This is a genomic window from Gracilibacillus ureilyticus (assembly GCF_900111195.1).
Taxonomy (GTDB): Bacteria; Bacillota; Bacilli; order Bacillales; family Amphibacillaceae; genus Gracilibacillus; species Gracilibacillus ureilyticus.
Map to the genome: position 1 here is coordinate 1 of NZ_FOGL01000002.1, position 57,671 is coordinate 57,671.

A 57,671-nucleotide genomic window follows, 5' to 3' on the forward strand; every position below is an offset into this window, starting at 1 on the left:
CTTCACACGCTTGAAGAGGGAGACTTCTGTCGGAAGTTCGTTAAAGCAAGTGAAAAGAAGCTCCGATCCTCAGAAAAATATTTTAAAAAGAGAGTTAACGAGGTGGGAAAAAACACTAACAAATATGCGGGCATTATACCGGCCATATTCGCTCGAAGAACCATGGAACCCGTTGTTGTACAAGCAGCAGGTTAACTGCTACAGAAAGTATGTGAGCCTTGTGTTAAAGGAACCGGAATATCAGAATAAGGATAATCAGCAATTTATCCTGCAAGAAATGAGATATTTCATAGATAGTCATAACACGAACTTTTGGCTGAAGCTAAGTCACCAGGAAATAACGAGTGTGCAAAAGAAATTCATGCTGATTTTATCTGAATTCAAGAGACTGCATGCCTCTCAGGCTTAAGCAATAATAGAATAGATCATACTTCAACCTTCATTTCCTGGAGGTTTTTTTAATGGAGATATCACACGGAATGAGGGGCTGCTAGTCAACGCTTAATCTGACAGATTACAGAAAAAAGACATCCACATATGATGTCTTTTCCTCTCTATATTTATCATGCCTTATTCATTATAAATTTCTTTATAGGCGATTACTTTCAAAGCAGCTATTTCCTCTTCGGTAAAATGCCTTTCAGCTTCCATGATGAGCTCTTCCTTCGTCATGTGCCCTTGCTGAACTTTGGATTGTATGTCCTGCAGTTCATTTATCCCAATTTTACTCACTATTGCTCTAGTAGCTTCTTCTTTAGTAGTAAACGGTAATGTACTTTCATCCGCAGATTCGGCATCTGCGATAAACTCCTTTAACTCTGGGTCACTTTCAATGGTTTGTTTGATCATTTCCATTTCGCCACTATTAACCAACTCAGTAGATACTATTTCCATTAGCTTTTCAGATGCTATTTTTGTTCCAAAGTGATAAATACCATAACCAAGACCTGCTAGAATAATAATAATTATAATAAGATATTTAAAAAATCTCATTTTTCTTATATCACCTCTCCATCTAAATATACTATATTGCAAGAGAAATTTCCTTATCTTTTAATCTTGTTAATTCTACAAAACTTTTATACGAGTCAAACAAAATAAGGGAGAATGTCCTTCCTTATATTTTGCCCTGCGCTGATTCAGACGGTTGTTTTTCTGAATTGTATGTAGCCTCCTATAATTAAACCCATGATTTCCCGATTTTTTAAAAAAAGAATATTCGCAAATTCCCAATGCGTGGTTCACCACGTGTTCACACCCTTTAGATTCACTGATAATTGGTTTAAAAAGCTTAGAGGGGTAGTATCTTTGGCGACAAAGCGTGATATCGAAGGGATCATTTTAGGTTCATGTCTCAGAGAATACAGAGAAAAATTAAAAGAAAAAGATTCGAAGTGGACACAGCAATACGTCGCTGAACAAATTGATCTGGATGATAAACATTACGGTAAACTGGAAAGAGGATATCATTCGGACCTTCGTTTCAACACGATCAGACTTTTATCAAAAGTATTAGGCTTCTCCATTGATGAGCTCTCAGAAAAGATCGATAAAGAATTAGAAAAACAGAATAAACAATCTGAATAGTGGATGTGTTTATCATGACAGGTTTATATCAAATAACAAAGAAAACAATGGCTATCATGCCCGCTTTTGAGTTTAATTACAGTTCAAAAGTGCTGGAAACAGATACGGTCAAATATCTAGACGAATCTCCCATACATATTATCAAATCAAATTGTCTAGCAGGTGGCGCAAGTTACGAAGGGCGCAAAAAAGCAGTAATCCATCACCTGTCTTTTCACCAGAAAACTCCCATCCCGATTTACCTCCAACATGATATATATGCTTTCCCGACAAGATCACCACAATCTATCCATTGCAGCTGGCTCTTTCACCACACTATCAGAAAAATCACCACTCAAAATAAACATACTCTTATCATATTTCATAATGGACAGCAACTACAGGTAGAAGACTCCTTTTATTCGATCAAAAAACAATATGACAGGACTGGAATGTGTAGAGCAGTGTTTGAGTATGGCATTAATCTGACAATATAGGTTGGAAATTTGATGAAACAATCTTGAGGATAAGGTTTTTGTCCTAAAGATTAAAGAAACGGAAGTAAATAAAGGTAGAGGGAGACTAATGCTGCCTATATATGTGAATTTAACATATTTAACAATATGATCAATAAATGGTATAATTATCCTAATATCCAAATGAAGATAAAGAACGAAGACAGAGTCATTATAAACTGATGGGAGACAAGGTTTCTATCCTTCTTGGGTAGAAAAAAATTAATAATTTCAACGAGAAAATTGGAGAACATCTTATAAAAAAGATGATTAACAGAAATGAAAGTAATAATGCGGGAACAATGCGTGATATTACATATTTGAAGAGCGATTATTGTGAGGGGTAGTACACATAGCTATACGGAGGAAGTTCTGCAAAATGTATGATATTAAAAACTACAAGACCTTGGAGCCTTGGTAGAAAAAGTCTATTTAATAGAGATAAAAGATCACTAATTAACTGTTAAATAAATTCTCCTTCATTATTGGAAAGGCACCCTGAGAATAGGAATATTGAGGATATTCGGATGTATTCACCACATTTATTTTGTAATTAAAAAAGAAAGGTTGTTATATCAGTGTTAAAGACTATTCTTGAGAAGCTTGCTGAAGTTACAAATATGGATCCTTTAGAGGTCGCAATATGGTTTATAATACTAGGTATATTTGTATGGCTGTGTAAGGAGTTTAAAGCGCATCATCAGAAAAATAAGGAAATATGGAATGCCAAAAACGATCAATTTATGGTGAATATAAGTAAATCTTTATCTTTGGCATATCAATCTAAATCTGACCCAGCAAAAGACCAGGAATTTTTTAATTCAGTATTTGATTGTTTCCCATTATGGAGTTCATATGAAATTGAGGAAGTCAAAGTTATTATAGAGGATGATTCTATATCGGACCATGAGAAAATAGAAAAAATAAAAGACAAACTATATCAGCAACTGATTAACTTTAGTGATGAAAACAAAAAATTAAAGGAAATTAAGTCAGGACTAGAAGCTGTAGACTATGCACTTAATAAGCTGAAAGATTTAGTACTTCCAATTGTACAAGCACTTTTCACTCTTGCTGGAGTCGTTATCAGTTATGTGATTATATCAATTGGAGACAATATAACTCTTTCATCCATTAGGTTGTTTTCGCTTTTACTTTTAATCCTCTTACCTATTGCTTACATAGATTTTTTTCAAAAGAAAAAGCTGAAAAGTAACAGTATTCTCTTTATCATCTTAAGCTTTACTTCATTAATATTTATAGTTCTTCAAAATAATTCCTATTTTATTATAATGGGAGGAGCCATATTTCTAAGTTCCTTATTATGCTTATTTAAAATGGGTTTGAAGGTATCATTATAGCGAAGTAAATTCAAAGTTAATGGGTATAAGACACAGGGAATGTCATAGTGCATATTTAAAAGTGAGATGACGAGCCCCTGTATCTTTATTTCTTTTGGTTGTGGCACGAATTGAAAAGTAATTCTACTCTCAATACGTATTATCAATATGGCTCTCACATGTCATGTGATGTTTTACGTTTCTGTCGGGTATGGTTTTTGTTTTTCACTTTATGTGATCCTGCTAATGGTTCGCCGTATGGCTGTTGGGGACTTTCTGGTAAATCAGGTTGTTCCTGCTGTTTTGGTCCTTTGCGGTTTTTGGACATCTTTATTCACCCTCCATGATTTATTTACGGTTTCTGAGCATGCTTAATGAAGGTGTTTTCATCTTCGATTAAACCACATGCCCCGCATTGTATTCTTTTGTCAGGGCCATTATAGGCGACATGAAAGGCTTCTAACGGTTCCTGCTCATAATTATTAATCACTTCTCCAGTAGATGCGTTTAGTTTTACCGGTTTGGCAACTTGCTCAATTACATTAAAACGTGAACGGTTAGTTTTACATCTAGGGCACTGGTAAGGCTGATTCAAGAAAAACACCTCCATGATTATGATGTTATTTAGATAAGTATTGCTGCAGAACTCGGACGATACTTACCCATTATTTTCTCTGATTCCTGTAAAAATATACGAACTTTTCTAATAATGAAGGAGTCTTCTAATGTACGTTCTATGTGAGCAGCAAAAGACTTAAGATTACATACAGTATCAAGAATTATTAGTGGTATAATTATACATATATAAATAATATTTGGAAGTAATTAACGAAAGTCGGTGAATCTGAATGACTAAAATCTTCTGTATAAGTGGCCCATCTGGTGCAGGGAAATCTTCGTTAATAGAGAATACTGTAAAAATACTCGATAATGCTGTCAGCTTTTATTTTGATGCTTATGATTCAACTTTAATGTTCCCTGAGAATGTTATGGAGAAATTAAGCAATGGAGATATAATTAGTCCAGCTGATGTGAAAAATGATTTATTCATGGAAGATTTAAAGCTTCTAGTCTCAGGGCATGCGGTGACAGACCCATGGGGACGCACTCTACAACCGTCTGATATTATCATTTTGGAAGAGCCTTATGGAAGATTGAGGCAGGAAATGGACATGCTGATACATAAATTAATAGTGATTGATTTGCCTATGGAGATTTCTCTCGCCCGCAGAATATTAAGAAATATCAACAAGGACTTTGCTGCTAAAACTCCAGAGGAACGACTCGAGCAAGTAAATGAATATTTAACTGGATTCGTAAATGGTACAGGGTGGGCAAACGCTTATCTCTATAATCTTCTCAAGGAAACCTCTGATTATACGATTGATGGACTGCAATCAGCTGAAATAATGGCAGATCAATTGAAGGATTATATCGTTGGAAACATTTAACTATGCGCCGGTTTGGCTTATAATGGAAATACAAACCCTTAAAAGGAGGAATTTTGTATGATTACCGGATTACATCACGCACAGATTACTATCCCAAAAGGTGCGGAACAACAAGGCAAGGATTTTTATTGCAACGTATTAGGGCTATCTGAAATTGACAAGCCTGATTCCCTTAAAGGAAGAGGAGGATTCTGGTTACAGGTTGGAGACAAAGAGGTCCATGTAGGTACAGAAGAGGGCTTTGACCGATTATCTACAAAAGCACATTTAGCTTATCGGGTGGAAGATGTTTCATACTGGAGAGATGTATTGACTGAGAACAATATCAAAATTTTAGATTCTGTACCGATTCCAGGGTATGAACGCTTTGAATTTAGAGACCCGTTTGGCAACAGAGTGGAAATGATTAAAAATATTTAATCAGGCATTCATTTTTTCATTTGGTTTCTCTAAAAGGAGGGGAATCCTTTGCATTTATTAAGTATAAGCGATTTGTCTGAACATGAAATAACCCGCATTTTTACTTTGGCAGATAGTCTTACCTATAATCAAGGTATAGGACCTTTGAAAGGAAAGACATTTGTTTTGTATTTCCCGGAATCAAGCATAAGGACAAGAATTACTTTTGAGAAAGGCATCAAGGATTTAGGGGGAGAATGTATTCTGTTTCCTCCGGATAGCCTTGATAAACGGGAAGAGTTAGAAGATGTGATGCAATATCTAGAAAACTGGGCAGACGGTATTATTGTAAGACACTCCGATTTTGCGAAAGTTAAGGAATTATCTCATCACAGTTCTATACCTGTCATTAACGCAATGACATCAGAAAATCACCCATGTGAAATTCTTTCAGATCTTTTTTCCATCAGTAAAATTAGAGAGAACTACCGGGATCTTGTATACACTTTTGTTGGTCCAGCAGGTAATATCTCGAGATCGTGGATGAATGTAGCGAAAGTAATGAACCTTGATTACCATCATGTCTGTATGGAGGGTAATGAATTGGGTGAAAACAGTCTTCATTATAAATTTCATACAGAGCTTGAAAAGGTATTGGTATCAAGTGATGTGATATTGACAGATTCATTACCAGACCATTTAAGAAACCATGACTATATAAATAAATATCAAATAACTTTAGAGAGAATGAACTTGGCCAAAAAACATGCCATATTAAATCCATGTCCACCTTTTTTCAGGAATGAAGAAGTTAGTGAAGATGCTATTTCATCCAAATATTTCGTTGGTTATCCATTCAAAAAGAATCTGCTATATGTCCAGCAGGCAGTAATTTTATCGTGTCTTGGAATGGTAAATGTAAATTAAGGTGGAAAGGAGAATGTAATATGGAAACCGAACGTTGTAATATCAATCTGACAAAGCAATCTGATTATAATGACTTAGTCGAGTTATATCACGATAACAGGGTGTGGGATTATTTGGGCGGGAAGCGAAGCTCACAGCAAATCGAAAAGAGAATTAGCGAATGGATAAATCCCGAAGAAAATTGCATGTATTGGACAGTGAGAGAACGAATTTCAAGTGCATTTTTAGGATGTATTATATTAACACCTCACTATGACGGTGAGTATACTCAAGTCTCATATATGTTTTTATCAAGATACTGGGGTAACGGTTTTGCATTTGAGACGGTAAGTCGAGTTTTGCATCATTTTTTTAAGGTTAATATCAACAAAAAGCTCATAGCTGAAGCACAATCGAAGAATACTGCTTCATGCAGCTTATTGAAGCGACTTGGATTTCAAGAAATTAAGAAAGTCGTTCGATTTAATTCTGAACAAATCATTTTTGCTATAGACTACCCAACGATTTCGAAATTAGCATGAAAAACTCCCTTATCGCTCATAAAAATAATTGAAAAAAACAGCTGATACAATCCTTTAAGAAATAGGGATTGTAGTTTTTTATTTAGAAGCTATTCTTGAGCGGATGACATGAAACTGAGGCATATACATGCTTAAGTTTTCTTAAAGCAGTATTGAGGTGTAGCTATAACAAAAAGTTGACAGGAAGATTATGGTGTTATAAACTCTTTATAGACCGACGGTCGGTCGATGAAAGGATTGAAATGAAATGATGCGCATTAGTAAGGATTATGATGAAAGGAAAAATGAAATTCTTGATACAGCTGAAAGGCTGTTTCATACGAAAGGTTATGAGAAGTGTACGATCAATGACATATTAAACGAAGTAGGAATTGCAAAAGGTACCTTTTATTATTATTTCAAATCAAAACAGGAAGTCTTAGATGCAGTTGTATCAAGGTATTCAGAATTTATCATCAATAGATGTGAAAAAGTACTAAGAAAAGATATTACTCCTGTGGAAAAGCTGATACGCCTGTTTCTGTCAATGCGGATCAACAATGAAGTGGGCGGTGATGTATTGGAGGAGATGCATAAACCTGAGAATGCTTTATTACATCAGCAGACACTGAAAGAAATTGTTGTAGTGATGGCACCATTTTTGGTTCAAGTTATTGAAGAAGGAATGGATAAAAAGGTTTGGAAATGCAAATATCCTTTAGAATATATGCAGATTTTTCTGGCATCTTCGATAACGTTAACTGATGAGGGTATATTTGATGTTGATGCCGATTCCCAGCAAAGAATCCTGGTTGCATTGATTTCGTTGCTCGAGAAAATGCTCGATGTGCCGGAGGATTCCTTTCTGCAGTTGTTCAATGAAAACTGGGGGTAACGTTATTAGAAAGAAAGCTCGCTAAAACTGAATAGGGATAGGGGAATATGATGAAAGATTTTATGATGATATGGGCAGGAAACCTCGTTTCAAGTGTTGGGAGTGGAATGACAGCATTTGCTGTAGCGGTATATGTTTACCAGGGCACCGGGAGTGCGACATGGGTCTCGATTGCAACACTTCTGGCATATCTTCCGACGATACTATTAAGTCCTGTTGGAGGAATTCTAGCTGATCGGTATGACAGAAGACTGATGATGATATGTGGTGATTCGTTATCGGTGATAGGCCTTCTTGTCATATTTTTCAGTGTTCAAACAGGTGATTTTGGAATCCCTGCAGTACTGTTGGGTGTAACGATTAGTTCCATTTTTGGCTCATTACTTGGTCCTGCTTACAAGGCTACTGTAACAGATCTCCTCACAGAAGAACAATATGCAAAAGCAAGCGGTATGATTCAGATTTCGGGGGCATCCAAGTATTTACTTTCTCCTTTTCTAGCGGGAATCATTCTCTCTTTTTCAGATATTAAGGTCATTTTACTAATCGATATGGCCACGGTTTTTGTAACAGTTGTCGCAGTTGCATTAGTAAGGAAACATATCCCGGCTGTTAAGAAAGCTGCAGATGATTTTAATTTTTTCAGAGAATTTAATCAAGGAATGAAAAGTATCACAGCTAATAAAGGGGTTAGCAGTCTGGTGTGGCTAATGGCATTTATGTGTTTTTTTGTAGCTTTTATTCAGACACTAATGGCACCGATGCTTCTGGCATTTACAGATGCGAAAACACTTGGATTTATAGAGTCTGTCAGTGCTGTCGGGATGTTAGTCGGCAGTATCATTATCGGCATATTTAATATTAAGTATAATTTTCCGAAAATTCTTACTATCTCTCTAATGGCCGCCGGTGTATTTATGGCGATGACAGGTACAACTACGAATGTGAGACTGATTACAGTTTTCTGCTTTTTGTTTTTCATGGCATTGCCATTTATTAATACCTGTGCTGATGTGTTGATCCGCAGAAGGATACCTAATGAACTACAGGGAAGGGCATGGGGAATGATCAGTGTGCTAACACAGGTTGGCTACATAGTGGCATATGCAGGTTGTGGTCTGCTGGCTGACTATTTCTTTGCCCCGATGCTGATGGAAGACGGTATTCTCGCAAGAAGTATAGGGCAGTGGATTGGTACCGGAGAAGGGCGGGGAATTGGTTTCATGCTTATGATAACTGGAATTTCAATGTTTGGGCTGGCGTTTGTTTTCGGCTCAACAAAAAGTATTACAGAGATGAGAGGGACTGCAAATGAAGTGGATGTTAGTTAAAAATGATTTAAAAAGGAATAAAGTCATTAATTTCGCCTTATTTTTATTTATGTTTTTTTCTGCAGTTCTTGCGGTCTCGTCCATTATTATGGCAACACAAACATTTACATCCATATCCAATCTATATCAGACAGCACAGCCACCTCATTTCCTCCAGATGCACAAAGGGGAAATCAATCAGGAGGAAATTGATGAATTTATGTCAGACTACGATGATTTAACATACTGGCAGACGAATACAACGATTGCTGTCTATGGTGAGTCTCTTACTGTGGTGAGTGATAATCGTACATATAACCTCTCAAACTCACAGCTAGATATTGCTTTAGTAAAACAGAACGAAACAAGAGATCTGCTCTTAAATTCTTCTCATGAAAAGATAGCACTTGAAGAAGGTGAAATCGGTATTCCCGTCCTGTTGAAAGAAACGTATGGCATGGAGATTGGTGATCATGTTAGATTAACCAGCAACGGTGTTAGTAAGGAATTTGTAATAAAGGAGTTTATTCTGGATTCCATGATGAATTCAACGATGGCTTCTTCTACGAGGATTTTACTAAGTGATGAAGAATTTAATATGCTTGAAGGTCAAGTAGGAGAAAATGAGTATCTGATTGAAGCCTATTTTACCGAAACAAGTGAAGCTTCGAATTTCCAAACTGCTTATGAAAATGCAGAACTTCCCCAAGATGGACAGACAATAACCTACACGATTATTTTCCTTCTAAGTGCTTTAACGGACATCATGACTGTATTTGTATTACTGCTGGTAAGTGTACTGTTAATCATCGTTTCTTTTATCTGTGTTAAGTATACAATGATCACAACTTTGGAAGAAGAAATTAGTGAAATCGGTACAATGAAAGCGATTGGACTTCCTTTTTCTGAAATAAGAGACTTGTATCTTTATAAATACAGGGCATTAGCGGCAGCAAGTGTAATGGGAGGATATCTTCTTGCCTTGTTGATAAGCAGTCTGCTTACAAAGCACATTACTGCAACATTTGGTAATAACAGGACCGATCCTTTAGCGATCGTATTATCACTGATCGGCGCTTTTCTCGTATATCTTCTGATTATCTATTATTGTAAAAAACTGTTGAACAAGATGAAAAAAGTGACTGTGGTGGATGCTTTGGTTCAGAGGAAAGGGTTTGAGAAGGATCAAAGGATAAAGAATGGCCTCTATCAATCAAAGAAGCTTCCTGTTAACTGGTTAATCGGATTACGTGAGGTCTTCTTTCAGTTTAAAAACTGGATCATTGTATTTACTGTTGTATTAATCGCTGTTGTGATGATACTCATTCCAGTTAATCTAATGAATACATTGGAGGCACCGGAGTTTATTACCTATATGGGGAGTTCAGAAGAGGATATTCTGATTGAGATAGAAAACGGCGAAAAGCTTGCAATTAGCTATGAAAATGTGAAAAAAGTTTTAGAAAATGACGGGACGGTCCAACACTATAATGAATTCCGAAGAGTGCGTGTTCAAACAACTGATACGGAAAAGGAACGAATCAATCTTACGGTAGACAATGGGGTTAATTCGGGGGCAGAGCTGCAGTATCTTAGTGGAAAAGCTCCTGGAGCAGGAAATGAAATTGCGCTTTCTTACCTTAATGCTGAGAAAGTCGGAAAAGGTGCTGGTGAACAAATCCTACTTTACGTTAATGATAATCCGCAACAGTTTATTATTTCAGGAATTTATCAGGATGTAACAAGTGGGGGGTACACGGCAAAGGCACAATACAATTTTTCAGAGCTCACTGCTGAAAAATACACGTTTTCAGTAAATCTTCACGATCAAGTTGATGAGAGAGATAAAGCGAATGAATGGTCTCGAATCCTGGGGGGTGCCGTAACTGTCCATCCTATGGAGGAGTTCATAAATCAAACATTGGGCGGAGTTGTAAAGCAGTTAAGAATGATCGTTTTAGCCAGCAGCATCATTGGAATATGCTTAACAATCCTTATTACTGTGATGTTTCTAAAATTACGACTGGCAAAGGATTTTTCAGAAATAGCCGCATTAAATGCGATCGGCTTTTCTGAAGTGGATATTAGACAACAATACTTGATAAAAACAGGCGCTGTTGCCATGACAGGTATATTGGCTGGGATCGTAATAACAGATGTGCTGGGGGAGAGAATTGTTAGCAGTCTGCTAAGCCTTTCAGGACTTGGGATTAACAAGGTTGCATTCATTAGCAATCCTTTCATCGAATATATCATTTGTCCTGGGCTTTTACTGGTTCTGATCCTTCTTGTAACATGGATGGTGATGAAGACCATTCAGAATTACAATCTTATTTCTAATATAAATAAATAGAAGACTTAGGGGATGGATAATTTGAAGACATTATTAGATGTACAGAATTTAGGTAAAAGGTTTGAAGGTACACAGGTGCTGAATGATATAAACATTAAGGTTACCGAGGGTGAGTTCATCGCAATCATGGGACAGTCCGGATCAGGGAAATCCACTTTACTTTATAACATAAGTGGAATGGACAGACCGACTTCAGGGATGGTGTTGTTTGGTGGTAAGATAATTTCTAAGCTCGATGATAAAAAAATGAGTGAAATTAGATTAAAGCAGATGGGGTTTATTTTTCAGCATTCCCATCTGCTAAAAAACTTATCAATTAGGGATAATATCGTATTTCCGGGATTTAAAGCTGGCAGGTACCCAAGAGACAAAATAAATCAAATGGCGGATGCTCTAATGGAGAAGACTGGAATTAGCAATGTGGCTGATCATGATATTAAGAAAGTATCTGGTGGTCAATTGCAACGCGCAGGAATCTGTCGGTCACTCATTAATCAGCCGAAGATTTTATTTGCTGATGAACCAACAGGGGCATTAAACAGCAGTACTACAAAGGATGTAATGAACATAATCAACAAAGTAAATACAGAAGGTACAACGGTCATTATTGTTACCCATGATGCGAAAGTGGCTGCAAGGGCAGACAGAGTCGTTTTTCTGATGGACGGGACCATTCATGATCAACTGAAGCTGGGGAAATATGGTGGGGAAAATGAATTATCTCGTGAGAAAAGGTTATCTGGCTGGTTAGAAAAACAAGGGTTTTAAATGACGCTCACAGAACAAAAAGCAGATTGTTCTGTGAGCTGTTTACTTGAAGCAAGGGTTGGCTTAGAAATTGTAATCCCAATCCTCTAAATCTTCTTCTACATCTTCTTCCTCAAAATAAATAGATGCTTCCTCTAATGTATAACTTTTTCCTGTATCAGAAGTGTATTTTAACAATAATGGTTCTTTAAAGTCAGCATCACTCGATGATAAGATGATTTCATAGCTATACTTCTTATTATCTTGCATAAAACTGCCTGAAACAAAATGGGCATTTTTATAAATTCGTCCTGTGTAGTCACTTAATATTACCTGTTTTTCATCATCATTCTTCACAATTTGGTAATCTTGATCTGATTCAGGATGCTCTACCGTGTTACTTTCCTGTTCTGCAACAAAGTCTTTTACAGTTGAAATAATGATTTGTTTATTTTCTGCTGTCTCTTCAGCCACTTCTGTTTCTTTATTATTTGCCGGATTACTTGTGGTATCCTCATTATTCCCGCATGCCGCTAATAAAGCAAGAGATAATGCGCAGAAAGAAATCAATAATAATTTGAATGGTTTCTTCATTTTTTATCCTCCATTTTTTTAGTCTGTTTACTATTTTAACATGTATATCATTTCATTCCATATTTTCCTTATTAGAGGATAGAACCACCCTTTGCTACTGAAGAAAAATGTTCTTGAGTCAGAACTCCTGCTATAACTATTTTTGTTCTATCATTTTCTAAATGGAAGTGGGGAACTAATGGCCTCACGATCTATTCTTTTCAGATGAATAGACTTAGCTAAGTGAGATGAGTTTCATGAAAATCGTATGCATGTGGTGAACATACTGGTATAATTTTGGTAACTATGTAATGAAACAGGGAGGTAAAAAGTGAATAATAAATATCCAGAAATAGATGAGGTGATTGCCTATATTCATGAACATCTAGATGACGCCCTTACGCTTTCTCATCTAGCTCATCAAGCTGCATACAGTCCTTATCATTTTTCGCGTATCTTTAAACAGAAAACGGGCCTTTCTCCACACCAATATGTATCCTCACTAAAACTTCAAAGAGCAAAAAGTCTATTACTTAATACAAATTTAACTATCCGTGATATAAGTATGGAAATTGACCAGCAAAGTTTGGGAACCTTCACCACACGATTCACTGAGAGAGTGGGGATGACTCCGACCCAATTTAGAAAATCACCTGATCAAGTCAACATGTATTTGCAATCACTAAAATATCATAGTAATCTCAAACAACATTTCATAATGGGAGACCAGTATAATAATGTGGAGGGAATAATTGAAGCAGAGGTCCCACTTCATGGTGTTATTTTAATTGGTTTATTTTCTAAACCAATACCAGAGGGGCTGCCTCAATACGGAACATTACTATCTTCGTTAGGCTATTTCAAGTTTACTGATGTTCGGCCTGGAATATATTATTTAATGGCAACAGCAGTATTCTGGGAAATGAAGGCATGTGAAGTACTAATACCGCATCAAACATTGCGGGCAAAAGCTGATCAGCCGATCCAAGTGCGGAAAGGCTTAAAGATCCCTAAGCAGCACCTCACTCTTCGTGGCCCCCGTCTGGATGATCCGCCAATTCTCATATCATTACCTGTATTGATGAAAAACTATCTAAATCGTATGTGATAGCAATTTATGAGAAATTTACGAGTTCCCAACATGTTAGGATAAAAATGGTTAGTAGATAAAATCATTTTCTAGGTGGAGGGATAAAGAATGGAAAGTAATTATTCAAACCTGGTACAGACTTACTTCAAAGCATACGAAACAAAGGAAAGAGCAACATTGGAGAAATTACTAAGCGAGGAATTTACGTTTAGCAGCCCTGTTGATGATCAGATTAATCGAGAGACGTATCTTGAGAGATGTTGGCCTAGTAGTAAAGATATTGATAAATATCACATTCATAATCTCTTTACAGATGGGAATGAAGCTTTCGTTCGTTACGACTGTTTCTTAAACTCTGGAGTTAACTTCCAAAATATGGAGCGCTTTCGATTTTCAGATAACCAAATCACAGCTATTATTGTTTATTTTGGTTTTGATTTTAGAAAAGATACTTTTGCAGAACTGAGAGCTAAGCGCTTCAATGATGCCTTTGCTTCGGGAAATGTTGACTATATCATCGGTAACACTGCAAATGATGTTAGCTGGCATCTTGTTGGTGCAGATGAACTTCGAGGAAGAGAGTCGGTGAACAAGATGTTAGAACCGATGCGCGGAGTAGTCCCGAAAGAATACAAAACAAATAATATCCTAATACATGGAAATAAGGCAGTTGTTGAAGGGACGATGATTATGCCAAAAGCAAATGGTGAGTACCAGTCGTATGCTTATTGCGATGTTTATACGTTTGATCAATCAAACAAGGAGACAATAAAAGATTTAACAGCATATCTAATTGAGCTTCCGAATGAGAAGGAAAAGAAGACTAATTAAAATGAAAGGCTCTTTAGAAGAAACAATAGCAATATAATGAGATATTCAAAAAGTTCATGGATTAATAATTGGCTGCCTTTCTCACTTTTGAGAAAAACTTAAACCCAAACACCTTTTTTCATAAAGGGGACTACTATGCCCGGCTTATGGAAACCGGGCATAGTAGTTAGAAATAAGAGTTTTGCTCTATTCCTGTGTCAGCTCGTCCTGCTTTTTCTTTTTCTTCTTTTCTCGTTTAGGTCCTTTTATAATTTCCAGCTTTGCTGTTTTATAAAAGGAACCGCCCATTAACAGGATCACGACCGAAAACGGAAGTGCGGCGATAATCAGCATATTTTGCAACCCTTGCGTACCGCCAAAATAGACGATAATTGCGGCCATTGCTGACATCGTAAGCCCCCATGTGATTTTCACCGAATTAGGTGGGTTGATCGAGCCATATGTACTGAGCATACCTAGCACAAATGTTGCTGAATCAGCCGAGGTGATGAAAAAGATGGCGATAACCACAATCGTAATCATTGACATCAATTGACCTAACGGATAATGCTGAAGGACACCAAACGTTGTTGTTTCAAGAGAATAGCTCGAAATAGCATCAATGCCGTTTTGTTCAATATTTAAGGCAGAGACTCCGAATACGGCGAAAAAGATAAAACATACGAGCGCTGGGACGATAAGAACCCCAAGCATAAATTCCTTGATCGTTCTTCCTCTTGATATTCGTGCAATAAAAATCCCGACAAATGGCGCCCAGGAGATCCACCATGCCCAATAGAAGATTGTCCAGTTATCAATCCATGTCCTTCCTTTTTCATTTAATGGGGACAGACGGAAACTCATTTCGAAGAAGTTTGTAATATAACTGCCAAGCGTCGTTGTGAACATATTTAAAATATATAATGTAGGACCAACGATAAATAATAATAATAACAGTACAAATCCAAGTCCCATGTTGGCATTACTTAAGTATTTAATTCCTTTCCCGATGCCTGACCATGCCGAAAATATAAATAAAGCAGTGGAAACCGCCAAAATGATTAACTGCATCCCGAAATTATTCGGTGTATTAAAAAGGTAGGATAAACCCCCGTTGATTTGCGCTGATCCAAATCCTAACGTGGAAGCAACTCCGACAACTGTTGCAAAAATAGCGAGTGTATCGATTAACTTACCGAGCACACCCTGCATTCTTTTTTCCCCGAAGATCGGTATAAGTGTTGCACTTATTAATCCTGGAAGCCCTTTTCGGAATTTGAAATAAGCTAACACAAGTGCCACCACGCCATATACTGCCCATGCGTGTACTCCCCAGTGGAAAAAGGAATATTGCAATGCCTGCCTGATTGCTTCATTCGAGCCTGCCTCTGCACCTGGCGTACTTTTAAAAGCATGGGAAATTGGCTCAGCAGTTGTCCAGAATACTAATCCCATCCCCATTCCAGCACTGAATAACATGGCGAACCATGTAGCTAGTTTGAAATCAGGCTTGTCCTCTTCCTTACCTAATTTTATTTTTCCAAATCTCGAGAAAATTAAATATACACAAAAAACGAGAAAAATCATAATAATTAAAAGGTAATACCATCCAAATGCTTGAGAAATAAACGTCGTAATACTTGATGTTACTGTCTGTAAATGTTCTGGAGCAAACGCTCCCCATATAACAAGTACGCCGCAGATTGCAAGCACGTACCAGAAAACGGAACTTACATTTTTCACAATTTCACCTCAAATAAAATTTTATAACTTCCCAATTATCCCTTAACAGCCTGGAAATATCAAATCACTAAGAAATTATGGAAAAATGTGGGCCCAAGTACTCGGATTCAGTCATTATTAAAATCTCCAAAAAATAGAAATTTATTAGATGGGAAAAGCAGTGGTTTAGCATCGGAAGAAAAGGCCGAAATTCTATTCGGATGGGCTGTGGATATTAAGAATGGACCAATGGTCTGGTATGTTATAATACACCTAATAAAAATTGGCGGGAAGAAGGGGGAGTGATACGATGTTAATTCAATGTACAAAGGCTTTGCAGAAATATTTAAAAATCGAACCTAATCAAAAAAGTGTACAAGAGCATTCTTTAACCGCCTGGCACGGACAGGTGAAAAAATTCAATCGAAGAAATACTGTTATCCTGGTGCATGACAGCAGCCTATATGTTGTCATATTGAATGGTGTGAAAGCCAAAGATTTGAAAAACTTCGATCGGTTAGTAAAGAAAGCGATAGCTGATACATTCTGTGCGGATGGATTTAATGAACAGGTGATATGGGAAGAGCTGTTAAAAGGAGATATATCCTATACATCAACAAAAGATCGTAAAACTGTTGCTAGTTTAAATCAATTAGTACAAGAAATTGAATTTTTTATCGATGAGGCCGATCCTGAATCACTAATACAAGCGGAAATATGTAAAAAGGTCAATATAAGATTATATAAGTCAAGTACTGGAAAATATGTAAAGCCAATTGAAGAAATGCAATCAATTCTAGAGAAGAAAGCAGGTCAGAGAGCTTTTCTGCAACCAGCTGTTCAAATAAAAGTAACTTTGAGACTGGATACACAACAAGTGTGGCGAAGGCTAGTTGTACCGCTAAATCAATCTTTCTATCATTTACACTGCATATTACAAAAAGCCTTTAATTGGTCTGATTCCCATCTCCATGAGTTTCAGCTTTATAGGGAAAAAATATCATTCTCAGATTTTTATTTGCCGCAATCAGATTATGTGCTTGTTTCTAATAAGGAAGCTTTTGCATATCAGCAGGGTGGCCAAATAATGGAATTTACTCATCAGGTTGTCATAGGCGATGCATTGGATCAATTTAAGAGCATTGTATATACATATGACTTAGGGGATGATTGGCAGCATATCATTAAAATTGAAAAATGGATTGAGGAATTTGATACACGATATCCTGTCTGCCTGGATGGTGAAGGAGCTACACCCCCGGAAAATGTGGGAGGAATCCCGGGTTATAATGATTTCTTAGATATTATTCAATCAGAGGACCACCCGGATAAGGAAAGTATATTAAGTTGGGCAGAATCTGCGGGGTATCGTTCATTTAATAAAGAAAAAGTCAACGAACTGCTTAGTCAATGGAGTAGAATCTGAACAGGGATGATCAGAATACTAGAGCCCGATTAATGATGAAAGTAATTATCCAGTTCAATTGAGATCATCCCATATTAACTTCTCTACATCTTGGCAGAGATCTCTTATTTTTTTGTAATAGAACTAATAAATTGGGAGGTCTGTATTATGTCCAGCCGGTTAGATGTTGTGATAGGTATTGATGGAGGAGGGACTCACACTCGAGTATTAATCGCTGATTTGGAAGGAAACAAATTATCTTATACCGAAAAGGGAGCTTCATCTATAAAAAAAGATTTGAAAGCTGTAGAAAATGTCCATGAAGCAATCCGAGAGGCATTATCACTAGCGTCCTGTGAAATCTCAAATGTAAAGGGAATTACCGCCGGAATTGCTGGGCTTGATTCAGTGGAGGATTACAAATGGGCAGATGAACTTGTGAGTATAGAAGGATTGAATTGCCCCAAATGGATTGTAAATGATGCAGTGATTGCTCAGTCAGGTGCTTTCTTGATGGAACCAGGAATTGTAGTGGTATCAGGTACAGGCTCAATTATTTTTGCGATTAATGAGTCAGGCAAAGAGATACGCAATTTTGACTTTCACCAGTATGCTTACAGTGCAGCGCGTTTTTTATCATATGATGTAATTTTTGAAATATTATCTGGCAACATTAATCACACTGATCAACATCTAGTTGAAGCGGTACTAACTTATTGGAATGTGAAAAATATTAATGAACTTAGATTGTTAGGATTAGAAGGCTTTATTGAAGATGAAAGAGAACGTAACAGATTTTTCGGGCGGATGGGGATTTTAGTTACAGAAGCTGCAAATGATGGAAGCGACCTTGCGAAAAGGGTTTGTAATCGATCTATTCACCAACTAGTTGTTGGTATTGAGATATTAGGATCATGTTTTTCATCTGACTTTGTCCCCGTAGCATATATAGGAAGTGTTTTAGCAAGTCCTTATATGAAAACAGTTTTAACGGAATCCTTACAACAGAGAAGCCGGAAAATATATGAGGTTAGGGATCCTGTACTTTCCGCCGTTAGCGGAGCAGTGTTAATGGCGTTAACGAAGCTCGAATTGCCAATAACGGAAGAAATAATTAATCGTTTAAAAAAAATTTAGTACACGGGAAGGGTTCTGTGCTGTGGAGCCTCCCCGTGCGGTTAACAAACTGAATCTTCGCACTCTTATTTGACAATAGATTATAGACTTCTTTATCGTTTATCTCTTTTTCACAGGAAGCCAGACTTCACTATAAGCGTAACCTTCTTTATCCGGATCCACTTTCGTAAAAGAAAAAGATGGAGCATTAATCACTTCATAATCAGAAGCTGGAAGCCATTCTGAATAGGTTTTTGCCATCGTTTCCTGCAGAGTAGACGGAAATGGCCCCTCGTTTGGAAATACTGCCCATGTGCATGCTTCTACATGTACGGATTGTAATCGGTCACTTACTTCTTTTTTCGTTGTTAGAACACCTATCAGGTGAGTTAAGTCACCATCCTCCTGTAAAAAGTTAGCATCAGCCTCATAGGAAGCATTTACAATTTCATATGGCGCTATATCTTGAAGGGCGTGCATTTCTTCTTTTTGTTCATCCGTTATGCTCTCTGCCAGCTTTACAATTTCATTATTTACGCCTTCGAACTGCATAGGAACCCGTTTACTTACACCAGCTAGGTAAAACGCAGGTTTTTCTTCTATTCTCCATTCCATAGTAGTTCCTCCTTTAACGGTTATGATGAATGAAAGTTTGGGATATGTTTTGCTTAATCCTTTTTTAGAAACATCAGAGGGTAAAACGCCGCTCCACTTCTTAAATGCTCTGGTAAAGCCGTCGACTGACTGATAACCATATTTAAAAGCAATATCCGTAACGGCCTTACCGTTCAATAGCTCCTTATTGGCTTCCGACATTTTTCTATTTCTTATATATTCATTCAGCGTCAATCCTGCGAGATAAAAGAAAATCTTCCGAAAATGATAGTCGGAAACCTCAGCATATTCAGCGACCTTTTCCATGGATAAATCATTAGTTAAATGATCTTCAATATAGTCAATCACTTGATTTAATTCCTTTAACACGATATCCCTCCTTTTCATGTCTTCATAATAGCAAAGCTTATTTTGAAATACTCGATATTATTAATATGAAAAATATCGAATGGTTAAACAGATATATTACTGGATAGAAATAAGACAAGAATAGGTGAAGAACCCTCTGGGAAATTGGGGGCAAGTACTTTTCCAATAACATGGGAAATAAAACAAAAAAACTCCCATCGCTGAGAGTTTCTTAGTATTTCATTTACTGTTTATAAAAACATCTTCCAATGACTGCTGTTCTATTCGTATTTCAAATAATTGAATTCCTGAATGTATCAGTTCCTTTGATAATTTTGCAAGATCATTATCGTCCTTCACCTTCACAACAGAATAAGGCTTTTTCGATGAGACAAATTGCACCTCAAAATCCCAGGTTGCCGATAATTCAGCTAATTTTTCAGATGTTAGTCCAGGACTTGTTCTGATTGCTGCATTGATTTCGTTTGTCGTATTATTATGCTTCAATTCAGACGGAGTACCGAGCTTTTTAATGATTCCGTCACTGATAATGCCGACACGGTCACTGACTTTATCAATTTCATCTAAATTGTGTGATGTTAAGAGAATCGTTTTCCCCTGCTGCTGCAGGTTGGTGATCAGTTTTCGGATATTAATTGCAGACTCGGGGTCCAGTCCTGAAGTTGGTTCATCAAGGATAATTAATTCAGGGTTTCCTAATAGAGCCTGTGCGATACAAATCTTCTTTCTCATCCCGAATGAATAGGATTTTATTTTTTTCCGTTCGGCACCTTCTAAGCCAACGTCTTTCATCAATGCTATGTAGTCTTGCTTACTCCGTTTGTCGCCAGCAAGCTTCCCCATATAATGGAGGAACTGTACGCCTCTCATCTGGTCATATAAGTTGGAGATATCGGGCATTACCCCAATTTTCGATTTTACTTTATCAAGATTCTGGTCAGGAGCACCCATTATCGTAAATGATCCACCGCTTTTATTGATGATGCCTGTAAGAATATTGATAAAAGTCGATTTACCAGCACCGTTATGTCCGATAAAACCGAAAACTTCTCCTTCGTAAATAGTTAAATCTATTCCGTTCAGTACATCAGAAGAGCCAAACCGCTTTTTCAGACCTGCTGCATGAATTACTTCATTCATTATAAATCCCTCCTTTTCATAATCACGACACTTATTATTAAAAAGATGATACTGAAAATCAGCGGTATTAATAGTTTGATAGATTCATCTTCCATATAATAGTAAGGTAACAGATATTTAAAAGGGAGAAAGTACCACTTTTCAGACGATACGCTAATTAATCCTAAGACAGGCAAGGAAATTCCTAATAGAATTCCTAAAAACATAGTAAGCTTTGACTTTGGAATAATACTGGAAATAAAAAGCACAAAACTGATAACATACAATAGAAAAAGGATTGTTTTAAAGTAATGTGCCAAATATAATTCCCCGGAAATCATTGTCAGGATAATATATGAAATAAGTATCGTTATCATCCAGAAAAACAATATTCCAAGAGCTTTTCCAATTACAATTTGCCAGCGGGGAATTTTATTAACGAGTAAACGGATCGTGCGCGTTTCTATTTCTTTATTGATTACATCATGCGAAATAGCAAAAACGAACAAAAAGCCGAGTATTAATATAATGATTGATACTGCACCAGTGTAGATTGAAGCCCCATCCTCTTGAGCGGACATAAACGCATCGAGTAACCCTGGATTATCTTCTAGAAAACTAGCAGACAGATAGGCAATAAACGTCAAAAATAAGATAATGAGAATAGACCGGACGCTTTTAAATGAGTCAGTAAATTCCCGCATTAACACGTGAACCATAATAATTTTCCTCCTTTAATTCCTCTTATGTACAGGGGTTTAAACCATATATTTACTATAATTCCTTAACCTGTATTACACTAACATATTTATCCAAATATTAAAAGTTAAATTTACTGATATGAATAGAAATTTTCCGAAAAAAGACGATAGCTTCCCTTCCGGTTTTTGCTTTTCTATTAAAAATTAGTTGTTTTATGCGATATTTTGTCGAAAGCGACGTTACTTTGTAGTATAATGTACCTAATGTTTGAGGGAGAGGAATATCCTGGTAAGGAGGAAAGGATGACTTTAGGGACACCTCAGAAACAGAAAAATACATAGATTAGCAAAAAAAGCAGGTGAACAGTAGTGGAACTTATCATAACAGCAGTTCTGTTTGTAGTTAAATCAATAGGCACACTCTTAATAATACCTTTTATTTCCTTTGAACTTGGAATCGTTAACTTCATGGAATTGCCGGAAACTCATTTTATCGTTATTATTCAAATCATTTTAGCAGCTATTATTTCTCTGGCATATATTCTGATGGTAGGCACATTCATTAAGGCTTTTCCAAAAATAATGTTTCGAATGTCAAAGGATTACCTACATGCAGAGAGAACAGAGGATTTAAATTTCGATGAAGATAAGCATCTGAATTTATTGAAAGAAAAATACTATTACAGCAAACTGCCATCTTTTCTTGTGAGCAAGAAAAGGTTATTTGATGTGCTTAGTTATGTGCTAATAGGGACTTCCGTGTGGAATATTTTCATTTACCATGGCTTAGGGGAAGGTAATTTGCTGAGACTGTGGTTGTGGTAATGGCAGCTTTACATGTTTTCTAACTATACATATCTATCCATCTCTTGATGAAAGAATGATGGAAATTTACTGAAAGAAAGGTCGCGGAATATGGGGGTATTCAGGGGGATCGGCAAGGGGATTGGTACGGTTGGGGGCGGAGTGATAGGAGGTGCCGCTAAATTAACCGGAAAAGCAGTCGGCAGGAAACATAAAGGTGCTGGCAAATGGCTGGAGGATGTAGGAGGAAGTGTTGAAGAAGCCTCCAAAGCTGCCCTGGAAAATGCCGGCCAATTTATCGATGGGGCTAGCCAGAGTACATATGGAATGATGAGAAAAGATGAATACTATAAGCAAAAAGGAATCCATGACTTAAAGGATTCTACAGGGAGAACGGTCAAAGGAATTAGTGGTGCTTTTCATTATACGGCACAAAATGTTGGGACAGCATACAGAGGGTTCATAAGCGGTAACAATAAACAAGTAATTGAAGGTTTAAAAAATGTCGGTAAGGTAGTAGCTGTCTCGGGACTCGCGATAGGTGTAATCGACATAATAGACAGTGCAGATGTTCAGGCAGAAGAAATTGAAACAAGAAACGATCATTTGAATGGTACCAGTCATCTGGAGACTGGAGTGCCTTTTATGGAAAAAACAATAGAGTTACCTAACGATGAAGTTGTAGAGGGAACCTTCCCTGTATTTGATTCTGTCTTTACTACGGTTATCGCAGAAGACTTATACTTAGATAGTGACAGAGTCCATTTCAACTTGGCAAACGAAACATTATATCAGGCAATTTTGACAGAACCTGAATTAGCCAGTCAATTAAATTTAACACAGGCAGATATGCAGGGACTGGCAAATGGGGAGACCCCTGAAGGCTTTACATGGCACCATAGCGAGGAACCTGGAAAGATCCAGCTGGTGGATGAAGAAATACATCAACAGACAGGACATACTGGCGGCCGTGAAATATGGGGCGGTGGCAGTGAGTTCAGGTAATAGCAAACAAGGGACGGGTTCATTCAAAGGGAACTCGTCCTTTAGTGTTCTTTTGCCAAAATAAGTTATTGAAATTTTTACAAAATATAGGTATTGTTAATATTAGTGAAAAAATCAGGGGCTGGTTTGGGGAACTTTTGGATAATTAATAAAATTAAGTGCAACAATGTCCATGTATGACTAATATTAGGAGTTGATTAATTTGATACAAAAGTTTTTAAGTTTCGATAAAATGATTACACCTATGATTATTAAAGTGGTCTTCTGGATCGGTATAGTAATAACTGTTTTATCTGGTTTAGGCACAATGATTTCGGGTTTTAATTCCTTCTACGGCGGCGGTCTCCAAGTTTTTACTGGACTTTTAATTATTATCATAGGGCCGATTGTAGTTCGGATTTATTGTGAATTATTAATTTTAATGTTTAAGATTTACGATACGTTAAGAGAGATTAGGGACAATGTCACTGTTAGTAAAAGAGATACAATAGAATAGTTTCGTAATAGATAATAGATACAAAGCATTGTTGCACTTGATTTTGTTAATTAAAATGAAAAAACACAGTCTCCAGCATCCTGAGAATATCCGCCCGTTCCAGCGGGGACTTTTCTTCCCATCCCTGGCTACCGCAGTTCGTTCCTGTATACAGAAATGTATCACACTGCAATTGCTTCAAAATCATGAAACCTTTTAAATATCTTTCGCGTAAATGGTAATAAAGGGAAAAACAGGATATAGCATGACCTCTCTTATATTATGATCAACCTTACAAATAATTGATCTGTGGAGAAACTTTTAACGGAAGAGGGGCTTATACGTAATCCTCTAATTAACCATTTTGTTAGAAGGAGGAAGGTGCTTTATGTTTAAAAGGTTTTTTATGGTTTTTTTAACATTGATATTGGCTATTGCAGCTTTACTGTTAGCTGCTCAATATCCTACGGGACCTAACACCGTTTCGTTTGATGAGCCGGTACCTTTATTGCTATCTGCCGGGATGCTGGTCCTGCTGTTTTTACCGCCTTTAATCTTATCTTTTTTTAATAATATGGTGGTAAAAATTATATCGGCTATTTACCAAGGTTTTATTGTTTTAAGTTTTCTCATCCTTATACCGATTGGACTGATTATCCCGAGCTTTTGGATTATCGCTAATGCAGTTGCCGGTGCGGTTGTAAGTATTTCGAGTATTATTGTAACTATTTTAGTAGGGTTGAAGAAAAGAAATCCGGCTGTAAATTAAAAAATGAGAGTTTGACATAACGATCTTGTTCCGCACAAAATACGAATATTAGAAAAAATTTAATGCGCATTATATGGATGCTGTGCAATAAAGTGGTATTATATTATATGCTATACCGCCGCTCCGTCCGGCCCCGCGGCAAAGAAAACACTACGAAAGTGATCTTTACTTGAGTAGATGTTGCACTTGTGCCCTTGGGTGAAAGCGAAGCAATCGGCCGAAGCGGTGGTTTTTCACTTTATATATTTCAAAATTAACATATCCCTTTTATAATCTGCCACAAAAATATAAATTTTATTTAACGTGATACCTTCCAATCGGCACAACTGAGGGTGAACCGGAAACGGGATCTTTTACCACTGAACAATGCAGTCCGAAAATACCTTTAATCATTGTCTCTGTAATAACCTGTGATGGTGAACCTTCTGCCACTAGTCTTCCTTGATAAAGGGCAAACATCTTGTCAGCATAACGTGCGGATAGATTTATATCATGGAGCACCATGACGATGGTTGTTCCGTATCTTTTGTTAAGGTCTGTTAACAGATCAAGAATTTCGACCTGGTAAGTAATATCAAGAAATGTCGTCGGTTCATCGAGAAACAATATGTCAGTTTGCTGGGCAAGTGCCATCGCAATCCAGACCCTCTGCCTTTGCCCGCCGGACAGCTCGTCAATATTATGATTGGCAAAATACGTTATGTCCATGATATCCATTGCTTCTGCTACTGCTTCATAATCCTTATTGGTCCAGCTTGCGAAAAGGGACTGATGAGGAAATCTTCCGCGACCAACCAGGTCCGCAACAGATATTCCTTCAGGAACAACAGGGGACTGTGGCAGCAAACCTAAAACACGTGCCAATTGTTTTGGTGGAATCTTACTAATCTGCTTGCCATCGAGCGTGATTTCCCCTGATACCGGTTTGATCAGTCTCGCCAGTGTTTTCAGCAGTGTCGATTTACCGGAACCGTTCGCTCCAATAATCACACTTATTTCATTTGGCGGGATTTCCAGGCTGACATCATTAATAATAATTTTTTTCTCATAACCAGCTACAATATTCTTTGCTCGAAAATGATGTGTTTGTTTCATTATAAATCTCCCTTTCGATTCATTCGGATTAACAAGTAGATCAGGTAGGGAGCTCCAAGCAATCCGGTGATGATTCCCACTGGGTATCTGACATCAAAAGCAAATTGTCCAATCAAGTCAGATGCCAATACCAAATTAACGCCAACAAGCCCTGCCGGGATAATGTTGGAAAGCCCGACACCGACAAGTCTTTTCGCAATCGGACCTGCGAGAAAAGCGACAAAGGCAATTGGGCCAGTAGTAGCAGTTGCAACCGCAATAATAATAACAGAACTTACTATTAAAGCGATTCTCGTTTTGTCTGTATGAACCCCAAGCGAAGTAGCGGCCTGTTCACCGAGCTCCAGCATGCTCAGCCGTTTCCCCAGAAGGATGATGACAGGGGAGAAGATGATTACGGAAATGATGAGAGAGGGGAGTTCCTCCATCTGTGAGCCGTTCAGGCTTCCGCTGAGCCACCTGAGTGCGGCAGGGATATCTTGTTCCGCACCAACAAGCAGAATGTAAGAGATAGCAGCATTAAGCATTGCCTGAATCCCTATCCCAACCAATATTAATCTGCCAATCGAGAAGGAGCTTCCCCTTGATAATATATAAATGATGAGAACCGTCAAAAGCCCTGCAATAACCGAAGCAATCGAAACAACCGCATTGCTTGTATGAAGAATGACAATACAGAAAACCGCTGCGGCACTGGAACCGGCAGTTATCCCGATCACATTCGGGTTAGCCAGCGGATTTCTCAGCATTGTCTGAAATGTATGCCCTGCTACTCCAAAGGCAAACCCGGCAAAAAGACCTGCCAGCATTCTCGGCAGGCGTAAGGTAGTAACCGCAAAAGATACACCTGGTATTTTTTCGCCATAGAGTGCACGGATTACATCCTGAAGGGGATAGATCGTATTCCCGAGTAAAAGCATCATACAGCTAAAAATGCAGGCAAGTACTGTCAGGATGCCTGTAACGAGGATCCAGCGTTGCCGTCTTTTTTTTATACCTTCCTTTATAAATTCCATCGATTTATTTTTCATAATGCACGCACTTTCGCTTTCATAGCTAATATTATAAGGATTGGTGCCCCTGTAAATGCGGTCACTACACCAACCTCCAGCTCGCCGGGACTGCCTAACAGTCTGCCGATTACATCTGATATGGTTAAAATAATGGCACCGGTTATTGCAGATATCGGAATAATATAACGCTGATCACTTCCCAGTACGAGGCGGATGACATGGGTAGCCAATAACCCGACAAAACCGATTGGCCCTGCCAGCGCCGTAGTAGCACCGCAGAGGATGACTCCGGCAAAGGCAGCCGCAAGTCTCCATAACCCTGTCCGCACGCCGAGTCCTGTTGCAACTTCGTCACCAAGCGCCAGCGCATTGAGGGCAGAGGCGGAGATAATGCCGACAAGCAGCCCAATAATTAAAAATGGGAGGAATGTAGAGATCGAGCTCCAGCTCGCTGATCCGACACTGCCTACCTGCCAGAAACGGAATTGATCCATTACATAAGAACGCGGAATCATAATAGCAATGACAAGGGAGGATAATGCTGCGGTTGTCGCTGCACCTGCCAGTACAAGCTTAAGAGGCGTAGCACCACCACGCCCCATTGAACCGATTCCGAATACAAAAATGGCGGTGATCATCGCACCTGCTAAGGCAAACCAGATATATTGCTCTGAAGTGCTGATATGGAAAAATGCAATCCCGCTGACAACAAATAAAGATGCTCCTGTGTTGACCCCAAGTATACTCGGGTCGGCAATCGGGTTACGGGTGACAGCTTGCATGAGTGCCCCCGAAACTCCGAGTGCTACACCGCATAGTAAACTGAAAATAGTCCGGTTCATTCTCTGTCGGACGACATTCGCATCATAGGAATCTATCGCTGGATGAAAGAGGCCCTCTATTAAACCGTTCCAGCCCACTGCCCGTGACCCAAATGCAAGGGAAGACACGATAGAGACAATGAGCAGAATGAAACTGATAATAAGAACGATTGTTAAATACTGTGGAAGATAGGCATTCCGTTGCTGTTTTGCTAAATCTGTTAAACTACTCATTGACCTTACTGATAGCTTCTCCAATTAATTGTAAGTATTCATCAATTGTATATGCTATGGAAAGCGGGTTAGGATTGCCGGATGCTGCCAATGCTGTACCGTTTCCAATAAAAACAACAGAGCCTCTTTCAATTGCCGGAATTTCTCCAAGTAATGGATCTGCCTTCACTGCTTCATATAAATCTTCACCGCCATATCCAACGATAATATCCGCATCATGCAGAATATCCGCATTTTCTGCACTTAATTTTAAAGAATAGCTGGACTCATCTTCAATGGCATTGATGACACTTTCCGGATATTCCATTCCAAGCTCGATAAAAAAGGCACCGCGTGGATCTGTTGGTGTATAGAGGTGTAGTTGGGACATATCATCAGCTGAGAAGTTCAACCAGACTACTTTAGTTCCTTTCAGTTCCGGATATTCACTTGCTTTTTCCTGAATGAGCTGCTCGGTTTCCTCAATAAGCTGTTCACCTTCTTCTTCCATTCCCATTCCTTTTGCATTTAGTAGCACCTGCTCCCGCCAAGTGGTTACCCATGGTCCGTCCTGGTATGCAACAACTGGCGCGATTTCACTAAGAATATCATAGTCTTCCTGTGTAATACCGGAGTAAGCTGCAAGAATAACATCAGGATTAGAGTCAGAAATAGCTTCAAAATCAAGGCCGTCTGTATCCTGGAAAATGTTCGGGTTTTCTACACCGAGTTCATCAAGTTTTTCTTTTGTCCAAGGTAACAGCCCGCTATCATCCTGAACACCATAATTCGCTGCAGAGAAACCAACAGGTTCCACCCCTAATGCTAATACGACATCATGGTTTGCCCACTGAATCGTAGCAACACGTTCCGGCTTGCTTTCGATCACCGTTTCACCAAAGGCATGTTCAATGGTGATCGGATATTCTGCACCTTCCTCTGTATTGGTATTCTCACCGGTTGATTCTTCTTCATTTTCTGTTTCATTGTCTGCCGCTTCTGCACTGGTTGAATGATCATCAGCAGACTCTGAATTAGCATCATCTGCGGAACAGCCAATCAATGTTAACATCATGACAGCGAAAATAAACAAGGCACTTATTAAGATCTTTTGGTTCTTTCTCACATATATCCCATCCTTTTTATGTAGTGTAATGGAAAAGTCTCTCCATTTTGTTATTCTATAATTGATAATGATTATCATTTTTAATGATAAATTCACCTTTCCAAAATGTCAATGCAATTATTAGAATTATCTGAATTATTATCTTGTTCTGTGATAAGATGGGAACAGTTCTTTGGAAGAAGAATGCAGCATGATTTTCCAGCTGCGATCCAGAAAGCACATCTGAAAAATCCGTCGTATGAAACCAATTACTCATTTCATACGTAAATCTTACCAGAAGGAAAGAAGGGAGGAGTTTTATGTCTGATCCATTTTTTATGGATGATATGATGTTCAATATTGTTCCAGTTTTTATTGTTATTATATTTATTATAGTTATTGGAGGTTTTATTTTTTCTGCTGTCAAAGGGATAGGCCAGTGGAAAAGCAATGAACAGTCTCCTAAACTCAGTGTTCCGGCGGTGGTAAAATCCAAACGTACAGACATATCAAGAAGAGGCAATATGCATAATGACCATCATCATTCCCACACTCATACAAAGTATTTCGTAACTTTCGAGTTCGAAAGCGGTGACCGTTCGGAATTCCACGTTTCCGGTAAGGAATATGGCCTGCTTTCAGAGGGTGACATTGGAACATTAACATTTCAGGGAACTAGGTATCTGGAATTTGAGCGGGACATGCAGGGATGAACGAAAAAGTATTCTAAAGACATTCACCAAGCCAAATTTTACAAATCTTTCAATCCTTCTTCATAATAGATTAATATTCTTCAGTTATTCTATGTCTGGGAGGGATGGCGATATGAAATTTTCTATAATAGGAGATTTGCATTTTCCGGACATTGATCAGAATGTGGAAGGATTGGAAGCAGCAAAATCGGGGTTTTTTTATTCTTTTTTCAATCATCTTTTCGACAGTAAAGCTGATATGTATATTTCATTAGGTGATTTAACGAACTATGGCAGTAAAGAAGAATTGGAAGATGTCTACCAGATAATTAACAGTAAATCCAGGGAATTTTATCATGTGCTAGGTAATCATGATTTGTATTCACAGCCAATTGAAAAGGTACTCAATATAACGAAACAGCCGCTGTATCATTCTGTTGTAAAAGAAGATGCGGTATTTGCCTTTTTGAATACGGCAAAGGAAATGGATCATGAGGACTGGGGAGGATATCTGGATAAGGAGCAGTTAGCCTGGCTGGAAGAAGTGGTCGAAGCTTCCGGGACAATGCCTTTATTCGTTTTTGCCCATCACCCGGTTTACGATACAACAGCCCGCTCTCATATGGAGAAACTATCAATAGATCCAGACATAGATATGTGGCAGATTTTACATAAGAAAAAGGGCCAGGGTGTTTATTTTAATGGCCATAACCACCAGAATTCGATTGTACAGAAAGACAACTGGACATTTATACAGGTTGCGGCATGTTTGGATGTGCAAGGCTGGCGTTCCGTCGAACTGACAGATAATCAGATGATTATGACAGATTATACGATTTCCAATCCTTTAATGGCAGAGCAGGCAGCGTTTTTATCCGCGAAAATGAATCATTTCCGTCCATATCCGGAAGCTGCTGGTACAGTAAATGACAGGCAGTGTGTGCTGACATTTAATAAAATCAGGGAAGTTATTTCTTAAATGAAAATGATAGAAGAGAAGGTTCATTTACTGGAGACTCTGAAAGAGAAGAAGTTAGTTGCTGCATTAAAGGATTCCAGAAATATTGAAAAAACGATTAAATATAAAGAAAACCTAAGCGCGGTATTGTTAATGACAGGAACCATATTAACAGTAAAGCGCTATGTTGATTTTATTCAAAGGAACGGTCTGCCGGTAATTTTGCATGTAGAGAAGATCGGTGGGCTGGATATGGATAAGGATGGTATTGATTTCGTAAAAAAATATGTGAAACCGGCCGGGATTGTGACAACCAATCAGGGAGTTATCAAGCGGGCGAAAAAAGCCGGGTTGTTTGTCGTTCAGCGGGTATTCTTAATTGATACAGACGTATATCTCCATTTAGTAAGGGAACCTGAGAAAATTCAGGCAGATCTGATTGAGGTTATGCCAAGCAGGGCTCCAGATATTATTGAAAAACTATCGAAAGTGTCGCCTGTTCCTGTCATTACGGGAGGGTTATTGTCATTGCCGGAACATGCCAGAAGTGCGCTGGTGCATGGAGCGGTGGCCGTTTCTACTTCGAATTCGGATATGTGGAAGCATGATATGAATAATATCATTAACTAGATTTTACAATTCCTTTAAACCTATTTAATATTTTACTAGTATACTCAACAGTGAAAAGTGAATAATTAAACGGTGCAATGAGAGAGACCATGAATAAATAGTATATTCCCGAATATACTGTCTAGTTCTGGTCTCTCTTTTTTGTTCAGTGGAGGTGAAATTCCTAGTTATCAGCTTAATGGTAAACGCCACGGTAGTCTGTTAAAAATCTTTCTAATGTAAGGAGAGGGAAAAATGAAGCGTTATTTACAAGCATTATCCATTTTAGCACTAATCATTTTTTTAGCAGCGTGTAATTCAGAAGGTTCAGCAAGCACTGGCAATGGCGAAAAAACGGTGATCGAGTACTGGCATGTCAATGCGGAAACACAGGGTGGCAAAACGGTTACACAATTAGTAGAAGACTTCAACCAGCAGAGTGACACAGTAGAGGTAGTAGCAAAATATAACCCTGATATGTATAAAGGGTTGATGCAAAACCTTCAGGCAGAAGCTGCTGCAGGCAATTCTCCGGCAGTTGTTCAGGTTGGCTGGTCTTTCCTGAATTACTTTTCTGATAATTTCCATTATGTATCACCACAAACGGTCATTGATGAGCATTTTCCGGATGATAAAACATTTTTACAGGACAAGTTTTTGCCAAATGTAATGGATCTGGCGAAAAACGGTGATGGAGAGCAGGTAGGGATTCCTTACTCATTAAGTTCACCAGTTTTATATATTAACAGAGATTTGCTGAGAGAGGCCGGGCTTGATGAAAATGGCCCGAAAACATGGGAAGAGGTCAAAGAATTTTCCGAAGTCATTAAAGAGAAAACAGGTAAGTACGGATTTTATATGCAGGAGCCTGCAGATAACTGGGCGACACAGGCATTGTTAGAAAGTAACGGAGCTCGGTTTATTACAGATGGAAAAGCAACATTTGCTTCAGACGAGGGTATCGAGGCGTATCAGTTGTTAAGAGATATGGTGGTAGAAGACGAAACTGCCCTTCATATCGGCTGGGACCAGGGGATCCAAAGTTTTATTGATGGCAGTGTAGCAATGGCCTATACAACGATTGCCCAACGTTCAAACATTCAGAGCAATGCACAATTCGATGCGGCAGCAGTAAGGTCACCGGGCTGGGAGGGGAAAGATGTGAGACTTCCTGCAGGTGGTGCGATGCTTTCGATTACTGCAGAAGAGGAAGACCAGCAAAAGGCTGCATGGGAGTTTATGAGATATTTATACAGTGTGGAATCAATGGCTGAATGGACGAAAGGAACAGGATATGTCCCACCGCGTAATGATGTAGCAGAAGCAGAAAATGGACTGAAAACTTTTTTAGAAGAAAATGAGATGATGTCTGCTGCAATTGAGCAAATGGACGGTGTCGTGCCATGGGCATCCTTCCCTGGAGATTCCGGATTAGAAGCAGAGCAATTATTGCTCGATTTACGTGATCAGATTTTAGGTGGAAGTATTTCAGTGGAAGAAGGATTGAAGTCAACAGAAGAAGAGATTAATGAATTACTGCAATAAACCGTACAAACATTTAGCTTTATGGTGGAAGATTTACGAACTGTTCGAGGGTGGGTTTCCTGCCCTCTGTCCAGTTCATTTGGAGGACATGATACATGAGTACGCTAATACTTGTCAGAGAAAAACTTCATATCAATAAAGAAAATGCATTGGGATATATTCTGCTTATTCCATCCATTGTCATTTTTGCTGTCTTTACGTTCTGGCCGCTTTTCTACACAGTTTATTTAAGCTTTTTCGACTGGAATATGATCAGCCCAAGTAAGGAATTTGTCGGCTTAAGGAATTATTTTGATGTACTGACAGACCCAAGGACATATCAAATTCTCGGGAACACTTTTTTGTATATAGTTTTGTTGCTTGTGATCAACTGTGTTGTTCCATATATCTTTGCATTTGTGATTGATGTGGTGCTGACGCGGTTGAAGGGATTTTACAAAAGTGCGATGTTCTTGCCTGCATTTATTTCACTGGTAGTTGGTTCGATCCTGTTCACCTGGATTTTAAACCCGGTCTCAGGGCCATTGGCGATTATTTTTGGCTGGGTGGGTCTGGAGATTCCCAACTGGACGAAGACAGAAGGCTGGATCATTGTTGTCTTAAGTATTATTACATCATGGAAAGTATTCGGATATAATTTCATTCTGCTTTATGCATCAATTAACGGTATTTCCAGGGAAATAATCGAAAATGCTCGAATGGATAATATTCCTCTATGGCGCATTTTCCTGCAGATTATATTGCCGATGAGCAGTGCGACAGGGATTTATGTATTTATCATTACAATTGTCCAGAGTTTGCAGTATGTTTTCACACCGGTGAAAGTAGTTTCACAGGGCGGACCGGATTATGCCAGTTCCAATCTTATTTATCATGCCTACCATGAAGCATTTGTCGTTTTCCGGACAGGTCATTCTGCGACCATATCGATTATTACAATGGCATTATTTCTTCTGTTACTTTTTCTTGAATTTAAATTTGTAGAACGGAGAATTTATTATGAAAATTAACAGAACCGCAGAAGTCACCTGGCATATTATTTTCTTTGCAGCGGTTATCTTATTAATTTTCCCGATTGTTTATGCACTTGGAATGTCGTTTAAGCCGCTGGAAGATGCCTATAACAATGTGCTGAATATTGTTCCCTTCCAGTCAACATTGGAGAATTACATCACATTGTTCGATACACTGCCAGTTTTGAGGATTACTTTGAACACATTTGTTATCGCAACCGTTGCAACCATTTTTAAAGTAGTTACTGCATTTTTAGCCGCATATGCGTTTGTTTACTTTGATTTCAGAGGGAAAAACATTTTGTACTTTGTGTTAATCAGCACCATCTTTATTCCTTTTACTGTTACGATGATTCCTAATTACTTAATCGTTTCTGAGATGGGCCTGCTGGACACAGTCTGGGGAGTTATTCTGCCGCAGCTGGCAGATGCAGTCGGGATTTTCCTTATTAGACAATCAATGAAAAATATACCATTATCACTTATCGAAGTGGCGCGGCTGGATAATACAGGCCACTGGAAAATCATGAAGGATATTGTCCTGCCATTAGTGCGTCCTGCTGTTACCTCTATCGGGATATGGTTTTTCATCAGTACATGGAATGAGTTTGTCTGGCCTGTTCTTATTATGAAAACAACAGATAATTATACATTGCCACTTGCTTTGCAGATGTTTATCAGTGTGGAGGGCGGAACGAATTTTACTGTTGCGATGGCTGTGTCGGTTGTCACAATGATTGTACCTCTTGCATTGTACTTAACTTTCCAGAAGTATATTATCGGCACGTTCACATCATCTGGAATTAAATAAGGGAGGTTATTATGAAGAAGGAGATTCAATTTGAACATGTGAAGAAATCCTATGGTGATACAGAAGTTGTGAAGGATTTGAATTTCACGATAAAAGAGGGAGAGCGTTTAATATTACTGGGACCTTCAGGGTGCGGAAAGTCCACGATATTACGAATGATTGCAGGATTAGAGAATATTACAGATGGAAACTTATACATGAACGGTGAAAAGATGAATCATGTTCCAAGCGGATTAAGAAATGTCTCCATGGTATTCCAGAATTATGCCTTATACCCGCATATGACAGTAAAACAGAACATTGTTTACGGGTTAAAGGTACAGAAATTACCGAAACAGGAGATGGAAAACAGGCTGAATTCCGTTATGGAAATCCTGCAGCTAAGAGGATTGGAGGACCGTTTACCGAAAAGTTTGTCTGGCGGACAACGTCAGCGCGTGGCATTGGCAAGAGCAACCGTGAAGCGGAGTGACTTTTTTCTGCTAGATGAACCGTTATCCAATCTTGATGCACAATTACGCGAATCTGCTCGTAAAGAACTGGTGAAAATTCATGAAATGTTTAATCAGACGATCGTTTATGTGACACATGATCAAATCGAGGCAATGACTTTTGCTGACAGAATTGCATTAATGTACAACGGAGAGCTGCAGATGCTTGATACGCCGGACAATGTATATCACAGACCTGCAAATGTATTTACAGCAAAATTTATAGGTTCCCCGTCGGCAAATATATTAGAGGCAGATTACCGGAATGGATGGGTACATACAGGTAACCAGGCTTTTGAGGTAAATGACAGCTGGAAAGAACATATGAACAAACAAAGCTTTGATGACATATTGTTTGGCATCAGGCCGGAACATTTAGAGCTGTCAACCAGCCCAATGTCTAATGGATTGGAAGGCAGAATCAAATATATCGAGAATCTGGGGAAAAGCTGCAGTATCTATTTAGAAGCAGATGGTCAGGAAATGATCGCTGTCAGTGAAAACGGAAGCTGGAAACAGGGTCAATCCGTCTATGTGCGCCCACAATCTGACCGGATACATTTTTTCAATAAAGCAACAGAAAAATCACTAGGCCATCCAGCTGAGCGAACTGAAACAAACCAAACTATAGAGGAAAGAAGGGTTTTAGTATGACAAGCGTTACTTATTCCGATTTAGTTTTATTAAATAAAGATATGATCGAAAATGTTCAGCAGTTAATAGAATATGGTGCGGATAAAATTGAACTGATGATGGATGGAGACAAATGGGATGAGATGGATCGGCTGTTTGAACCGGTTGCTGCCCAATTAAACAAGCTTCCAGTATCTTTCTCTATCCACCCTCCGGCATGGGACATTAACCTGACAAGTGAGAACAAAGCAATCAGGGAGGCGTCCTTTCATGAATACAGGAAGGCTATTGAATTTGCTGCAATGATTGATGCCAGTCATGTTGTGATCCACCCTGGATTCTGTTTTTCACCTGTTTTTGATAAGCGTTTAGCCCAGCGGCGTGCAAAAGAATCGATTATCCGGTTATGTGAAATAGCAAGACCGCTTGGCGTGAACCTGGCTGTAGAAAATGTGGGATACAGCGGTACTGCTCTTTTTACCCAGGAGGAATTTATTCATTTTCTTGATGGGATTGATGAAATTGCCGGCTATTTAATTGATGTCGGACATGCACAACTGGACGGCTGGGATGTCCCGTCTGTTCTCGTCTCGGTTAAAGACAGATTAATGGCACTGCATCTTCATGATAATATGGCTGAAGTTGATGACCATCTGCCGATTGGTGCAGGGAAAATGGACTGGCAGAAGATATTGGATACGATCAGAGACCATCAGATCCAATGTGATTATATTCTAGAATACGCACCAGGCACAGCTCTGGAAGCATTGCGTACAGGAAAGGAATTTTTACAGCAAAGTGTTCTTATAAGCCAGTAGAAGGAAGCTGATTTCATGATTTCACCAAATGATTATGAAGCATACTGTTTCGATTTAGATGGCACCATTTATATAGGTGATCAACTGTTGCCAGGTGTGAAAGAGACATTATCGGCGATCAGATCATCCGGGAAAAAAGTTCTTTTTATAACAAATTCTCCAACAATGACTAGAAAAGACGGAAAAGAACGTCTGGAACAATTCGGAATAGAAGTGAGTATGGAAGAGGTAATTACAACACCATATTTAGCAGCAATATATTTTGCAGAGATTGCCAGAGATGCAACTGTTTTTATCATAGGCGAACAGGCGATCAGGGAGGAGCTCGACAATCTCTCTATCCGCAGAACAGATAATCCGGCAAAAGCTACCCATGTTTTAGCAGGATTGGACAGGTCTTTTACCTATAAGGATTTGCAGCAGGCGGTGGATGCTGTTAGACATTGCGGCAAACTGATTGTTACGAATCCTGATCCAAACTGTCCTGTGCCGGGAGGAGTGATCCCTGATACGATGTCGCTTGCGAAAGCGATCGAAGTAGCTTCTGAAAGAAAGATAGATAAAGTGTTGGGAAAACCTTTTGATACATATGGAGACATAATGATCGAACTGTTGGGTGTGATGCCGGAAAAAATATTAGTTATCGGAGACAGGCTGGAAACAGACATTCAATTGGGTATCACTAAACAATTTACCACATGTTTAGTGCTTACAGGAGGAGCGGACGAGAGTGATCTAATAAGCTCATCTATTAAACCGGATTATGTTGTAAAGAATTTAGAAGGCTTGTTTGAAAGCAAAAGTAAAAAAATAAGTGTGTGATAAAAGGGTTCAGGAAAGTTCCTGAACCTGCTGCTTTTTTTAAGGGAAAGAGTTATCATATATATTCAATTTTTACCATAATGTTGAAATTATCAGAATATATATGTATGATGGTTAATGGTGTGAGAATGTGGGTCTGTTCTAAAATCTTATTAGTTAGTAAAATGAAGTGCAACAATGTCGATGGATGATGATTGGTAAAAATAAAATGTCACATTATGGAGTTGATTAATTTGGTAAAGAAATTTTTAAGTTTTGATAAAATGATCACACCTTCTATTATTAAAGTAGTGTTCTGGATTGGTGTAGTAATTGTTGTGATAACTGGTCTGATCACAATGATTTCAGGGCTTTCTTATTACGGAAGCGGCGAACAGGTTTTTTCTGGAATTATAACTATATTATTAGGACCGCTGGTAATTCGGATTTATTGTGAATTATTAATTTTAATGTTTAAAATGTACGATGCTTTACAGGATATTAGAGAGCATCTAACTGCTGGCAATAAAAACACAATTGACTAGTCTTCCCCACTGATTTTCACATAAAGATATTGTTCCATACCAGACATTGTTGCACTTGATTTTATTCGTTAAGGAATGGTAGCACTTCAACACAGAGAAGCATAAAAAATCCTTTCCCCATCAGTGAGGAAAGGAATCGACTAAATTATTGTTGCTGTTAGGATCTTTCTTCTTTTGGCTGAAATGGCACGACATTTCCTGTGCCGGTTTTTGACGCTACCTGGTTTCTTCCTAAAGCTTTTGCCTGATACAGTGCTTCGTCTGCTTGTTTTAACACACTGTTCAAGTCCATCTGCTTATCAGGAACTGTTGTATACAGGCCGATACTTAAAGTGACATATTTGGAAACCGGCGAAGTGTGGTGCGCTATTTCCAACTGTTCGATTTGTTTATTGATATCTCTTGCAACACGCTCTGCCTCTTCCTGATTTAATCGCGGAATCAGACCAACGAATTCCTCACCACCATATCGTGACACTAATCCGCCGGGCAGTGAGCTGATTTGCTTATCCAGTTCCTGGGCAACCTGCTGCAAACATTCATCACCTTTTTGATGTCCATACCAATCATTGTATTTTTTAAAATAATCAATATCTAAAAACAGGATGGAAACTGGTGCTTTCTCTTTTGCGCAAAGTTCCATTTGTTCCTTGAAATAATCATCAAATTGTCTTCGGTTCGGGATATTCGTCAATCCATCGACTAATGCCATATTTTTCAGTTTAACATTTAATTCCTTCAGCTTTTTATTCGATTGCTGTAATTGATTGGTACGTGCTTCAACCTTTGCTTCCAGATCACTGTTAAGCTGAGCTAAGTCGTTCGCCAGACTTTTTGACAGATCAAGCGATTTGGACAGTCTTCTCGATATAACCAGGGACAGGCATATAACGAAAAAGACAATCCCGATAGGATATACATCAACATCCGGTAAGCGGAGAAATTCTGCAGAAATATCTATCAGAATTGTAATCATTAAAAATACGATTCCGATTAACAGGTAGTATCTCTCCGCATGTTTGCTTCTCAGTGATCTCGCAAGGACAATCAAAGAATAGCATACACATATAATCATGAATAGATGAAAATAGACTTCAAATAACAGATAAACTTTCGCTTCTGTAAATATTGTAAGAAGATCATAAATAACAGCAACGATTATCGTGATGATAGTAAACCATCTGTAACTTTCCTTCAGATAAAGACGGTAAATGACCATTGATAATAACGGAACATGGGAATATAGGCTAATGTAGTCCAGTTTATTCGCAAGCTCCCAATCAACATTCGGAAAAAACTTCGTAAAGAATACATCACCAACCATTAAATACCGGAAAGCTGCCACTAAACAGAGCAATCCAAAATAATAGAAATATGGTTCTGTCCGTCGGAAAACGCCAAGGCCGATATGATAGATTCCTGCTAACACGAGAAAACCAATGATTACCGATTGAAAAATAACTTCCATCATATGACTTGCATGGATGTTATCAGATGTGCCAAGAATGACAGGGTCCAGGATTCCACCATCGACATGATGATAATTAGAAATCTGTAACGTTATCGTGAAACTGCTGGATTCTGGTGAAAAATAAACCACCCGAGGGTGCTTCTGCGGTATACTCGTACTCTGGTCTATACCGACTTCTCCGCTTTGGGCAATCAGTCTATCGTCCACCCACAATTTATTAGCGGAAAACATCACAGGAACCTGCAAACCTAATATATTTTCCGTGTCTGCTGTTGTCACCTCTAACCGGAATGTGGCATAGCCTTCGCTTGGTAAGGTTTCTCCAGCTATCGTATGGGTATTCCAAATGAGCGGTAAATTGACAACACTCGCTTCATTACTTATCACTCCTTCAGAAAAGTCCCCCGGTTCCAATAGCTGGTTCCAGTAGAATTCCCACTCTCCATTTAACGGTATTAATTCCTCTTCCTGATCCCATGCAGATAAATTTATCTCTCCTTCATCTGCTGTGAAATCTGTTGTAACGCTTCCATATGGAGTTCCGCATGCTGCCAGGAATAATGTGAAAAACAGTATGCCAATAAGTTTAAGTCTCAGAATGTCACCTTCTTTCTTGGATGTAGCATGTTCGTCTTTTCGTTTGTTATATATAAAATTTTATTTGCATCTCCTAGGGGCGTAATGATGGGATGACAGCTTTATTTAAATCATAAATAGACCTCTCTATTAATCTGGGGAGAGGTCTATCATCATTACGATATCCAATCCCCCCGCGGGAATCGCTTATCCATACCCCTCATGAGCGTAGTTGCGGGTATATGTATCTATTACTAACCGTCTATAATACACCCGGTTCTACTTTTTCAAAAGTTTATGGGGTTCAAAAGTCTCATTTTATTATATCATACTCCTAATATGGAAAGTAGGGAAGGCTTTTTCTGCTATTCTTATCGATCGTAATTTTGCCTTTACTCAGCAACCGCAAAAAAAGCCAAAACCACCCGTTACTGACTGTGGTTTCGGCTTTCTTAAAATTTGGTCCAGGTAAAAGCTCCCTAATTCAGGAGGTGCTTCAACTCTAACGGCCTTTCCTGCCGGATCTATTAAAAGTCCCGATTTTATCATCTTCTTGTGAAAAAGTTAATCCATCCCAGTGTAGATGCTTCTTGTGCTTTTTGATAGGTTGCCGCCTGAAGCTGTTTTAAATGTCTCATTTCCTGCATGTGTTCTTCATGACGAAGCTCCTGCTCGTACAGATTGATCGCTTCTTTTAAGCTGTCTGCCCTGCTATTTTGAATATATTCCTCAAACATCTGGATCGCATGAACTGTCCAGTATTTTTCCGGAACTATCGAATAGTCTAATAATTGCAGAAGCTGTTCTTTTTCGGCTTCTAATCGCTGAAGAACGGTTGTCTGCTTCTCCAGTTTTTCCTGTGCCTTCTTCTCTTTATATCTGCCGTATTTCGTATAGCCCATAATATAAAAAATCGTGAAGATGGCCATGAGAAGATAAACTAGAAAATCACTAGGCTCGCCCACATTAAACAATGAACGAAATGGGTATGTGACAATGTCAATGAGGTAAGCGACCCCGAAAAATAAGATAAACCATACAATAATATGCTGCCACCACTTTAGTAACTTTACCTCTGGCAGTAATGCCTGGTAATTCCGGTAATTCTCCTGTAATTTGATTAAATTCTGCTTTGTTTGTGAGAGTTGTTGATGTAACTCACTTCTTGATTCCTGCTGCATGTTCTTTCAACTCCTATGCTTATGTAATTTTTACTTAACAGGTACCATTTCGACTGCTTCTTTTGTTTCCCGGCTTACTAAGACTATTGCTCCAACCCCTTGACGGGAATAAGCGCCAATTAATAATTCATCAAAAACATGGATCTCGCTGACAGCTGTATGTAGATTATTTTCTTCCAGACTCATTCTGTCGAGTTCATATATCGTCCGATCAACCTCTGCTTCTGCAGATGAATAATAAATGTTATTCCTGTCGACATTGAAATAATCAATCTTTTTACTGATAAGGTTCGCTTGAGTATCATTCGGTAAAGAATAGTGAAATAATCCGGAGTCTCCTTCAAATATGGTATAGAAAAGGTCTTCTCCATCTAAAATATATTCCCCGTAATTCTCCAGAAACAGGAACCTGTCTTCTGTTCCTTCAGTATTGCCAAGGTGGTAACCATCATGGTCATAATAGACAATCCTCGTGTCGGATACACTCATGGAAAGAGCGGCATAAGGTAGTTTAGTTTGCTCTTCATCTGCTGTATTCCACTTATAAACAGACCCATCCATGATAAATAGTAAATCATCTCCCGAAGCATATAAGTTCCCGATTGGCTGGTTTATGATCACCTTTTCTCCCGTGCCATCCAGCCTCATTTTATGTAAAGACTCGTGTAGTGGATATCCTGATGAATTGTCCACTTTAATGTAGTAAATAAAACTACCTGCAATTTGAAGATTGCTCACTGGATAATCTGTTAACTGTACAGCTTCGGTTCCATCAGTCTTCATCTTAAATAAATGCCCATCTGATAAGATATAAGAAAAATAAATCCAGTCATCTAACATGAGGTAATCCCCGCCGGCGTTTATATTTCCACTGCTGTTGGTAAAAGATATTTTTTCCTCAACAGGTTCCTGTTTCTCTTTCTCATCCGGCTCCTTAATTTCCGTATGCTTACCCGCTTCATTTTCAACTTTAGCATCACTTTCATTGGCTGAGCAGGCGCTAAGAATGACCATTACCGAGAGTAAGAGTAATAATTTTATCCGCATATGTCTTCACCTCCTGTTAAAAGTTCTGTATATATATCGGTCCAACTTCCCGTTTGTTTAGAGGAAAGGGATGGAAGGTATCTCCTCTATTATCGGTTATCCAAGAACAGTTGCTAATCTTCCAGAACAGGGTGATGTTATCTCTGAAGTATGTTTGGATCCCATGCCACCTTTTTAGTATAATCAGTTTAAAATAACTTGTAGTCTTTGTTGGCAGTATAATTCTGCATCATGCATGCCGCAAATAAGGATGGTACAGGTGAGGTGAAAGAATGGATAAACCAAGAGTAACAGTTGTAGGAAGTATCAATATGGACCTGCTAACATCTGTATCAAGGTTGCCCAATCAAGGGGAAACAATGGTTGGGGATACTTTTGAGATGAAGCCAGGAGGAAAAGGTGCAAACCAGGCAGTGGCTGCTGCAAGACTTGGGGCTCATGTTTCTATGATAGGAAAAGTAGGGAATGATGCACTCGGTAATGATTTATTAGCACATTTGGACAATGAAAATATCGATACTTCGGGTGTGGATATTGATCAGAAATTAAGCACAGGGATTGCCAATATTATTCTTTACGAAAAAGATAACAGGATAATGATTATTCCAGGAGCGAATGAGGCTGTTACGAAAGACTATGTGGATAAATGGAAAGAAAAAGTCCTGGACAGTGATATGGTGCTCATGCAAATGGAGATCCCTATCCAGACGATCATCTGGTGTGCTGATTTATGCAGTGAAAAGCAGGTTCCGTTTATCCTGAACCCCGCACCTGCTATTGAACTTCCTGCCCATGTGTACGAAAAGGCGTTGTATATTACACCAAATGAGGAAGAGGGCAACCTCCTTTTCGACGACAGCAAGGATAAATATCAGGAAAAACTTATTACAACAATAGGTTCTAAGGGGGCGTCTTATCAGAACAGTATTATCGATACATATGCCTCCAATGTTGTAGATACTACAGGAGCTGGAGATACTTTTAACGGAGCATTGGCATTTTTCATTGCTTCAGGTCTACCGGTAAAAGACGCGATCTTTAAAGCAAATATAGCAGCTTCCCTCGCAATAGAGCACTTGGGAGCACAACAAGGCATGCCAACATTAAAGCAGGTGGAAGAGAGGATAAGCCGAACATGACAATCATCAATAAATTAAATTTGCAGAAATATGAGAAGGTGGCCGTACTGAATCAGCCGGAAGATTATGAGCTGTTTAATGGATACGATGATCATTTATCTGTAGGGCATGACGCCATTTACATCTTTGTAGAAACGGTTGGCGAAATGGTGGAGCATACAAAGAAAATAATAAGGGAAGAATGCCTGCGTGAAAATGGCTACTTATTTTTTGCTTACCCGAAAAAAGGAAACAAGAAGTATGAAACATTCGTTCACAGGGATGAAATATTCCCCGCACTGAAGGTCGATGAGGATGGCTATGTCGGTAAGAGTGATGTTAAATTCTCGCGGATGGTGAGCATGGATGAAGTATTTACCGTTGTCGGATTAAAGCGTGAGAAGAAGAAAGCGAAAAAGACATCTGCCTCCAGCCAGTGTGTTGCTGATTATGAACACCAAGTGAAAGATATAGAAAAGCTATTAGAGAATCACCCTGAGGAATTAACCTTCTATCAAAAATTAACACCAGGATATAAAAGGAATTGGGCTCGTTTTATATTTTCAGCGAAGCAAACGAGAACACGTGAAAAGCGCAAGGCGGAGATGATTGATATCCTTTCCCAGGGATATAAGTCAGTGGACTTATTCCGGCAGAATAAGAAATAAAGAAAAGCAGGGAACGGCTAAAAAGTTCTCCTTTTACGACCAGGAAGTCCTCCTGTTAAGGGAAGGTTTTTAACAAAAGGTCCGGGGTTACCTTCTCCCGGACCTTTTTCCCCGATTGTTCTGTTTTCATAAAAATAGGTCTTACTCCTGTATATTCCCTTTGGCTGGGATAGGATGCTCCTTAAATATCCTTGCAAGATGCATCGTATTATATGCGAGCATTTCTACATGTTTTTTGGTGAAAGAATTTTCTGATCCTTTTCCTTCCATATAAGAGGGACCTGGTCCTGCTTCTCCGACCCAGTAAGTATCAACATTCGGCGGGATAACAAACCCGATATGGGACAGGCCGTATAAAATAGAACCTGCTGCTTGTTTGGCTCCATCTTCATTGCCTGTCACAACTACTCCGCCGACTTTATTATAAAAAATAGATTGTCCGTTATCCATCGTTTCTCCACTGCTGCCATATAATCTCTCGATTGCTAATGTAGCCAGACTGCTTTTCTCGCCAAGCCATATCGGTGTCCCGATAATCAGAATGTCGGCTTCTTTTACTTTGGCTAAAATCTGCGGCCATTCGTCACCTTCTCCCATATCATCACTAATGCCAAGTGAGATATGATAATCTGCCAGTCTGATAGATTCTGTTTCCACCTGCTCTTCTGAATAAATTTTCAGCACTTCGTCTGTAAGTGCCTGTGTATTAGAAGGCTCAGAGGAATCTTTTAAGGAAGCATTTAAAACGACTGCTTTCAATGGTTTCATCTTATCACTCTCCTAGTTAACACTTTTCCTGAATAGGAAGAAACTAAACATTTTCTGATGAGAAGTTATCTAGCCGGAATGTGTCCTTTTCATTAACTGTATTCGCAAAAAAAGAAGCCGGGAACTGCCCGGCCTATCCTCTTTATCTATTTAACTAATTTTAAAGCAGAAATACCCGTATGGCTCTACGGAAATTGCTGCTTCTTCCGTAAATGTGAACGTTTCGTCAGTAAACAAATCCTCGGCCGTTTGGTTTGCTAGTTCTTTTACAGTAACTTTGCTTTTGTTTTTACTGTTATTGATAACAAAAATAAGCTTTTCATCTACGGTGGCCTTTTCATAAACGATTGTATTTGATTCATTATCTGCTGCTAAAAAGCGGAAAGTCCCTTTGTTTCCGAATGCAGGGATCGTTTTTCTTAATTGAATCAGCTTTTGAACAAAGCTAAACAGCCTCTGGTCCTGCTTCTCGTTAGCCCAGATCATACAAGCTCGGCAGCCGGGATCCCCGCCGCCAGTCATACCTATTTCGTCCCCGTAATAAATACAAGGTGTCCCGGTAAATGACAGCTGGAACAGATATAGAAGCTTAACAAGCTGTTTGTTGTCATTGGCTACAGTCAATATCCTCGGTGTGTCATGGCTGTCCAGTAAATTAAACGCGACTTCATTTACATTAGCAGGGTACATATGCAGAATGCCTGTCAGGTTATCAGCGAAATCTTCTGCTGTTATTTCCTGTTTGGCAAAGAAGTCAACCGCACTGTTAGTAAATGGATAATTCATCACAGCATCAAACTGATCCCCTTGCAGCCATGGCATAGAGTCATGCCAGATTTCTCCTAAAATATATGCACCGGGTTTTGCGGTCTTCACCACATTTCTGAAATCACGCCAAAATGCATGGTCGACTTCATTGGCAACATCGAGGCGCCAGCCATCGATATCGAATTCTTCAATCCAGTAGCGGGCAACGTCCAGTAAATACTTTTTCACTTCGGGATTAGATGTATTCAGTTTAGGCATTGATGCAACAAATCCAAAAGCATCATAGTTTGGATGCCCCTCCGCTTTGACCGGGAATTCCCACAGATGAAACCACTCTTTATAACGGGATTCTTCCTGGTTATTCAATACATCCTGAAATGGTTCGAAGTAATATCCGCTATGGTTAAAAACGGCATCGAGCATTACTTTAATCCCGCGCTTATGACACTCTCTTACCAGTTCTTTAAATGTTTCCTTATCACCAAACTGGGGGTCAATTTCAAAATAATCGATCGTATCATATTTATGATTCGAATGTGCTTTAAATATAGGAGTGAAGTATATACCTGTGATTCCCAGCTCCTGCAAATAATCCAGATGATTTATTACCCCTTGAAAATCACCACCAAAGAAGTTAGTCGGTGTTGGATCAGTGCTGCCCCATGGCAATGTACCATCAGGGTTTAAAGAAGCATCCCCATTCGCAAAACGTTCAGGGAAAATCTGATACCAGACTGTATCTTTAACCCAGTCAGGTGCCTGGAAAATGTCCAGTTCATGTAGATACGGAAAACAAAAGAAATTACCTATATCGGCAGGGGGTGTATCATAAAAGCCTCTTTCCGTGAAAACAACTTGCGTTTTTTCTGTGTCTGTCAATCGGAAACCGTAACGAAGTCTGCGAAATTCCGGTTTAACAGATATTTTCCAGTAATCTATCCTTTTGGTTGAACCGGATTTAGTCATATCTATTGTGTTATATTGCCATTTGTCGCCTTTGAAATCATACGGATCAGCAAATATCAGTTCAACACTTTCTATATCATCTTTTTTTGTCTCCAGCAGAATCTCTACCGTCTCTTTATCTCTTGCATAAACGTATTGGTTAACTGCTCTGTGATTAATTGCTTCAATAAACATATCGTTTCCCCTTTCTGTATGATAAGTTATATGGTACCTGTGAATAGAAATAATCCAGCCTAACAAAAAGCGCAATCGTTTTCGCTAAATCATTGGATTTTTGAACAAGAATCCCTTATTTTTGCAGCTTTTTGTATCTATTCCCCTTTTCCTAAACGAATAACCCCGGCCTTGTTAAAAGCCGGGGTTGTTTGTATATGATACAAAAACAGTGCCCTCAAATTTATATATCAGGTATTTGCCATAGCTGTTGACATTATTATTACAACAAATGAAAAGTGATGTCAACATTTTTATATTTTTAAAAAAGACATTTAATGTAGGAAAAATTATTTATTATTTTTTCTGCGAAAACGCTTGCGTAAATAACGAGTCCTATGTATAATTAGACACTATAAAGCGCAAGCGATTGCGCAAATATAATTCAAAAGGGGAGAAATTAGATGAGAAGCAATAAGTTTTTACTGGTTTTATTTTCGCTATTATTTGCAATCGTTATCACTACAGCGTGTGCTCCAGACAGAGAGGAAGAAACAAGTTCAGATAGTAATGAAGAGAATACATCAGGAGAAACGACAGACAACTCAGGTGATTCTTCTGAAGCAGATAAACCGGAAGAATTGACGGTGTGGGCAAATGATGAAGAAGAACAGTTAGCGGCAATTGAAAAAATAGCTGCAGATTACGAAGAGCAAAGCGGTATTAAAGTGAATGTAGTCGCTAAATCAATGTTAGAACAATTAGATGAATTGTCACTTGCAGGGCCGGAAGGAAGAGGGCCGGATCTGTTTTTCCAGCCTCACGATCGAATCGGTGATATCGTAGCACAGGGTTTGGCACAGCCTCTTGAAATTAGTGACGAAGATACTGGTGGATACAGTGAAGCATCCCTTCAATCTGTACAGTATGAATATGAAGGTCAATCAGATTATTATGGTGTACCAGCAGTAATTGAAACATACGGAATTTTCTATAACAAGGATATCATGGAAGCGCCAGAAACAATGGAAGACTTAAAAGCTTCCCTGGAAGAAAACACGGATGCATCTCAGGACCAATTCGGATTCCTGATGAAGCCGAATGATTTATATTTTGCTTATCCATTCTTTAAAACAAATGGCGGTTATATATTTGGCGGAGAAAATGGATCATATGATACATCAGATATTGGGTTAGCTAATGAAGGAGCTATTGAGGGCGGAGAATTATTCCAGTCATTCTTTGGCGATGGACTGATTCCACCTTCTACTACCCCTGATATTATTGACGGCTTATTTACAGAAGGAAAAGTTGGAGCTGTTATCAACGGCCCTTGGAGTGTTCCAAGTTACACAGAAGCATTAGGCGACAGCCTTGGATTTGCACCGTTCCCTGATATGAATGGGGAAGCAGCACTATCACTTGTTGGGGTAAAAGCATGGATGGTTTCGTATTATTCCGAAAATACAGAATGGGCAACAGATCTTGCGTTATTTATGACGAATGAGGAAAACCAGAAACATTACTTTGATGTTGCAGGTGAATTACCGACAAATACAAATGCATTAGAGTCGATTGAAAATCCAATCTTCAGTACATTTAGTGAGCAAATTGAAAACGGTGTGCCGATGCCAAGTACTCCGCAAATGTCACAAGTTTGGGAACCGATGAATAATGCATTGCAGTTCCTTGCTGAAGGGGAAGATCCATCTTCTGTATTGCCGGAAGCAGTAGAACAAATCAAGATAAATATTGACGCTAGTGGTGCTCAATAAAAAGAGCTTTCGTCTTCTGAATTTTAGCACCGTAATCTTAACAGGGAAGAATTTTTCTTCCCTCTCATTTTTTCTGTTCTATTGGGGAGGTAATCAAATTGAATCACAAAACCGATAAATTTAAAAATCATAATCCCAATGTTGCCACAATTCTTTCCATCATTTTTGCGGGGTTAGGGCAGCTGTACAACCGCAGATTCTTAAAAGGTACCATATTTATCATATTGGAGGTTGCCTTTTTAATAACATTACTGGATTCGATTAACTTTGGATTATGGGGTTTACGGACATTAGGTACCATTCCGGGTACGGACCATTCTATCCGGTTATTGGTTTTCGGTGTATTATCATTAATAGCAACAATCATCCTGCTCGCATTGTATGTATGGAATGTGATAGATGCGCGTAATCAGGCGAAAAAAATAAAGGATGGATGGATGCCGAAAGGATTCAAGGACACTATTATTCATTTTTACGATACGGCATTCCCATATTTAATGACGGTTCCTGGATTATTACTAATGATCTTTGTCGTCATATTCCCGCTTATCTTTTCTGTTTTACTCGCATTTACCAATTATAATTTATACAACTCACCACCAAGGAATCTTGTTGAGTGGATCGGGTTCGATAATTTTAAAGAACTCGTTACAGTACCAATCTGGCAGGAAACATTTATAAGTGTTTTAGCTTGGACCATTGTATGGACAGTTGTCGCAACAACACTGCAAATTGCAATTGGTTTATTTTTGGCGTTAATTGTAAATGATCCGAGAATCCGGTTTAAGAAATTAATTCGTACCATTTTAATTTTACCATGGGCTGTACCTGCATTTGTTACCATCTTAATTTTCTCCGCGATGTTTAATGATGACTTCGGGACAATTAACCGGGACATTATTATTCCGCTGATTGGCGGGGAAGGTATTCCATGGCTTAGTGAACCAATCTATGCACGGACAGCCATCATTATGATCCAGACATGGCTGGGTTTCCCGTTTATTTTTGCCCTGTTCACAGGTGTGTTACAGAGTATCTCGAAGGACTGGTATGAAGCAGCAGACGTAGATGGCGGATCTCGCTTTCAAAAATTCCGCTATATTACTTTTCCACATGTCCTTTTCGCAACTGCACCATTATTGATTATGCAATATGCACAAAACTTCAATAATTTTAATATTATTTATTTGTTTAATGAAGGTGGCCCGCCTGTTCGAAATTCAAATGCTGGTGGGACAGATATCCTTATTTCGTGGGTATATAAGTTAACTTTTGAAACGAATAACTATGCAATGGCTGCAGTAATCTCTCTTATCATGGGTCTGATTATTTCCGGATTTGCCTTTTATCAATTCAGACAAACGAAATCATTCAAAGAAGAGGGTGAATTATAATGAACCAGAAACAAAAATCCAAAATAGAAGTTACATTGATGTACCTAGTGATTGTGATAACAAGTATAATTATATTTTACCCGCTTGTCTGGACGGTTGGAATGTCATTGAATCAGGGCACAAGTTTATACTCATCTTCCATTATTCCGGAAAACTTCTCACTGGAACATTATAAGTGGCTTTTTAGTGAGGAAAGTGATTATCTGTTATGGTATAAGAACTCACTGATTGTTTCTATTTCTGTTGCAGCGGGTAGTGTAATTATTACTTCATTAGTAGCTTATGCTTTTTCAAGATACCAGTTTGTCGGCAAAAAAAATGCATTGTATGTCTTTTTGCTGCTGCAAATGTTCCCTGTAATGATGGCAATGGTTGCATTGTATATCTTTCTAAATATGATTGGTATGCTTGATACATTAACAGGGCTGATATTAGTTTATCTTGGCGGTCAGATTCCATTTAATGCATGGCTTGTAAAAGGTTATTTTGATACAATTCCTCGCGAATTGGACGAAGCGGCAAAAATAGATGGCGCGGGTCATTTAAGAGTCTTCTGGAGCATCATGCTGCCATTGGCGAAACCGATTTTGGCGGTAGTAGCATTATTTAATTTTATGATGCCGCTTTTTGATTTCCTGTTACCGTCCATTGTGCTCTCAAGCCAGGATAACTACACACTGGCTGTTGGTTTGTTTAATTTTATCAATGACCGTTTTGCTAATAATTTCACAAGATTTGCTGCAGGTTCTATTTTAATAGCTGTTCCTGTTGCGACCGTTTATTTATTCTTACAACGTTACCTCATATCAGGGCTGACCGCTGGGGGTACAAAGGGTTAATGGATGAACTTGCGATTATTCACGAAAGTATTTTCATATCGGTAAGGGTTAACATATAATAGAAATACAGTAATATTTAAGGTATTAACATTAAAGGGTGAAATTATGGGAGTAACAATAAAAGACGTAGCAAAAAAAGCAGGTGTAGCACCCTCTACCGTTTCAAGAGTTATTGCAGATAATTCAAGAATCAGTTTAGATACAAAGAAACGAGTCAGGAAAGCGATGAAAGAACTGGGCTATCATCCAAATATAAATGCACGTAATCTGGCGGTTCGCTCTTCGCAGGCAATCGGCGTAGTGATGCCATCATCAACAGACAAGGCATTGCAAAATCCGTTTTTCCCAGAGATTTTACGAGGGATCGGCTCTGTGGCACATGGGACGGAATATTCCTTATACGTTTCAACAGGTGGGACAGAAGAGGAGCAATTTGAAGAAGTAAAACGGATGGTCTTTGGCAACAGAGTGGATGGGATTATTCTTCTCTATTCACGGGCAAATGATGAAGTGACGAATTTTCTGTTTGAGAAGAATTTCCCTTTCGTTATTGTTGGTAAGCCATATGCGTATGAAAACCAGATTACGTATGTAGACAATGACAATGTCAGAGCCAGCAGGGAGATCACCCAGCATTTAATCGATCTGGGACATCAGCATATCGGTTTTATCGGGGGATCGACGGAGCGTCTGGTAACTGTTGACAGGATGGAAGGATATATGACGGCACTAAAAGAAGCTGGATTGCCTGTAAGGGATGAATATAAAGTTCAGACGGAATTTCTCGAGTCTGGCGGGCGTAAAGCGGTAGAAGAATTATTTTCTCTCGACCAGCCGCCGACAGGGTTAGTCATTGCCGATGATCTTGTCAGTCTTGGTGTGATCAATATGCTGGAGCAGCTGAATTTTCATGTTCCTGAAGATATCTCAATCGCAAGTTTTAACAATGTTTATTTGTCTGAAATTACAAGGCCCCCGTTAACAACGGTTGATATACAGATTTATCTGATGGGAGTTCATGCATCCAGATGCCTTATTGAAAAAGTAAAGGCGAAGGATGAACCCGCAAAAAGAATTATTGTTCCACATAAAATAATGTATCGTCAGTCAACGAAGAAAAAAGAATTATAAATAGATACAGCAGGATAGTCTGCTTTACAGTGATATTCTTATTACCCTTCCAGTGGTGGCAAGGGCGAATAAGAATCGCTTTGAGCGCAACCGTTTGCGCTTGAAATTCAAAATATCTGACATTTTGTGCAAAGGTATTGTGCACTTCCAGATAAGGAATTGATTATGTACTGTTGGAGGCAATGGGACAACAAGGAGGAAGAAACCTGATGGAGAGTGTTTGGTGGAAAGAGGCAGTTGCCTATCAAATATACCCTCGAAGTTTTATGGATTCCAATGGTGACGGGATCGGTGATCTTCAGGGGGTAATATCGAAATTAGATTACCTGAAAGAGTTAGGTATTGATGTCATTTGGATTTGTCCGGTTTACCCATCTCCGAATGATGATAATGGCTATGATATAAGTGATTACAAAGGTATTATGGCGGACTTTGGTACAATGAAAGATTTCGATGAATTGCTGGAAGCGGTCCATCGACGCGGGATGAAATTAATTATGGATCTTGTCATTAATCATACGTCTGACGAACATCCATGGTTCATTGAATCCCGTTCATCGAAAGATAATCCGTACAGGGATTATTATATTTGGCATCAAGGGAAGGGAGACGGATCAGAGCCGAATAACTGGGAATCAATCTTTGGCGGTTCTGCCTGGGAGTATGATGAAAAGACAAAAGAATATTATATGCACGTTTTTTCCCGTAAACAGCCTGACTTAAATTGGGAAAATGAAAAGGTTCGCCATGAGTTGTATGAAATGGTTAACTGGTGGCTGGACAAAGGAATTGACGGATTCCGTGTTGATGCTATTTCTCATATTAAGAAGGTACCTGGATTTCCGGACTTGCCAAACCCGAAAAAGAAAAAATATGTGCCATCATTTGAAGGACACATGAACCGGGAAGGAATCCAGGCATTTTTGGAAGAATTAAAGGAAGAAACATTTAAGAAGTATGATATTATGACAGTTGGAGAAGCGAATGGTGTGACAGTAGATCAGGCAGATGAATGGGTTGGTGAAAAAAACGGGAAGTTCAATATGATTTTCCAGTTTGAACATTTAGGCTTATGGGGCAATAGTGCAGAAGGCGGACTTGATTTACCTTCATTGAAAAAAACATTAACTAAGTGGCAAAAAGGACTGGAAGGTATGGGATGGAACGCACTTTTCCTCGAAAATCATGACCAGCCGCGTTCTGTTTCCACATGGGGAAATGACGAAAAATTTTGGGACAAATCAGCAAAAGGCCTTGCTACATTATACTTTTTTATGCAGGGCACGCCATTTATCTATCAGGGACAGGAAATCGGAATGACAAATGTCCAGTTCGATTCGATAGATGACTATAACGATGTGGCAATTAAGAACAAGTACAAAAATGAAAAAGAAGAAGGAAAGTCCCATGAAGAGATTATGCAAAGCATTTGGAAAAATGGCCGCGACAATTCAAGAACACCGATGCAGTGGAATGGCAGGCAAAACGCCGGATTCACAACTGGAACGCCATGGCTGAAGGTAAATCCAAATTATTCGCGAATTAATGTTGCCAGCCAGCTCAGTGATCCGGATTCCATTTACCATTACTATAAGAAGATGATAAAGCTAAGAAAAGAAGAAAAAGCGCTCATTTACGGAACCTATGATTTAATATTGGATAATGATGATCAGATCTATGCGTACACACGTACATTAAATAACAAAAAAATATTAATAATGATCAATCTGTTTGAGAAGAAAACAGAGTTCAGGCTGCCGGAGAATTTAACAACTTTTACTCCGAAATTAGCCATATCCAACTATGAGGTGGATGAGAAAGAGGATATTAAAACAGTAACATTAAGGCCTTATGAAGCAAGGGTATATCATTTGGACTGAGGAGCAGGACTGAGTCTGCTGTTTCGCTCCTATCCCTAAATAGGCTGCCGGAAGAGCCCGCAGAAGCTACTGCGGGTTCTTTGTTTGTCGAAAAATGTCTATGGAAATTGGGTACTGGCACTCATTGACTTTAGTAACCAATTTAGTTAATATTAACTATATTTAAATACATGTTTCCGGGAGGTTATGATGTCTTCTAACGTGAAGAGAGACGTAATGGTAAGCAGTCAGGACACATCTCATTCTGTTGGTAAAATTGAAGAAGAATACTTTGTTGGAAGAAAAGAAGAAATCCGGCTTTTTAGAGAGTTTATTTTGCAACCCCGTCCTTCATTAAAAGTCCTTCATATATTTGGTACCGGAGGAATCGGGAAAACTTACTTATTGAATGCGTTCGCACGAATTTCCAAAAAAGAGAATGTTTTGTTTCTTCCACTGGACAGTCAGGATTATATTCATACGCCAGCTGGATTTGCGGAATACCTTATTCAAATGCTGGAAATCAGCAGTGAAACTCCACTAGAATCTCCACCAGCTTATTCCTTACAAACTTGCTTTAGACTATTAGATGATATTGCTAAGCAACGCAGAATGGTAATCGCGATCGATACGTATGAAATGATGGATGATTTAGACAGATGGTTCCGTCAGGTTTTTGTCCAGACATTACCTGATAATATACTTGTTGTTCTTTCAGGAAGAAAGCAGTTAAAGAATGAATGGACTGAATCAGCTGCATGGCGTCATCTTGCCAAACAAATAGAATTAAATGATTTTACTTTGGAACAATCCCGCACCTATCTGAACCGTTTTAACATAAAGGATGAAAAACATATAGAAGAACTTTGGCAATTTACAAACGGTCACCCGTTAACACTCTCTCTTGCAACGCTTACAAAAGGGGAGCTTTCTGCCGAATTGCTTTCAGAAGATTCTTCACATATTTTACTTGAGTTGACGGAAAGGTGGCTCAGAGAGGTAGAGGATGAAGAAACTCATAACCTGATCTATGTTGCCGCATTATTCCACAGTTTCGACCAGTCGAGCCTGTCCGCAGTTCTTAACAGAGATATTCCGCTTCACGAGTTTAATAAACTCATATCTTTATCGTTTGTAAGAGTAAGAAGCACAGGCTGGGCTATTCACGACTTGATCCGTGATGCTATTCAGGTAGATCTTCAACACAGGAACTTAGACTATTATCATTCGGTTTCCGAGCGGATTGCTGAATACTATTATAAAAGGACCATCGAAACAAGATCGCCGCATGACATTGCGCAGTTTTTTTATCATTTGAAAAATGACTTCATTCAATCGGCCTTTTTTCAGCAGTCAATGGATAGCACGTTGTATCTGGAACCCGTGGAGGCTTATAACTTTCAGGATGTAGAAGCATTTTTTAAATACAAGAAACAGAACATTGAAGAAAGTGAAGCAAGGTTTTTCAACAGATCTACTAATAAGTCCTATCATTTCTATGCATCCTTGCAACATAATAAGAAAGAAGTGGAATTCGTCGGACCGGAATATATTCAAAAGATGGGATATGAAACAACGAATCTGCTAAAAAATAAACAAGGGAAAACGCTTGGCTTATCAATTATTGTTCCGATCAATCAGGATACATTAAAATATTTGGCAGCAGAGCCTGTTTCCAGAGCATATTTTGACCAGTTATCTGAAGAAGAATTAGATAGTTTTAAAGTTCCTGCAGAGGAAAGTGCCGGCTGGTATATTAGACATCTGGACTATATTGACCATGCTGATATTTCAGCAATGTCCTATTTATTATACAATTTATTTACATTATCCCTTCCCGGTGGCAAAATTATCACATCCACACCGATAAAGTTTTTTCAGGATTTACTTGGGGATATTGGGTTTGAGGAAGTTCCTGATGCGGTTTCCTTTGATTTCGGTGAGGACATTCCTTCCCCGACCTATATACTTGATGTGAGCGGTGCGAAATTAGCAATCTATCTAAAGCAATTTACGAACAACTTTTCCAGTAATAATAAATTAGAGGTGATTGCAGATATTTTTTCTTTAACGAATCAGGAAAAAAGAATTGTCGGATTAATCCTTCATGATAAAAGTAATAGTGAAATTGCGGAAGAGTTATTTGTTGCGGAAGTTACAGTCAAAAAACATATCAGCAGTATCCTGAAAAAGACCGGTACAAAAAACAGGTCACAGCTAATCAATGAGATCATGAAAATCGTATAATAAAAAATGAAGGCAGGGAAGTATATTACATCCTTGCCTAAACATTTTTTAGAGTACGGCTCAATTCACATGGCGTTATTCTTTATGAACGGAACATCTTTTACATCACTCACATTTTTAAAAATATTGATAAGAAATAAAATGACTCCAATTACGAGCATGAGAGAGCCGGCGATAGTGACTCCTGCCATCGAATGGTTCCCTGTTAGTAGCATGATAAATAAGGCGCCCTGCATTATTGGCAGTCCTAAATTGTGAAGCCAGAAGTGAGCCTTAGCCAGGGAAGTCGTGCCTGCTTGCGGATAGCAATAGTAAATGACTCCAATCAGGGCCAGGGAGACCCATCCCAGCAGATTGATGTGTGCATGAACGGATGTAAAAGAAAAGTTCTGAGTGATTCCCATTGTCAATCCTAACAGGACGCCGGTTACAAAGTAAACAACAGCTATTTTCAAAAACTTTGCTGCCATAACATTCACCTCCTTCCATGTGAGAAATGCCTACTTACTCAGGGTCAATATTATGGTTATGACAAAAACGATTCTGCGGGTCATACCTCTTTTTAATGGAGACGAGTTTTTCATAGTTATGGCGATATGCTTTTCTTGTAATCTCTTTATCCACTTTCACGCCATTTACATACGATGATTCATGGCTGGAAAATGGCAGTAACTTACTGTATATGGAATCCATCCATTCAGAACATTTAGCTGGATCGTCCGGGGATATTTCTCCATCAATTATTAGTAAATATCCTGCGTCCCTGATCGCAAATGCTGTATCTTGAGACGGTATCCGGTTCATTTGCCCGTGCAATGGCCATAATTGAACCATTACCATGGGAAGTTCTGCCTGCTCTATATCCTGCAGCAGGATATCAATGGTTTCGTCTGACAGATGTTTAAAAAATAGAGAGGTGCCGTCAAGCCTTGCATCGTCTGGAACCATCGGATCAAGTTTCTTTTGAAGCTCGGTATATGGCATTAAACCAGTATGGTCCATGATTGGTTCTGCAAGTGATAGAAGGGGGGCGATGATACCATCCTCTTCACCATTCATCTCGCCTGCATACATGCCTGTCAGTGTGATCACTCGCCTGTTATGAAGAAACTCCGGTAAAAAGGGGGCAGCAGGAAGCCTTACTATTGATAGATTGACAGATATGTCATCTGGTGCGGATTCCATATAATCCTGCAGCTCTTTCAAAATTTTCCTGCTATCTTTATAGTCATACATCACATCAATTGCCAAAACGTCTGGTCCTACAGAATGGAGTAGGAATTCAAAACTTGTAACGACACCAAAGTTACCGCCTCCCCCTCGGATCGCCCACAACAGATCCGGGTTCTCCTGCTCGTTAACTGTAATCAGCTCACCTTCTGCTGTTACCAGACGTGCCCCAACGATATTGTCACAGGTTAATCCGTATTTCCCTCTTAGATAGCCGAAACCCCCGCCGAGTGCAAGCCCGGCAATACCAGTTTGGGAAACGGTACCTGTTGGTGTTGCCAAACCGAATTTTTGGGTTTCCAAATCCACATCTGCCAGTGTTGCTCCACCTTCTACATATACTCTTCGATTTTTCTCATCAACCGTAACCTTTCTGAATTGGGACATGTCGATCATGACGCCATTATCACAGACAGCAGTGCCTGCAAGATGATGCCCGCCTCCTCGGATGGAGATTTCTAAATTGGCGTTGTTCGCATAATTTACTGCTGATATGACATCAGCCTCTGACTCGCATTCAAATATAGCAGCAGGGCGGCGGTCAACGTATTTATTCCATACTTTCCTTTTTTCATTGTATAGTTCATATCCTGGCAAAATAATCTGCCCGCTTACTTGTAATGGCGGGTTGTTTTCCATACTAATTCCTCCATTCATAAATAAATTGATCCCTGAGATCAGGGGAAATGGTGATGCTTATCTATTTCGGAATAATATTATAGTGAATATCATGTTTTAATC

58 protein-coding genes (1 of these 58 running past the window's edge) are annotated in these 57,671 nt (G+C 38.8%); 38 read left to right on the forward strand and 20 right to left on the reverse strand.

Annotated features, from left to right (window positions below):
- The coding region (locus tag BMW36_RS20250) for a hypothetical protein (protein ID WP_175480336.1) at positions 1 to 409 on the forward strand (409 nt) is incomplete at its 5' end.
- A gap of 161 nt (positions 410 to 570) precedes the next feature.
- On the opposite strand, the gene BMW36_RS03005 is transcribed toward BMW36_RS20250, so the two are convergent.
- Complete coding sequence (locus tag BMW36_RS03005; RefSeq protein WP_089738892.1) at positions 571 to 993, reverse strand: hypothetical protein; 423 nt, start codon at positions 991 to 993, stop codon at positions 571 to 573.
- A 315-nt stretch (positions 994 to 1,308) separates the two neighbouring features.
- Between BMW36_RS03005 and BMW36_RS03010 the strand changes: the two genes are divergently transcribed.
- From BMW36_RS03010 to BMW36_RS03020, 3 genes are all read left to right on the forward strand, one after another.
- A complete protein-coding gene (locus tag BMW36_RS03010) occupies positions 1,309 to 1,587 on the forward strand; it encodes a helix-turn-helix domain-containing protein (protein ID WP_175480337.1) in 279 nt (92 codons plus the stop codon).
- Between the two features lie 14 nt (positions 1,588 to 1,601).
- Complete coding sequence (locus BMW36_RS03015) at positions 1,602 to 2,063, forward strand: competence protein ComK (RefSeq protein WP_089738897.1); 462 nt, start codon at positions 1,602 to 1,604, stop codon at positions 2,061 to 2,063.
- Between the two features lie 596 nt (positions 2,064 to 2,659).
- Positions 2,660 to 3,442 carry a hypothetical protein gene (locus tag BMW36_RS03020; RefSeq protein WP_089738900.1) on the forward strand — a complete coding sequence of 261 codons (783 nt, stop codon included), beginning with the start codon at positions 2,660 to 2,662 and terminating at the stop codon, positions 3,440 to 3,442.
- A 154-nt stretch (positions 3,443 to 3,596) separates the two neighbouring features.
- On the opposite strand, the gene BMW36_RS03025 is transcribed toward BMW36_RS03020, so the two are convergent.
- On the reverse strand, positions 3,597 to 3,749 hold the full coding sequence (locus BMW36_RS03025) for a small acid-soluble spore protein P (protein WP_089738902.1): 153 nt from the start codon (positions 3,747 to 3,749) through the stop codon (positions 3,597 to 3,599).
- A gap of 24 nt (positions 3,750 to 3,773) precedes the next feature.
- Complete coding sequence (locus BMW36_RS03030) at positions 3,774 to 4,016, reverse strand: DNA alkylation repair protein (RefSeq protein ID WP_089738904.1); 243 nt, start codon at positions 4,014 to 4,016, stop codon at positions 3,774 to 3,776.
- Positions 4,017 to 4,269: 253 nt separating this feature from the next.
- On the opposite strand from BMW36_RS03030, the gene BMW36_RS03035 reads away from it, so the two are divergent.
- The 8 genes from BMW36_RS03035 (at position 4,270) to BMW36_RS03070 (ending at position 12,024) form a co-directional block, all read left to right on the forward strand.
- Entirely contained in the window at positions 4,270 to 4,872 is a 603-nt protein-coding gene (locus tag BMW36_RS03035; protein ID WP_089738907.1) for a nucleoside/nucleotide kinase family protein, read from the forward strand.
- A gap of 57 nt (positions 4,873 to 4,929) precedes the next feature.
- Complete coding sequence (locus BMW36_RS03040; RefSeq protein ID WP_089738910.1) at positions 4,930 to 5,292, forward strand: VOC family protein; 363 nt, start codon at positions 4,930 to 4,932, stop codon at positions 5,290 to 5,292.
- Positions 5,293 to 5,340: 48 nt separating this feature from the next.
- Complete coding sequence (locus tag BMW36_RS03045; protein ID WP_089738912.1) at positions 5,341 to 6,198, forward strand: ornithine carbamoyltransferase; 858 nt, start codon at positions 5,341 to 5,343, stop codon at positions 6,196 to 6,198.
- 20 nt (positions 6,199 to 6,218) lie between these two features.
- Complete coding sequence (locus BMW36_RS03050) at positions 6,219 to 6,719, forward strand: GNAT family N-acetyltransferase (RefSeq protein ID WP_089738914.1); 501 nt, start codon at positions 6,219 to 6,221, stop codon at positions 6,717 to 6,719.
- A 247-nt stretch (positions 6,720 to 6,966) separates the two neighbouring features.
- Positions 6,967 to 7,593 (forward strand): TetR/AcrR family transcriptional regulator, encoded by a 627-nt coding sequence (locus tag BMW36_RS03055; RefSeq protein WP_217640947.1) that lies wholly within the window; start codon positions 6,967 to 6,969, stop codon positions 7,591 to 7,593.
- 47 nt (positions 7,594 to 7,640) lie between these two features.
- Complete coding sequence (locus BMW36_RS03060; RefSeq protein WP_217640948.1) at positions 7,641 to 8,924, forward strand: MFS transporter; 1,284 nt, start codon at positions 7,641 to 7,643, stop codon at positions 8,922 to 8,924.
- Entirely contained in the window at positions 8,905 to 11,256 is a 2,352-nt protein-coding gene (locus BMW36_RS03065; RefSeq protein ID WP_089738919.1) for an FtsX-like permease family protein, read from the forward strand. Before BMW36_RS03060 ends, BMW36_RS03065 begins: the two co-directional genes overlap by 20 nt.
- Positions 11,257 to 11,268: 12 nt before the next feature.
- Positions 11,269 to 12,024, forward strand: coding sequence for an ABC transporter ATP-binding protein (locus tag BMW36_RS03070; RefSeq protein WP_089738921.1), 756 nt, complete (start codon positions 11,269 to 11,271; stop codon positions 12,022 to 12,024).
- Positions 12,025 to 12,087: 63 nt separating this feature from the next.
- On the opposite strand, the gene BMW36_RS03075 is transcribed toward BMW36_RS03070, so the two are convergent.
- On the reverse strand, positions 12,088 to 12,597 hold the full coding sequence (locus BMW36_RS03075) for a hypothetical protein (protein WP_089738923.1): 510 nt from the start codon (positions 12,595 to 12,597) through the stop codon (positions 12,088 to 12,090).
- Positions 12,598 to 12,907: 310 nt separating this feature from the next.
- Here BMW36_RS03075 and BMW36_RS03080 point away from each other — a divergent pair, with 310 nt between their 5' ends.
- Together BMW36_RS03080 and BMW36_RS03085 are read left to right on the forward strand one after the other, a co-directional pair.
- Positions 12,908 to 13,684, forward strand: coding sequence for an AraC family transcriptional regulator (locus BMW36_RS03080; protein WP_089738926.1), 777 nt, complete (start codon positions 12,908 to 12,910; stop codon positions 13,682 to 13,684).
- Between the two features lie 90 nt (positions 13,685 to 13,774).
- Entirely contained in the window at positions 13,775 to 14,497 is a 723-nt protein-coding gene (locus BMW36_RS03085) for a nuclear transport factor 2 family protein (protein ID WP_089738928.1), read from the forward strand.
- Positions 14,498 to 14,683: 186 nt separating this feature from the next.
- On the opposite strand, the gene BMW36_RS03090 is transcribed toward BMW36_RS03085, so the two are convergent.
- Positions 14,684 to 16,219 (reverse strand): BCCT family transporter, encoded by a 1,536-nt coding sequence (locus BMW36_RS03090; protein ID WP_089738930.1) that lies wholly within the window; start codon positions 16,217 to 16,219, stop codon positions 14,684 to 14,686.
- A 289-nt stretch (positions 16,220 to 16,508) separates the two neighbouring features.
- Between BMW36_RS03090 and BMW36_RS03100 the strand changes: the two genes are divergently transcribed.
- Together BMW36_RS03100 and BMW36_RS03105 are read left to right on the forward strand one after the other, a co-directional pair.
- Entirely contained in the window at positions 16,509 to 17,624 is a 1,116-nt protein-coding gene (locus BMW36_RS03100; protein WP_089738934.1) for a plasmid pRiA4b ORF-3 family protein, read from the forward strand.
- Positions 17,625 to 17,771: 147 nt separating this feature from the next.
- Complete coding sequence (locus BMW36_RS03105; RefSeq protein ID WP_089738936.1) at positions 17,772 to 18,740, forward strand: BadF/BadG/BcrA/BcrD ATPase family protein; 969 nt, start codon at positions 17,772 to 17,774, stop codon at positions 18,738 to 18,740.
- Positions 18,741 to 18,839: 99 nt separating this feature from the next.
- Here the strand turns inward: BMW36_RS03105 and BMW36_RS03110 are convergent, their stop codons facing one another.
- The 3 genes from BMW36_RS03110 to BMW36_RS03120 all read right to left on the reverse strand — a co-directional run bounded on the left by BMW36_RS03110 (position 18,840) and on the right by BMW36_RS03120 (position 21,541).
- On the reverse strand, positions 18,840 to 19,703 hold the full coding sequence (locus tag BMW36_RS03110) for an AraC family transcriptional regulator (protein WP_089738938.1): 864 nt from the start codon (positions 19,701 to 19,703) through the stop codon (positions 18,840 to 18,842).
- Between the two features lie 219 nt (positions 19,704 to 19,922).
- Positions 19,923 to 20,843 (reverse strand): ABC transporter ATP-binding protein, encoded by a 921-nt coding sequence (locus BMW36_RS03115; RefSeq protein ID WP_089738940.1) that lies wholly within the window; start codon positions 20,841 to 20,843, stop codon positions 19,923 to 19,925.
- Complete coding sequence (locus BMW36_RS03120) at positions 20,843 to 21,541, reverse strand: ABC transporter permease subunit (protein ID WP_089738942.1); 699 nt, start codon at positions 21,539 to 21,541, stop codon at positions 20,843 to 20,845. Before BMW36_RS03120 ends, BMW36_RS03115 begins: the two co-directional genes overlap by 1 nt.
- Before the next feature lie 351 nt (positions 21,542 to 21,892).
- Between BMW36_RS03120 and BMW36_RS03125 the strand changes: the two genes are divergently transcribed.
- The 4 genes from BMW36_RS03125 (at position 21,893) to BMW36_RS03140 (ending at position 24,576) form a co-directional block, all read left to right on the forward strand.
- The gene (locus tag BMW36_RS03125) at positions 21,893 to 22,348 is read left to right on the forward strand and encodes a hypothetical protein (RefSeq protein ID WP_089738943.1); all 456 of its coding nucleotides are present in this window, start codon (positions 21,893 to 21,895) and stop codon (positions 22,346 to 22,348) included.
- 90 nt (positions 22,349 to 22,438) lie between these two features.
- Entirely contained in the window at positions 22,439 to 23,332 is an 894-nt protein-coding gene (locus tag BMW36_RS03130; protein ID WP_089738945.1) for an HNH endonuclease, read from the forward strand.
- A 202-nt stretch (positions 23,333 to 23,534) separates the two neighbouring features.
- The gene (locus BMW36_RS03135) at positions 23,535 to 23,828 is read left to right on the forward strand and encodes a DUF4282 domain-containing protein (protein WP_245711567.1); all 294 of its coding nucleotides are present in this window, start codon (positions 23,535 to 23,537) and stop codon (positions 23,826 to 23,828) included.
- A 367-nt stretch (positions 23,829 to 24,195) separates the two neighbouring features.
- Positions 24,196 to 24,576 carry a hypothetical protein gene (locus tag BMW36_RS03140; protein ID WP_089738947.1) on the forward strand — a complete coding sequence of 127 codons (381 nt, stop codon included), beginning with the start codon at positions 24,196 to 24,198 and terminating at the stop codon, positions 24,574 to 24,576.
- 294 nt (positions 24,577 to 24,870) lie between these two features.
- On the opposite strand, the gene BMW36_RS03145 is transcribed toward BMW36_RS03140, so the two are convergent.
- Genes BMW36_RS03145 through BMW36_RS03160 form a run of 4 tightly spaced genes read right to left on the reverse strand, consistent with a single transcriptional unit; the run spans position 24,871 to position 28,844 of the window.
- The gene (locus BMW36_RS03145) at positions 24,871 to 25,671 is read right to left on the reverse strand and encodes an ABC transporter ATP-binding protein (RefSeq protein WP_089738949.1); all 801 of its coding nucleotides are present in this window, start codon (positions 25,669 to 25,671) and stop codon (positions 24,871 to 24,873) included.
- The gene (locus BMW36_RS03150) at positions 25,671 to 26,702 is read right to left on the reverse strand and encodes a FecCD family ABC transporter permease (RefSeq protein ID WP_089738951.1); all 1,032 of its coding nucleotides are present in this window, start codon (positions 26,700 to 26,702) and stop codon (positions 25,671 to 25,673) included. Before BMW36_RS03150 ends, BMW36_RS03145 begins: the two co-directional genes overlap by 1 nt.
- Positions 26,699 to 27,739: a FecCD family ABC transporter permease gene (locus BMW36_RS03155; RefSeq protein ID WP_089738952.1), complete on the reverse strand. Its 1,041-nt coding sequence runs from the start codon at positions 27,737 to 27,739 to the stop codon at positions 26,699 to 26,701. The genes BMW36_RS03150 and BMW36_RS03155 overlap by 4 nt, the downstream gene beginning before the upstream one ends.
- Positions 27,732 to 28,844: an ABC transporter substrate-binding protein gene (locus BMW36_RS03160; RefSeq protein WP_425431914.1), complete on the reverse strand. Its 1,113-nt coding sequence runs from the start codon at positions 28,842 to 28,844 to the stop codon at positions 27,732 to 27,734. The genes BMW36_RS03155 and BMW36_RS03160 overlap by 8 nt, the downstream gene beginning before the upstream one ends.
- Positions 28,845 to 29,143: 299 nt before the next feature.
- Here BMW36_RS03160 and BMW36_RS03170 point away from each other — a divergent pair, with 299 nt between their 5' ends.
- The 10 genes from BMW36_RS03170 (at position 29,144) to BMW36_RS03215 (ending at position 37,739) form a co-directional block, all read left to right on the forward strand.
- Positions 29,144 to 29,536, forward strand: coding sequence for a DUF2500 domain-containing protein (locus BMW36_RS03170; protein WP_089738958.1), 393 nt, complete (start codon positions 29,144 to 29,146; stop codon positions 29,534 to 29,536).
- Positions 29,537 to 29,648: 112 nt separating this feature from the next.
- Positions 29,649 to 30,494 carry a metallophosphoesterase family protein gene (locus BMW36_RS03175; protein WP_089738960.1) on the forward strand — a complete coding sequence of 282 codons (846 nt, stop codon included), beginning with the start codon at positions 29,649 to 29,651 and terminating at the stop codon, positions 30,492 to 30,494.
- Positions 30,495 to 31,103: a glycerol-3-phosphate responsive antiterminator gene (locus BMW36_RS03180; RefSeq protein WP_245711568.1), complete on the forward strand. Its 609-nt coding sequence runs from the start codon at positions 30,495 to 30,497 to the stop codon at positions 31,101 to 31,103.
- 234 nt (positions 31,104 to 31,337) lie between these two features.
- Positions 31,338 to 32,627, forward strand: coding sequence for an ABC transporter substrate-binding protein (locus tag BMW36_RS03185; RefSeq protein WP_089738962.1), 1,290 nt, complete (start codon positions 31,338 to 31,340; stop codon positions 32,625 to 32,627).
- Between the two features lie 95 nt (positions 32,628 to 32,722).
- Positions 32,723 to 33,637: a carbohydrate ABC transporter permease gene (locus BMW36_RS03190; RefSeq protein WP_089738964.1), complete on the forward strand. Its 915-nt coding sequence runs from the start codon at positions 32,723 to 32,725 to the stop codon at positions 33,635 to 33,637.
- Complete coding sequence (locus tag BMW36_RS03195) at positions 33,627 to 34,451, forward strand: carbohydrate ABC transporter permease (RefSeq protein ID WP_089738966.1); 825 nt, start codon at positions 33,627 to 33,629, stop codon at positions 34,449 to 34,451. Before BMW36_RS03190 ends, BMW36_RS03195 begins: the two co-directional genes overlap by 11 nt.
- A gap of 11 nt (positions 34,452 to 34,462) precedes the next feature.
- The gene (locus BMW36_RS03200) at positions 34,463 to 35,596 is read left to right on the forward strand and encodes an ABC transporter ATP-binding protein (RefSeq protein ID WP_089738968.1); all 1,134 of its coding nucleotides are present in this window, start codon (positions 34,463 to 34,465) and stop codon (positions 35,594 to 35,596) included.
- The gene (locus BMW36_RS03205; protein WP_089738970.1) at positions 35,593 to 36,393 is read left to right on the forward strand and encodes a sugar phosphate isomerase/epimerase family protein; all 801 of its coding nucleotides are present in this window, start codon (positions 35,593 to 35,595) and stop codon (positions 36,391 to 36,393) included. The genes BMW36_RS03200 and BMW36_RS03205 overlap by 4 nt, the downstream gene beginning before the upstream one ends.
- Before the next feature lie 15 nt (positions 36,394 to 36,408).
- On the forward strand, positions 36,409 to 37,215 hold the full coding sequence (locus BMW36_RS03210) for an HAD-IIA family hydrolase (protein ID WP_089738972.1): 807 nt from the start codon (positions 36,409 to 36,411) through the stop codon (positions 37,213 to 37,215).
- Between the two features lie 233 nt (positions 37,216 to 37,448).
- On the forward strand, positions 37,449 to 37,739 hold the full coding sequence (locus BMW36_RS03215) for a DUF4282 domain-containing protein (RefSeq protein ID WP_245711569.1): 291 nt from the start codon (positions 37,449 to 37,451) through the stop codon (positions 37,737 to 37,739).
- Between the two features lie 157 nt (positions 37,740 to 37,896).
- On the opposite strand, the gene BMW36_RS03220 is transcribed toward BMW36_RS03215, so the two are convergent.
- The 3 genes from BMW36_RS03220 to BMW36_RS03230 all read right to left on the reverse strand — a co-directional run bounded on the left by BMW36_RS03220 (position 37,897) and on the right by BMW36_RS03230 (position 42,014).
- A complete protein-coding gene (locus BMW36_RS03220; protein WP_139180285.1) occupies positions 37,897 to 39,597 on the reverse strand; it encodes a sensor domain-containing diguanylate cyclase in 1,701 nt (566 codons plus the stop codon).
- Positions 39,598 to 40,331: 734 nt separating this feature from the next.
- Entirely contained in the window at positions 40,332 to 40,967 is a 636-nt protein-coding gene (locus BMW36_RS03225; RefSeq protein ID WP_089738978.1) for an MreC domain-containing protein, read from the reverse strand.
- Between the two features lie 30 nt (positions 40,968 to 40,997).
- Entirely contained in the window at positions 40,998 to 42,014 is a 1,017-nt protein-coding gene (locus tag BMW36_RS03230) for a DUF5050 domain-containing protein (RefSeq protein ID WP_089738980.1), read from the reverse strand.
- Between the two features lie 272 nt (positions 42,015 to 42,286).
- On the opposite strand from BMW36_RS03230, the gene BMW36_RS03235 reads away from it, so the two are divergent.
- Together BMW36_RS03235 and BMW36_RS03240 are read left to right on the forward strand one after the other, a co-directional pair.
- Positions 42,287 to 43,153 (forward strand): ribokinase, encoded by an 867-nt coding sequence (locus BMW36_RS03235; RefSeq protein WP_089738982.1) that lies wholly within the window; start codon positions 42,287 to 42,289, stop codon positions 43,151 to 43,153.
- Complete coding sequence (locus BMW36_RS03240; RefSeq protein WP_089738984.1) at positions 43,150 to 43,800, forward strand: YdeI/OmpD-associated family protein; 651 nt, start codon at positions 43,150 to 43,152, stop codon at positions 43,798 to 43,800. Before BMW36_RS03235 ends, BMW36_RS03240 begins: the two co-directional genes overlap by 4 nt.
- Before the next feature lie 141 nt (positions 43,801 to 43,941).
- Here the strand turns inward: BMW36_RS03240 and BMW36_RS03245 are convergent, their stop codons facing one another.
- Positions 43,942 to 44,568: a flavodoxin family protein gene (locus tag BMW36_RS03245; RefSeq protein WP_089738986.1), complete on the reverse strand. Its 627-nt coding sequence runs from the start codon at positions 44,566 to 44,568 to the stop codon at positions 43,942 to 43,944.
- Positions 44,569 to 44,718: 150 nt separating this feature from the next.
- The gene (locus tag BMW36_RS03250) at positions 44,719 to 46,476 is read right to left on the reverse strand and encodes an alpha-glycosidase (RefSeq protein ID WP_089738988.1); all 1,758 of its coding nucleotides are present in this window, start codon (positions 46,474 to 46,476) and stop codon (positions 44,719 to 44,721) included.
- A gap of 443 nt (positions 46,477 to 46,919) precedes the next feature.
- On the opposite strand from BMW36_RS03250, the gene BMW36_RS03255 reads away from it, so the two are divergent.
- From BMW36_RS03255 to BMW36_RS03280, 6 genes are all read left to right on the forward strand, one after another.
- Positions 46,920 to 48,230 (forward strand): sugar ABC transporter substrate-binding protein, encoded by a 1,311-nt coding sequence (locus BMW36_RS03255; protein ID WP_089738990.1) that lies wholly within the window; start codon positions 46,920 to 46,922, stop codon positions 48,228 to 48,230.
- Positions 48,231 to 48,328: 98 nt separating this feature from the next.
- Positions 48,329 to 49,624 (forward strand): carbohydrate ABC transporter permease, encoded by a 1,296-nt coding sequence (locus tag BMW36_RS03260; protein ID WP_089738992.1) that lies wholly within the window; start codon positions 48,329 to 48,331, stop codon positions 49,622 to 49,624.
- Complete coding sequence (locus tag BMW36_RS03265) at positions 49,624 to 50,463, forward strand: sugar ABC transporter permease (RefSeq protein WP_089738994.1); 840 nt, start codon at positions 49,624 to 49,626, stop codon at positions 50,461 to 50,463. Before BMW36_RS03260 ends, BMW36_RS03265 begins: the two co-directional genes overlap by 1 nt.
- Positions 50,464 to 50,568: 105 nt before the next feature.
- Complete coding sequence (locus tag BMW36_RS03270) at positions 50,569 to 51,594, forward strand: LacI family DNA-binding transcriptional regulator (RefSeq protein WP_089738996.1); 1,026 nt, start codon at positions 50,569 to 50,571, stop codon at positions 51,592 to 51,594.
- 209 nt (positions 51,595 to 51,803) lie between these two features.
- Positions 51,804 to 53,474 carry a glycoside hydrolase family 13 protein gene (locus BMW36_RS03275; protein ID WP_089738998.1) on the forward strand — a complete coding sequence of 557 codons (1,671 nt, stop codon included), beginning with the start codon at positions 51,804 to 51,806 and terminating at the stop codon, positions 53,472 to 53,474.
- 186 nt (positions 53,475 to 53,660) lie between these two features.
- Complete coding sequence (locus BMW36_RS03280; protein ID WP_089739000.1) at positions 53,661 to 55,700, forward strand: LuxR family transcriptional regulator; 2,040 nt, start codon at positions 53,661 to 53,663, stop codon at positions 55,698 to 55,700.
- Positions 55,701 to 55,765: 65 nt separating this feature from the next.
- Here BMW36_RS03280 and BMW36_RS03285 read toward each other — a convergent pair whose 3' ends face one another.
- The 3 genes from BMW36_RS03285 to BMW36_RS03295 form a co-directional block, all read right to left on the reverse strand.
- Complete coding sequence (locus BMW36_RS03285) at positions 55,766 to 56,170, reverse strand: cytochrome-c oxidase (RefSeq protein WP_089739002.1); 405 nt, start codon at positions 56,168 to 56,170, stop codon at positions 55,766 to 55,768.
- A 34-nt stretch (positions 56,171 to 56,204) separates the two neighbouring features.
- The gene (locus tag BMW36_RS03290; protein ID WP_089739003.1) at positions 56,205 to 57,569 is read right to left on the reverse strand and encodes an FAD-binding oxidoreductase; all 1,365 of its coding nucleotides are present in this window, start codon (positions 57,567 to 57,569) and stop codon (positions 56,205 to 56,207) included.
- A gap of 61 nt (positions 57,570 to 57,630) precedes the next feature.
- Positions 57,631 to 57,671 carry the 3' end of a copper amine oxidase N-terminal domain-containing protein gene (locus tag BMW36_RS03295; protein ID WP_089739005.1) on the reverse strand. It continues 802 nt past the right edge of the window, so only the last 41 of its 843 coding nucleotides appear in the window; its start codon lies off the right edge, out of view — the gene reads right to left on this strand; its stop codon occupies positions 57,631 to 57,633.

What these genes read in the sequence shown, in the direction of transcription:
- BMW36_RS03040 (WP_089738910.1), top strand. Translation starts at nt 4,930, where the DNA reads ATGATTACCGGATTACATCACGCACAGATTACTATCCCAAAAGGTGCG.
- BMW36_RS03265 (WP_089738994.1), top strand. Translation starts at nt 49,624, where the DNA reads ATGAACCAGAAACAAAAATCCAAAATAGAAGTTACATTGATGTACCTA.
- BMW36_RS03240 (WP_089738984.1), top strand. Translation starts at nt 43,150, where the DNA reads ATGACAATCATCAATAAATTAAATTTGCAGAAATATGAGAAGGTGGCC.
- BMW36_RS03230 (WP_089738980.1), bottom strand. Translation starts at nt 42,014, where the DNA reads ATGCGGATAAAATTATTACTCTTACTCTCGGTAATGGTCATTCTTAGC.
- BMW36_RS03025 (WP_089738902.1), bottom strand. Translation starts at nt 3,749, where the DNA reads ATGTCCAAAAACCGCAAAGGACCAAAACAGCAGGAACAACCTGATTTA.
- BMW36_RS03235 (WP_089738982.1), top strand. Translation starts at nt 42,287, where the DNA reads ATGGATAAACCAAGAGTAACAGTTGTAGGAAGTATCAATATGGACCTG.
- BMW36_RS03270 (WP_089738996.1), top strand. Translation starts at nt 50,569, where the DNA reads ATGGGAGTAACAATAAAAGACGTAGCAAAAAAAGCAGGTGTAGCACCC.
- BMW36_RS03060 (WP_217640948.1), top strand. Translation starts at nt 7,641, where the DNA reads ATGATGAAAGATTTTATGATGATATGGGCAGGAAACCTCGTTTCAAGT.
- BMW36_RS03250 (WP_089738988.1), bottom strand. Translation starts at nt 46,476, where the DNA reads ATGTTTATTGAAGCAATTAATCACAGAGCAGTTAACCAATACGTTTAT.
- BMW36_RS03035 (WP_089738907.1), top strand. Translation starts at nt 4,270, where the DNA reads ATGACTAAAATCTTCTGTATAAGTGGCCCATCTGGTGCAGGGAAATCT.
- BMW36_RS03100 (WP_089738934.1), top strand. Translation starts at nt 16,509, where the DNA reads ATGTTAATTCAATGTACAAAGGCTTTGCAGAAATATTTAAAAATCGAA.
- BMW36_RS03275 (WP_089738998.1), top strand. Translation starts at nt 51,804, where the DNA reads ATGGAGAGTGTTTGGTGGAAAGAGGCAGTTGCCTATCAAATATACCCT.
- BMW36_RS03285 (WP_089739002.1), bottom strand. Translation starts at nt 56,170, where the DNA reads ATGGCAGCAAAGTTTTTGAAAATAGCTGTTGTTTACTTTGTAACCGGC.
- BMW36_RS03175 (WP_089738960.1), top strand. Translation starts at nt 29,649, where the DNA reads ATGAAATTTTCTATAATAGGAGATTTGCATTTTCCGGACATTGATCAG.
- BMW36_RS03105 (WP_089738936.1), top strand. Translation starts at nt 17,772, where the DNA reads ATGTCCAGCCGGTTAGATGTTGTGATAGGTATTGATGGAGGAGGGACT.
- BMW36_RS03055 (WP_217640947.1), top strand. Translation starts at nt 6,967, where the DNA reads ATGATGCGCATTAGTAAGGATTATGATGAAAGGAAAAATGAAATTCTT.
- BMW36_RS03075 (WP_089738923.1), bottom strand. Translation starts at nt 12,597, where the DNA reads ATGAAGAAACCATTCAAATTATTATTGATTTCTTTCTGCGCATTATCT.
- BMW36_RS03120 (WP_089738942.1), bottom strand. Translation starts at nt 21,541, where the DNA reads ATGGTTCACGTGTTAATGCGGGAATTTACTGACTCATTTAAAAGCGTC.
- BMW36_RS03085 (WP_089738928.1), top strand. Translation starts at nt 13,775, where the DNA reads ATGGAAAGTAATTATTCAAACCTGGTACAGACTTACTTCAAAGCATAC.
- BMW36_RS03145 (WP_089738949.1), bottom strand. Translation starts at nt 25,671, where the DNA reads ATGAAACAAACACATCATTTTCGAGCAAAGAATATTGTAGCTGGTTAT.
- BMW36_RS03200 (WP_089738968.1), top strand. Translation starts at nt 34,463, where the DNA reads ATGAAGAAGGAGATTCAATTTGAACATGTGAAGAAATCCTATGGTGAT.
- BMW36_RS03170 (WP_089738958.1), top strand. Translation starts at nt 29,144, where the DNA reads ATGTCTGATCCATTTTTTATGGATGATATGATGTTCAATATTGTTCCA.
- BMW36_RS03185 (WP_089738962.1), top strand. Translation starts at nt 31,338, where the DNA reads ATGAAGCGTTATTTACAAGCATTATCCATTTTAGCACTAATCATTTTT.
- BMW36_RS03190 (WP_089738964.1), top strand. Translation starts at nt 32,723, where the DNA reads ATGAGTACGCTAATACTTGTCAGAGAAAAACTTCATATCAATAAAGAA.
- BMW36_RS03005 (WP_089738892.1), bottom strand. Translation starts at nt 993, where the DNA reads ATGAGATTTTTTAAATATCTTATTATAATTATTATTATTCTAGCAGGT.
- BMW36_RS03205 (WP_089738970.1), top strand. Translation starts at nt 35,593, where the DNA reads ATGACAAGCGTTACTTATTCCGATTTAGTTTTATTAAATAAAGATATG.
- BMW36_RS03245 (WP_089738986.1), bottom strand. Translation starts at nt 44,568, where the DNA reads ATGAAACCATTGAAAGCAGTCGTTTTAAATGCTTCCTTAAAAGATTCC.
- BMW36_RS03130 (WP_089738945.1), top strand. Translation starts at nt 22,439, where the DNA reads ATGGGGGTATTCAGGGGGATCGGCAAGGGGATTGGTACGGTTGGGGGC.
- BMW36_RS03150 (WP_089738951.1), bottom strand. Translation starts at nt 26,702, where the DNA reads ATGAAAAATAAATCGATGGAATTTATAAAGGAAGGTATAAAAAAAAGA.
- BMW36_RS03140 (WP_089738947.1), top strand. Translation starts at nt 24,196, where the DNA reads ATGTTTAAAAGGTTTTTTATGGTTTTTTTAACATTGATATTGGCTATT.
- BMW36_RS03050 (WP_089738914.1), top strand. Translation starts at nt 6,219, where the DNA reads ATGGAAACCGAACGTTGTAATATCAATCTGACAAAGCAATCTGATTAT.
- BMW36_RS03280 (WP_089739000.1), top strand. Translation starts at nt 53,661, where the DNA reads ATGATGTCTTCTAACGTGAAGAGAGACGTAATGGTAAGCAGTCAGGAC.
- BMW36_RS03195 (WP_089738966.1), top strand. Translation starts at nt 33,627, where the DNA reads ATGAAAATTAACAGAACCGCAGAAGTCACCTGGCATATTATTTTCTTT.
- BMW36_RS03155 (WP_089738952.1), bottom strand. Translation starts at nt 27,739, where the DNA reads ATGAGTAGTTTAACAGATTTAGCAAAACAGCAACGGAATGCCTATCTT.
- BMW36_RS03210 (WP_089738972.1), top strand. Translation starts at nt 36,409, where the DNA reads ATGATTTCACCAAATGATTATGAAGCATACTGTTTCGATTTAGATGGC.
- BMW36_RS03255 (WP_089738990.1), top strand. Translation starts at nt 46,920, where the DNA reads ATGAGAAGCAATAAGTTTTTACTGGTTTTATTTTCGCTATTATTTGCA.
- BMW36_RS03015 (WP_089738897.1), top strand. Translation starts at nt 1,602, where the DNA reads ATGACAGGTTTATATCAAATAACAAAGAAAACAATGGCTATCATGCCC.
- BMW36_RS03115 (WP_089738940.1), bottom strand. Translation starts at nt 20,843, where the DNA reads ATGAATGAAGTAATTCATGCAGCAGGTCTGAAAAAGCGGTTTGGCTCT.
- BMW36_RS03225 (WP_089738978.1), bottom strand. Translation starts at nt 40,967, where the DNA reads ATGCAGCAGGAATCAAGAAGTGAGTTACATCAACAACTCTCACAAACA.
- BMW36_RS03290 (WP_089739003.1), bottom strand. Translation starts at nt 57,569, where the DNA reads ATGGAAAACAACCCGCCATTACAAGTAAGCGGGCAGATTATTTTGCCA.
- BMW36_RS03070 (WP_089738921.1), top strand. Translation starts at nt 11,269, where the DNA reads ATGGATAATTTGAAGACATTATTAGATGTACAGAATTTAGGTAAAAGG.
- BMW36_RS03180 (WP_245711568.1), top strand. Translation starts at nt 30,495, where the DNA reads ATGAAAATGATAGAAGAGAAGGTTCATTTACTGGAGACTCTGAAAGAG.
- BMW36_RS03065 (WP_089738919.1), top strand. Translation starts at nt 8,905, where the DNA reads ATGAAGTGGATGTTAGTTAAAAATGATTTAAAAAGGAATAAAGTCATT.